Annotated in this window: 47 protein-coding genes (2 of these 47 running past the window's edge); 19 read left to right on the plus strand and 28 right to left on the minus strand. The window is 47.1% G+C overall.

Annotation, left to right across the window (positions count from 1 at the left end):
• On the minus strand, nt 1–564 hold the 5' portion of the coding sequence (locus tag CWB98_RS06620) for a discoidin domain-containing protein (protein WP_138544134.1). The gene continues 1,386 nt to the left of window position 1, outside the view; 564 of the gene's 1,950 nt are visible here — the first part of the coding sequence; its start codon is at nt 562–564; its stop codon lies beyond the left edge, outside the window.
• A 309-nt stretch (nt 565–873) separates the two neighbouring features.
• On the opposite strand from CWB98_RS06620, the gene CWB98_RS06625 reads away from it, so the two are divergent.
• The 3 genes from CWB98_RS06625 (at nt 874) to CWB98_RS06635 (ending at nt 4,753) form a co-directional block, all read left to right on the plus strand.
• On the plus strand, nt 874–1,902 hold the full coding sequence (locus CWB98_RS06625; protein ID WP_138544135.1) for a cytochrome-c peroxidase: 1,029 nt from the start codon (nt 874–876) through the stop codon (nt 1,900–1,902).
• Nucleotides 1,899–4,232, plus strand: coding sequence for a hybrid sensor histidine kinase/response regulator (locus CWB98_RS06630; RefSeq protein WP_138544136.1), 2,334 nt, complete (start codon nt 1,899–1,901; stop codon nt 4,230–4,232). Before CWB98_RS06625 ends, CWB98_RS06630 begins: the two co-directional genes overlap by 4 nt.
• 185 nt (nt 4,233–4,417) lie before the next feature.
• Nucleotides 4,418–4,753, plus strand: coding sequence for a hypothetical protein (locus CWB98_RS06635; protein WP_138544137.1), 336 nt, complete (start codon nt 4,418–4,420; stop codon nt 4,751–4,753).
• A gap of 144 nt (nt 4,754–4,897) precedes the next feature.
• On the opposite strand, the gene CWB98_RS06640 is transcribed toward CWB98_RS06635, so the two are convergent.
• The 4 genes from CWB98_RS06640 to CWB98_RS06655 all read right to left on the minus strand — a co-directional run bounded on the left by CWB98_RS06640 (nt 4,898) and on the right by CWB98_RS06655 (nt 9,451).
• Nucleotides 4,898–5,254, minus strand: a complete 357-nt coding sequence (locus CWB98_RS06640) for a DUF2237 family protein (protein ID WP_138544138.1) — start codon at nt 5,252–5,254, stop codon at nt 4,898–4,900.
• Nucleotides 5,255–5,430: 176 nt separating this feature from the next.
• A complete protein-coding gene (locus CWB98_RS06645; protein ID WP_138544139.1) occupies nt 5,431–6,321 on the minus strand; it encodes a DMT family transporter in 891 nt (296 codons plus the stop codon).
• Between the two features lie 351 nt (nt 6,322–6,672).
• On the minus strand, nt 6,673–8,619 hold the full coding sequence (locus CWB98_RS06650; protein ID WP_138544140.1) for a discoidin domain-containing protein: 1,947 nt from the start codon (nt 8,617–8,619) through the stop codon (nt 6,673–6,675).
• Nucleotides 8,620–8,836: 217 nt separating this feature from the next.
• Entirely contained in the window at nt 8,837–9,451 is a 615-nt protein-coding gene (locus tag CWB98_RS06655; protein WP_138544141.1) for a flavin reductase family protein, read from the minus strand.
• 105 nt (nt 9,452–9,556) lie between these two features.
• Here CWB98_RS06655 and CWB98_RS06660 point away from each other — a divergent pair, with 105 nt between their 5' ends.
• Entirely contained in the window at nt 9,557–10,480 is a 924-nt protein-coding gene (locus CWB98_RS06660) for a histone deacetylase family protein (RefSeq protein ID WP_138544142.1), read from the plus strand.
• Between the two features lie 209 nt (nt 10,481–10,689).
• Here the strand turns inward: CWB98_RS06660 and CWB98_RS06665 are convergent, their stop codons facing one another.
• Together CWB98_RS06665 and CWB98_RS06670 are read right to left on the minus strand one after the other, a co-directional pair.
• Nucleotides 10,690–11,121: a hypothetical protein gene (locus tag CWB98_RS06665; protein ID WP_125557682.1), complete on the minus strand. Its 432-nt coding sequence runs from the start codon at nt 11,119–11,121 to the stop codon at nt 10,690–10,692.
• A 585-nt stretch (nt 11,122–11,706) separates the two neighbouring features.
• The gene (locus tag CWB98_RS06670; RefSeq protein WP_138544143.1) at nt 11,707–12,687 is read right to left on the minus strand and encodes a helix-turn-helix transcriptional regulator; all 981 of its coding nucleotides are present in this window, start codon (nt 12,685–12,687) and stop codon (nt 11,707–11,709) included.
• Nucleotides 12,688–12,861: 174 nt separating this feature from the next.
• On the opposite strand from CWB98_RS06670, the gene CWB98_RS06675 reads away from it, so the two are divergent.
• The gene (locus tag CWB98_RS06675; protein ID WP_138544144.1) at nt 12,862–13,743 is read left to right on the plus strand and encodes an acetoacetate decarboxylase family protein; all 882 of its coding nucleotides are present in this window, start codon (nt 12,862–12,864) and stop codon (nt 13,741–13,743) included.
• A 91-nt stretch (nt 13,744–13,834) separates the two neighbouring features.
• Here CWB98_RS06675 and CWB98_RS06680 read toward each other — a convergent pair whose 3' ends face one another.
• On the minus strand, nt 13,835–15,943 hold the full coding sequence (locus CWB98_RS06680) for a neutral/alkaline non-lysosomal ceramidase N-terminal domain-containing protein (RefSeq protein ID WP_249364630.1): 2,109 nt from the start codon (nt 15,941–15,943) through the stop codon (nt 13,835–13,837).
• 669 nt (nt 15,944–16,612) lie between these two features.
• Between CWB98_RS06680 and CWB98_RS06685 the strand changes: the two genes are divergently transcribed.
• The 3 genes from CWB98_RS06685 to CWB98_RS06695 are packed head-to-tail and all read left to right on the plus strand — an operon-like array spanning nt 16,613 to nt 23,337.
• Nucleotides 16,613–19,492 (plus strand): cadherin-like domain-containing protein, encoded by a 2,880-nt coding sequence (locus CWB98_RS06685; protein ID WP_138544146.1) that lies wholly within the window; start codon nt 16,613–16,615, stop codon nt 19,490–19,492.
• Between the two features lie 12 nt (nt 19,493–19,504).
• Entirely contained in the window at nt 19,505–22,240 is a 2,736-nt protein-coding gene (locus tag CWB98_RS06690; RefSeq protein ID WP_138544147.1) for a TonB-dependent receptor plug domain-containing protein, read from the plus strand.
• Between the two features lie 14 nt (nt 22,241–22,254).
• Nucleotides 22,255–23,337, plus strand: coding sequence for a cytochrome-c peroxidase (locus CWB98_RS06695; protein WP_249364631.1), 1,083 nt, complete (start codon nt 22,255–22,257; stop codon nt 23,335–23,337).
• A 128-nt stretch (nt 23,338–23,465) separates the two neighbouring features.
• Here the strand turns inward: CWB98_RS06695 and CWB98_RS24235 are convergent, their stop codons facing one another.
• A complete protein-coding gene (locus tag CWB98_RS24235) occupies nt 23,466–24,155 on the minus strand; it encodes a hypothetical protein (RefSeq protein WP_212751126.1) in 690 nt (229 codons plus the stop codon).
• 237 nt (nt 24,156–24,392) lie between these two features.
• Between CWB98_RS24235 and CWB98_RS06705 the strand changes: the two genes are divergently transcribed.
• The 6 genes from CWB98_RS06705 (at nt 24,393) to CWB98_RS06730 (ending at nt 30,062) form a co-directional block, all read left to right on the plus strand.
• Nucleotides 24,393–24,863, plus strand: a complete 471-nt coding sequence (locus CWB98_RS06705; protein WP_138544148.1) for a GNAT family N-acetyltransferase — start codon at nt 24,393–24,395, stop codon at nt 24,861–24,863.
• A gap of 15 nt (nt 24,864–24,878) precedes the next feature.
• Nucleotides 24,879–25,277 carry a fosfomycin resistance glutathione transferase gene (gene fos / locus CWB98_RS06710; RefSeq protein WP_138544149.1) on the plus strand — a complete coding sequence of 133 codons (399 nt, stop codon included), beginning with the start codon at nt 24,879–24,881 and terminating at the stop codon, nt 25,275–25,277.
• 142 nt (nt 25,278–25,419) lie between these two features.
• Nucleotides 25,420–27,453, plus strand: coding sequence for a S9 family peptidase (locus tag CWB98_RS06715; RefSeq protein ID WP_138544150.1), 2,034 nt, complete (start codon nt 25,420–25,422; stop codon nt 27,451–27,453).
• Between the two features lie 188 nt (nt 27,454–27,641).
• Nucleotides 27,642–28,640 carry a S41 family peptidase gene (locus CWB98_RS06720; protein ID WP_138544151.1) on the plus strand — a complete coding sequence of 333 codons (999 nt, stop codon included), beginning with the start codon at nt 27,642–27,644 and terminating at the stop codon, nt 28,638–28,640.
• Nucleotides 28,641–28,929: 289 nt separating this feature from the next.
• Complete coding sequence (locus CWB98_RS06725) at nt 28,930–29,688, plus strand: alpha/beta hydrolase (protein WP_138544152.1); 759 nt, start codon at nt 28,930–28,932, stop codon at nt 29,686–29,688.
• Between the two features lie 83 nt (nt 29,689–29,771).
• Nucleotides 29,772–30,062, plus strand: a complete 291-nt coding sequence (locus CWB98_RS06730; RefSeq protein WP_138544153.1) for an energy transducer TonB — start codon at nt 29,772–29,774, stop codon at nt 30,060–30,062.
• A gap of 430 nt (nt 30,063–30,492) precedes the next feature.
• On the opposite strand, the gene CWB98_RS06735 is transcribed toward CWB98_RS06730, so the two are convergent.
• Nucleotides 30,493–30,846, minus strand: coding sequence for a MerR family transcriptional regulator (locus CWB98_RS06735; protein ID WP_138544154.1), 354 nt, complete (start codon nt 30,844–30,846; stop codon nt 30,493–30,495).
• Between the two features lie 81 nt (nt 30,847–30,927).
• Here CWB98_RS06735 and CWB98_RS06740 point away from each other — a divergent pair, with 81 nt between their 5' ends.
• A complete protein-coding gene (locus tag CWB98_RS06740; protein WP_138544155.1) occupies nt 30,928–31,743 on the plus strand; it encodes an aminotransferase class IV family protein in 816 nt (271 codons plus the stop codon).
• Nucleotides 31,744–31,791: 48 nt separating this feature from the next.
• Here CWB98_RS06740 and CWB98_RS06745 read toward each other — a convergent pair whose 3' ends face one another.
• From CWB98_RS06745 to CWB98_RS06775, 7 genes are all read right to left on the minus strand, one after another.
• Nucleotides 31,792–32,394: a hypothetical protein gene (locus tag CWB98_RS06745; protein WP_138544156.1), complete on the minus strand. Its 603-nt coding sequence runs from the start codon at nt 32,392–32,394 to the stop codon at nt 31,792–31,794.
• Entirely contained in the window at nt 32,391–32,879 is a 489-nt protein-coding gene (locus tag CWB98_RS06750) for an RNA polymerase sigma factor (protein WP_138544157.1), read from the minus strand. The genes CWB98_RS06745 and CWB98_RS06750 overlap by 4 nt, the downstream gene beginning before the upstream one ends.
• A gap of 171 nt (nt 32,880–33,050) precedes the next feature.
• Nucleotides 33,051–35,213 carry a S9 family peptidase gene (locus CWB98_RS06755; RefSeq protein WP_138544158.1) on the minus strand — a complete coding sequence of 721 codons (2,163 nt, stop codon included), beginning with the start codon at nt 35,211–35,213 and terminating at the stop codon, nt 33,051–33,053.
• 205 nt (nt 35,214–35,418) lie between these two features.
• The gene (locus CWB98_RS06760; RefSeq protein ID WP_138544159.1) at nt 35,419–35,610 is read right to left on the minus strand and encodes a hypothetical protein; all 192 of its coding nucleotides are present in this window, start codon (nt 35,608–35,610) and stop codon (nt 35,419–35,421) included.
• A gap of 39 nt (nt 35,611–35,649) precedes the next feature.
• Nucleotides 35,650–35,820 (minus strand): DUF1328 domain-containing protein, encoded by a 171-nt coding sequence (locus CWB98_RS06765; protein ID WP_082353057.1) that lies wholly within the window; start codon nt 35,818–35,820, stop codon nt 35,650–35,652.
• A gap of 71 nt (nt 35,821–35,891) precedes the next feature.
• Nucleotides 35,892–36,338 (minus strand): PA2169 family four-helix-bundle protein, encoded by a 447-nt coding sequence (locus CWB98_RS06770; protein ID WP_138544160.1) that lies wholly within the window; start codon nt 36,336–36,338, stop codon nt 35,892–35,894.
• A gap of 146 nt (nt 36,339–36,484) precedes the next feature.
• Nucleotides 36,485–37,435 (minus strand): mechanosensitive ion channel family protein, encoded by a 951-nt coding sequence (locus tag CWB98_RS06775; protein WP_138544161.1) that lies wholly within the window; start codon nt 37,433–37,435, stop codon nt 36,485–36,487.
• Between the two features lie 250 nt (nt 37,436–37,685).
• Between CWB98_RS06775 and CWB98_RS06780 the strand changes: the two genes are divergently transcribed.
• Nucleotides 37,686–38,246 carry a BON domain-containing protein gene (locus tag CWB98_RS06780; protein ID WP_138544162.1) on the plus strand — a complete coding sequence of 187 codons (561 nt, stop codon included), beginning with the start codon at nt 37,686–37,688 and terminating at the stop codon, nt 38,244–38,246.
• A gap of 49 nt (nt 38,247–38,295) precedes the next feature.
• Here CWB98_RS06780 and CWB98_RS06785 read toward each other — a convergent pair whose 3' ends face one another.
• The 7 genes from CWB98_RS06785 to CWB98_RS06815 all read right to left on the minus strand — a co-directional run bounded on the left by CWB98_RS06785 (nt 38,296) and on the right by CWB98_RS06815 (nt 46,489).
• Entirely contained in the window at nt 38,296–40,245 is a 1,950-nt protein-coding gene (locus CWB98_RS06785; protein ID WP_138544163.1) for a response regulator, read from the minus strand.
• Nucleotides 40,246–40,254: 9 nt separating this feature from the next.
• On the minus strand, nt 40,255–40,701 hold the full coding sequence (locus CWB98_RS06790; protein WP_138544164.1) for a response regulator: 447 nt from the start codon (nt 40,699–40,701) through the stop codon (nt 40,255–40,257).
• On the minus strand, nt 40,694–42,181 hold the full coding sequence (locus CWB98_RS06795) for a sensor histidine kinase (RefSeq protein ID WP_138544165.1): 1,488 nt from the start codon (nt 42,179–42,181) through the stop codon (nt 40,694–40,696). The genes CWB98_RS06790 and CWB98_RS06795 overlap by 8 nt, the downstream gene beginning before the upstream one ends.
• An 11-nt stretch (nt 42,182–42,192) precedes the next feature.
• A complete protein-coding gene (locus tag CWB98_RS06800; protein WP_138544166.1) occupies nt 42,193–42,393 on the minus strand; it encodes a histidine kinase in 201 nt (66 codons plus the stop codon).
• A gap of 14 nt (nt 42,394–42,407) precedes the next feature.
• Nucleotides 42,408–43,793: a sigma-54-dependent transcriptional regulator gene (locus CWB98_RS06805; protein ID WP_138544167.1), complete on the minus strand. Its 1,386-nt coding sequence runs from the start codon at nt 43,791–43,793 to the stop codon at nt 42,408–42,410.
• Between the two features lie 12 nt (nt 43,794–43,805).
• On the minus strand, nt 43,806–45,443 hold the full coding sequence (locus tag CWB98_RS06810) for a diacylglycerol kinase family protein (protein WP_138544168.1): 1,638 nt from the start codon (nt 45,441–45,443) through the stop codon (nt 43,806–43,808).
• Nucleotides 45,444–45,616: 173 nt separating this feature from the next.
• Entirely contained in the window at nt 45,617–46,489 is an 873-nt protein-coding gene (locus CWB98_RS06815) for a LysR family transcriptional regulator (protein WP_138544169.1), read from the minus strand.
• A 101-nt stretch (nt 46,490–46,590) separates the two neighbouring features.
• On the opposite strand from CWB98_RS06815, the gene CWB98_RS06820 reads away from it, so the two are divergent.
• Nucleotides 46,591–46,944 carry a DoxX family protein gene (locus tag CWB98_RS06820; RefSeq protein ID WP_171045600.1) on the plus strand — a complete coding sequence of 118 codons (354 nt, stop codon included), beginning with the start codon at nt 46,591–46,593 and terminating at the stop codon, nt 46,942–46,944.
• Nucleotides 46,945–46,988: 44 nt separating this feature from the next.
• Here CWB98_RS06820 and CWB98_RS06825 read toward each other — a convergent pair whose 3' ends face one another.
• Nucleotides 46,989–47,978, minus strand: a complete 990-nt coding sequence (locus CWB98_RS06825; protein WP_138544171.1) for a tetratricopeptide repeat protein — start codon at nt 47,976–47,978, stop codon at nt 46,989–46,991.
• 80 nt (nt 47,979–48,058) lie between these two features.
• Nucleotides 48,059–48,514 carry a DUF6326 family protein gene (locus CWB98_RS06830; RefSeq protein ID WP_138544172.1) on the minus strand — a complete coding sequence of 152 codons (456 nt, stop codon included), beginning with the start codon at nt 48,512–48,514 and terminating at the stop codon, nt 48,059–48,061.
• 197 nt (nt 48,515–48,711) lie between these two features.
• On the opposite strand from CWB98_RS06830, the gene CWB98_RS06835 reads away from it, so the two are divergent.
• Both CWB98_RS06835 and CWB98_RS06840 read left to right on the plus strand, forming a co-directional pair.
• The gene (locus tag CWB98_RS06835) at nt 48,712–49,884 is read left to right on the plus strand and encodes a helix-turn-helix domain-containing protein (RefSeq protein WP_138544173.1); all 1,173 of its coding nucleotides are present in this window, start codon (nt 48,712–48,714) and stop codon (nt 49,882–49,884) included.
• Nucleotides 49,885–50,097: 213 nt separating this feature from the next.
• A complete protein-coding gene (locus tag CWB98_RS06840) occupies nt 50,098–56,964 on the plus strand; it encodes a leucine-rich repeat domain-containing protein (RefSeq protein ID WP_138544174.1) in 6,867 nt (2,288 codons plus the stop codon).
• 91 nt (nt 56,965–57,055) lie between these two features.
• On the opposite strand, the gene CWB98_RS06845 is transcribed toward CWB98_RS06840, so the two are convergent.
• Both CWB98_RS06845 and CWB98_RS06850 read right to left on the minus strand, forming a co-directional pair.
• Nucleotides 57,056–57,475: a GNAT family N-acetyltransferase gene (locus CWB98_RS06845; protein ID WP_138544175.1), complete on the minus strand. Its 420-nt coding sequence runs from the start codon at nt 57,473–57,475 to the stop codon at nt 57,056–57,058.
• Nucleotides 57,462–57,671, minus strand: the final stretch of a protein-coding gene (locus tag CWB98_RS06850; RefSeq protein WP_138544176.1) for a methyl-accepting chemotaxis protein. Its footprint extends 1,746 nt past the window's final position; only the last 210 of its 1,956 coding nucleotides appear in the window; the start codon falls outside the window, past its right edge — the gene reads right to left on this strand; it ends in the stop codon at nt 57,462–57,464. Before CWB98_RS06850 ends, CWB98_RS06845 begins: the two co-directional genes overlap by 14 nt.

Raw genomic sequence — 57,671 nt, forward strand, 5'->3', positions numbered from 1 at the left:
GGCATTGCTGTTGTTGTACACTGCCAGATATCCAATCGTTTCTTCACTGTGATTGTTCCCTGATTCCTGCTCGGTGAGTGTTGCCCCAAAAGTCAGTGCCGATGTGCTGGACACTCGCAATGCATAAGCATCCGGGTCATTTTGAGTTTGACCACTCAAGATAACATGGGGTGTATGTGCAAAACTCTCCTGGAAAAATTGATGTGCGGCGCCACCTGTTATGGCAAATTCACCCACCTCCCAGATACTGCCATCGTTCAGAGTATGGCGTCCCTTTTCTGCTACAAGAAACGACACCTGCTCATCACCGTGTGCGCCATCCAGATACGGCCACTCCAAGAACTGAACATCAAAGCTGGTATCGGTGACATTTGAGATGGAAATAACACCGGCATCCTGATCATTAAATGTAGGTACAGAAGAAAATATCACAGGATCAGAGTAACCATTGATTGGAATAGTGATTTTATGATCGGTAATCGTGACATTTTCAATAAGCGTGAATGCCTGAGCATGGATAGATGTAAGAAGAGCAATTGAGCTTAGCCCGAGTAGTTTTAGCATATTTTTCCTTAACTAAGGTTGTTATTTTTAATTGTGAATACTACTTGTTAAACATCCAAAGTAAAGAATTAAAGCATTTAAATTCATTTGCTTATGTGTCTTTCAATAACAATTGAGGACTTTGCTGTGTAATATTTTTTTTCTAAAAGTCGCGTTGTTTGAGTTTGTTTATTTTGCTTGGTTTAGTCGCGGGGCCGTTGTCTTGTCCTGCTGGTTATATCTCAGTCGCTTGGAAAGTTTTTTATTTGAGTGGTCTATACTTACTTTTATTATCGGTGGTCTGAGAAACGCTTCAGGGATACGAACTGTATGAGTACCAACTATGTGGTGATTGTGTTCAGTGGGCTGACGGCTGTGTTTATGAGCCTTGCGGTACAATTCTATTTATACGATGGCAATCATGGCCGTGACACCGCGGTGAATAGCAGCATGGAGTTGGTCACTTATTCTACGCAATGGGTCGATGCCGCGATTCAGCCTCTGCCACACATTGAACAGTATGATGTTGGCTGGGTTCAGCTTGGTAAAGCTCTGTTTAAAAGCCCATTGCTTTCAGCGGACAACACAACCTCATGTGCATCTTGCCATGATGTGTACAACGGAGGAGATGATGGGTTTCCAGTATCCGTTGGTATAAATCAGCAGCTGGGCAGCCGTAATGCCCCGAGCGTGATCAACGCAGTGTTTAATTTCAGGCAGTTTTGGGATGGGCGAAGTGCCGACCTGATCAGTCAGTTGCCTCTGCCCATCCATAACCCGCTGGAGATGGCCAGTAACTGGTCTCAGGTTATTGCAAAACTCCAGCAGCAGCCGCACTTTGTCAGCAGTTTCAGGGCGGTGTCAGATGACGGGATCACGCCCGAAAATATCACTAAAGCCATTGTTGCATTCCAAATGTCACTGGTATCTGAAAATACCCCCATTGATGCCTACTTGCTTGGAGACAAGGGCGCCTTAACGGCACAACAACAGCGTGGCTATCGTAAATTTGTTGAACTGGGGTGTGTGACCTGCCATCAGGGCCGCAATATTGGCGGTAATATCTATCAGAAAATGGGTCGCCTGGAGCGTATGCCCAATGAATTGTTAAATGACTTTGGTCGTTATCAGTTAACCCGTAACGAGCAGGATCGGTTTGTATTCAAAGTCCCTAGTCTACGCAATGTAGCCAATACCGGGCCATATTTTCATAATGGTTCAGTGGCGAATTTGTCGGATGCAATAAGGCTGATGGCACAAGGGCAGTTGGGTTTAGAACTCAACGAGGAAGATATCGCTGATCTGGAAGCCTTGCTGCATGCTTTTTCAGGTGAATTACCGAGGTCATTGAAAGAGTGAAATACATACTTGAAGGGATGATCCTAGTGCTGATTTGGTGGCTCGGTTCAAACGCAATTGACCAATACCATCAACTACGGGACGTACAGACTACACTGGCATTGAAAGAGCGGCTCAACAGAGCCACAACTGAGTTATCGCTAGAGACCCTGTCAGCCATGGATAGCAACATTTATCACTTTGACAAGCATGCACAGAAGCAGCTTGAATTTGAAAGTGTTTATAATGAGTTAGTATCACGGAAGCTGCTCAGTGATGAGATGAACAAAGCTATTTCGCACTTTCATGATGCCATTGATACTTACATGCAACTCGCCTCTATGCTCAAAACATCTTACCGTTATATTGCAAAACAGGAATTGGAAAGCGATGCGTTTTCACCACAGGCACAGCTCATTGTCAGCAAAAGTGCGGCACTGGTGTCTAATTTGCAGGTGACAAACTCGCATAGGGTCATTGAGCAAGTCCGTCAGCAACTTGCACAGTCTATGGTGATACTCACTGAGCTTGAGCAGGAAAGGCGTACCTTCAGGGTTATGCGTTTGCATATAGAGTTTATATTGGAAAATGCTTTGATGGCCTCAAATTTGTTGGTGCCAATACAAAACAGTACCTTATCAACTGCTATTTTGCGGGAAACACAGGCACTCAATAATCAGGTAGATAGTGTTTACTGGCAGATGATACGGTCCGTATTTTGGTTTCTTTTACTGGTATTTACGCTGATTTTAATCGTTTTATTACGGCTTATGGGTGGTTTAAAGCGTGCCAATGAACAGGCTAATCAGGCTGCTCAAACCAAGTCTTTATTTCTCTCAAATATGTCACATGAGATTAGAACACCGATGAATGGCATCATGGGGCTGACGGATATTCTATTATCCACTGAATTGACCAGCGTACAAAGGAATTACCTGGAAAAAGTGAGGTTCTCGGCAAATGCGTTAACCACCATCATCAATGATATTCTGGATTTTTCGAAAATTGAGTCCAAAAAACTCAATATTGAACAAATCCCCTTTCAGTTTGAGGAGCTGCTGGATAATTTGCGGTCGCTGATCACGCCCATCGCTAATACTAAGGGGGTGAAGTTAATTTTCGATATCGACCCAAACCTCAATGAGTGGTATGTCGGCGATCCAGTTAGAATTAATCAGATAATGCTTAACTTTGCTTCTAACGCCGCAAAGTTCACTGAAGAGGGCACCATTACTTTAGCCGTACACAGGCACCCCAAAGATGCAGCCAGCGAGTGGCTTGAAATTTCGGTGTGCGACACGGGCATTGGCATAGAAGAGGACAAAGTGGCGCTGTTGTTTGAACGTTTTACGCAGGCCGAATCCTCGACTACACGGCGTTATGGAGGAACCGGACTGGGGTTGACGATATGTAAATTACTTGCTGAGCTGATGCAAGGTGAAATACGCGTTACCAGCGAAGTAGGTGTTGGCTCAACATTTATGGTCCGTTTGCCGATGGCAACACTGGATCACGCTCCTCAGGCAACTGAAACAAATGAAAAAATCATGCTGGACGGCTCAATACTCATTGTGGAAGACGATCCAGTATATATGGAAGTCAGTGTTAATATTGCGAATTCGGTTGGGCTGAAGGTTGCGCGTGCTCACACAGGGGGGGAAGCAGAAGCGCGGCTGTCGGGCGAAACATTTGATATGTTACTGCTGGACTGGGTGCTACCTGACTGTGAAGCCAATGAATTATTGGAGCGACTTGAGGCTCTCGCGATACTGCCCGCCAAAGTAGTGATCTACACGGCACACACAGAACAAAGCATAACGCCTAAAGTTGATTACCCTATATTGTATAAACCCTTGTTAAAAAGAGATCTGATCAGTCTGTTTATTAAAGATAGTCCTAACGAGTACGTGGCAACACAAGAGCGGGTGATATCCGGGCTATCAGCTGAAGCCGCAGGTACTGCACAAACTCAAACATTCCGTGTGCTGCTGGTAGAGGATAATGATATCAACCGTATTGTGGCTACTAAACTGCTTGACCGGTTTAATTTGGAAATAGTAATTGCACAAAATGGTCAGCAAGCTGTTGATGAAATCATGGCGTGTGATGGCGCGTTTGACCTGGTCTTTATGGACATTCAGATGCCAGTAATGGATGGAATGGAGGCCACACGCATTGTGCGAGAAACATACAGTGAGGAAGTGCTTAAGATCATTGCGTTAACTGCCAATGTTATGCAAAGTGAGGTGGATAAATATTTGAATATTGGTATGAACGATCACCTTGGAAAGCCGTTTAAGACCGACGAGCTGGATAAGCTATTGAACAAATATTTGTTCAATATACAATAGCGTCACGTTTAGTCATTAGCATGTCGAAAATACTCATGTGGGATTAATAGTCACAAGAATAGCAACCAGGCTTTTAAAAAGCAGGAACGCATAGTTTGAAACTGAAAGTCAATTCTGGTGGTTTGAAACACCGTTATGTCATACTTAGACAGGCTGAATAAAAGAGAATAAAAGAGATAGATACGATGAAAAATGTGTTCTTTATGTTGTTTTTGCTGATTGCCTGCGATGTGCTCTCTGCAGAGCGGCTTGTGTCAAATGCCTCGGTGACGTCATTGAAGGTATATGAAACAAACGATGACTCTGTACGGGTCTGGATGCACATTAATGGCAGTGCCAGGATCGGGCCCAATCCCGAAAACCCGGAAGTGACCTGTGAGTTATGGACCAACAGTTCATTAGTACATGGGTCGGCATTGGCCGCGTTAATGGGCAAAAAAAAGGTCAATATTTGGTATGCAGACAGAGGTGAGAAATCACATTGGTGTAAAGTGAAAGTGCTGGAAGTACTTGATAACTAAATAAAAGCAACTTTCTGTATGACGCATGCGTTTGCTGAACAGTGCTTTAACTAAAAACCCTGCAAGCTAAGTGGTGCAGGGTTTTTACTTTAAGTATGCATCGAATTTGGCCAAAAAAGGCCTTTGACTTAATGTTCAGCTTTACTAGTTTTGATGCGCCTGCAATGCCTCAAGCGGGATAATATCTAGTGCATTCTCGTGCGTTGCTTCGAGATTGACGGGCGGTGCCACACCGGCTTCATAGGCTTCTTTCCATCTTAGTGCACATAAACACCAACCATCGCCCGGTTTTAACCCCGGAAAATCATAAGCCGGATAGGGCGTGCTTAAGTCGTTGCCTCTTGATTTGGTAAAGGTTAAAAAGTCTTCTGTAACGGTCGCACAAATTACATGAGTGCCAATGTCCATATGATTAGTGTTGCAAAATCCATCTCTTAAAAAGCCGGTTAACGGATCAGTGCAGCAAGACTCTAGTTCACCACCCAGTACATTCTTAGCCATGTCTCATTCTCATTCATTATATAACTGGAGCACTATACGTATGCGACTGCTATGAGGTTTACTCTAAGTGGAGTGTGAAGAGTGCTTGATCTATAGCCTGTAAAGATATTGTTCAAGTATTTTGTCCCAGCCTCGCCGTGACCCAGATAGATGAGAGCTGTGCGTGTTACGCAGTCTCACCCTTGCAACAGCAAAAACACGCCAAATAATGCAATTGCACCGCCGCACAACATGGCTTTGGTAACGGCTTCTTTACGGATCAGGCTTAAGGTCATCACCATGAGTGGGGCAGTCGCAAAAATGGTTTGCGCAATTGCCGGGTCCGTGTTGTTCACGGAAATAAGTTGTAACCACAGCCCGATAAAGGTGCCGAAAAATACCGCGATAAACAACCAGCGCTTTCCTGATATTTGCCTTAATGTCAGTGCTTTATTAAGGCTATGAGATTTCAGGCAGGCAACCAGACAAGCAACAAATAAGGTGCCAGATGCCAGACGGATCAATGCGGCCCACAAGCTGCTGATCTCCTCGTTGTTTAATGCGCCTTTTGAGAGCACCATACCTGCGGCCTGGCATGTTGCCGCCGTTAGCGCAAAAGTTACGCCCAGCAGGTAATGGGTTTTGTCCGGGAGCGGTTGGGCTTTATTGGGTTTTATAGCCAGAATAACACCAAAGGTGGTCACTGCGATGCCAAGCCAGGCGACAGGCCCAAGGTAAACGCCCAGAACCAGGATATTCAGAATACCGGCAATAGCGGGGGCCAGGCTTTCAACCACCAAGGTGCGCGCCGGGCCAATATTTCTGAGCGCTGCAAAGTAGGCACTGTCACCGATGGCGATACCCAATACGCCACTGGCTATCAGCCAGGCCCAGCTTGATGAGTGTGCAGGGTATAGAGTGTCTTGTGCAACGAACAGGCATAGTGCCATCAGTGCCGATGCAATGACGCCTTTACTGACATTTAACTCGAATGGACTCAGATGATGGCTAAACCGTTTGTATAAAAGGGTTGAAAACGCCCAAACAAATGCAGCGCTGATAGCTGCACCTTCACCTATTCCAATCATCTTATTATTCTTCTACTGAACTAAAAGCGGCTAGTATACATAAACCACACGAAAGAGACATAGTAGCAGCTTTAGCTGAATAAAAATTGTGAAAAGTGCCTAAAGAATACTTGTCGTTGCAATGAATTTGTCTGTCTTTTCTTCGATGTTTCAATGAGGAGGTAGTCAATATTAGTCCTGTTACTCCTCCACCAAACCGTGGTGAATAAGACAGCCACTAAATGGAAAGGCTGAGTGCATTATAAGTTGCTAAGTCAAACTTATGTTGGGACGCTGCATAATTTTCTGGGGCCTACAAAAACTCTTCTCAGCCGAGTGTGCACTGAGAAGAGCGTTATTTACTTTGAGTGATTATTTAATGTAATACCATAAAGCGTTTTGTTCCTGAGCACTGAAGCGCTCATCCGCATAGGGCCAGACGTCGAACTTGACGTCGAACTGGAACAAAGATGCGCCAGAGATCAGGTAGCTCTCACCACGTGCACCGTATTTGGTGCCTAAAGCAATATAAGAGTAGTCAAGCCCACTCAGGCTGCAGCCATTTTGTTCATTCTGCCACAATACATACGTGTCGTAAGGCGCTGCAGGACTCATAAGATTTGAAGTCTGGCTCAGATTGGCACAGTTACCATTGTCCAGCTTGGCCTTACTGATCATAGAAACGCGCTGGTGCTCATCTATGAACATCATACCTGTTGTCATATTATCACGTGCGCTTTGCCACTCAGTAGTACCGGTTACACCGATAGACTGAGGAACCACAGGGGTGACGCTGTTTAGCAATTCCAGCCCGTCTTGGTGACTGGCAACCAACATCCAGCCGCCACCCAGGTGGTTCATTTCACAATAAGCATCAAAGGCATCGTGACCACCCTGACCGTCTGGATCAACCTGATAGAGACCTGAGGCAGCTGACGGGTTTGCTGCTTTGATGGTTTCGCAGCTCGTGCCCTGAACGCTTGCGGGTGGCTCTACGGGATCTGTGATTTCACCTTTGACAAAGCCGCCGTAATACTCAAGCTCACTGATCACGTGATAACTGTGTCCCTGAGTTGAGTCGATCTTCAAACGGATGTATTTGCCGACAGCAGGCTTACTGAGCTTAACGGTTTGATCAAGCGATTTTTCAAGTTCAAAAGACTCATGATCGATGAAGGTTTGGTTATCATATGAGACTTGTAACGTCACATCTTTAGGCCCCATTCCTGGGTCTGATGCTCCGCTGTACTGGACGATCCGGAAGGAAGTGATATATGCAGCCTGATTAAATGCAACCTGTAGCCAGTGTTTTTCTTTGACGGTTGAGATCCAAATCCCTTTAGTCACTTTCCCCGGAGAGTCACTATTGATCAAGGTCCCACTGTTGTAGCCGTCAAATCCGCCTGCGGTTTTGTGATGTGAGTGAGTTCTGCTGGCTGTATATGATGCTTCAGTCAGGCCATTGGTGCCCAACAGTGCAATATTGCCAAATTCACCGGTTTGTTCACCAGGTTCGATAATATAGTCAACCGGCGCCCTATAGCGCAATGACATAGGATCAGAACCGTAACGGGTGTTGTCTTGTGCAAACAACTGGTTACCAATTTTAAGCAGGCTGGTTAGCTCAAGCAGGTGGGCTGTTTCTTGGTCTTTTGATTGCTCTTCCTGGATAAGTAAAGTACCTGGTTCTACACTCAGGCCGTCTTGGTTAATGGCTTCCTGACGCAGTGTGTAGTAAAGACCATCGGTGTCCAGTGCACCGCGCTTATCCTGGCTAAACACCGCAAGGTAACCAATGGATTCTTCTCCATGTCCGTTACCGTCTTCTTGCTCCTGAAGCGTTACACCAAAAGTTTGGCTGGAAGCACTTGAAACGCGCAGTGCAAATGCATCGCTTTCATTTTGGGATTGCGCGGTCAGTAATACATGCGGTGTGTGCTCAAAGCTCTCTTTGAAGAATACATGGCTGCTGCCACTGTGCATCGGGAATTTACCCGCTTCCCATACGCTGCCATCGGCCAGTGTGTGACGGCCTTTTTCAATAACAAAGAAAGAGACCGACTCTTCACCATGCACGCCATCCAGATAAGGCCATTCTTTGAATTGCACATCGAAGCTGCTTGAGGTCACATTGGAAATGGATACAACACCAGCCTGTTTGTCATTCATGGTTGGTACAGAGGCGATAATAACCGGATCGGTATAGCCGTGTATGGCAACAGTAATAGGATCGCTGGAAACTTTAATATCCTCGATGAGGGTAAATGCGTTGGCCATTGACGACATCATTAAACAGCAACTCAGAGCTATTTTTTTCATTAATTCATTCCTTTTATGAGAGTCTAATCGGGCGATTAGACATAAAATATTCTATCGCCTATACATGGTACAAAACAAGGAACTAAATCAAGTTTGGAGCATAAGTGATTAACCTTTATGCTATTTTCGGTATTTTTTTGCCGGTAATTTGGGGTTAAGTGGTTAAAAGTGAGTCTCAGTAATAAGACTCACTGAAGAGGAAGGATAGAAGAGCAGCTTATTCCGGTCTTGTCTTGGTATACGGAGCAGTTATTCCTGAATACTCTGCACTGCCAAGGCGCGCCAGAGGGGCGGCTTTATCAGCGTGTACTTTTATACGCTGTTTTTGATCCAGCTCGGTGACTCTATCGCTCAGATACAAGCTGATTATTTTCACAAATACCAGATTTTGCGGCGTATCGCCAATCTCCTGTACTTCATACAGTTCACAGCCGTAGGCAATATCGCAGTGGGCGATCCGCGGCATTGAAAAGCCGTTAAATTCAGCAAGCGCTATGTTGTTTGCTGTGACTTCTGATTCGCCATGGGGCAAGGTTGCGGCAGTCTGAGTCACTAGCTCAGCGTCGTGTTCTGAGGCGATGTGGATCACACATCGGCGTGTCGCTTGGATGTTTATGACTGTATCTTTAATCTCACCTGTCGGCTTTTTTCCGGCTGAAAACATCAATAAAGGCGGTGCACTGGACACCGCCGTAAAATAAGAAAAGGGTGCCAGGTTATAGTTTTGAGCACCGGACTCGGTAAGCACCCAGGCTATCGGCCTAGGGATCACTGTTTGAGTCATCAGGTGATAAATCTGGGTGGGCGAAAAGTCAGCAAAGTTCAGTTCCATAAAACACAAGTACGCAAAGTTAAGGGACAACCATGGTGCCACACTAACGATTGGGTGGAAAGATGGGTTACACTCACGCCATCCGTGTTTTGTATCGTTTTGGATATGTATATAAATCGCCAACCTCTTAATACCAGTCTGCCTTTGGTGTATCACCCCAACTATTCATTTAGTTTTGACCCGACGCACCGCTTTGTAATGAGTAAATTCGCTAATTTATATCAACAGGTGAAGGCAATGGGATTGATTGGTGATAATGTGCATCAGCCTCAATTGGGCTCGCCAGAGCCACTGGAATCGGTCCATTGTGACACCTACCTGTGGGACCTTTGGCATAACCAACTTTGTGGGAAAGCCATGCGGCGTATTGGTCTGCCCTGGTCTGAGCAGCTGATGGCAAGGACGTTTACTGCACCGCTTGGCACACTCAAAACGGCTGAACTGGCTTTACAACATGGTGTGGCTTGTCACCTTGCTGGCGGCACTCACCATGCACACTATGATTTTGGCTCCGGTTACTGCATGGTGAATGACCTGGCATTTACTTCTACAACCCTGATTGAGCAGGGTAAGGTCGATAATGTACTGATCTTTGATCTCGATGTTCATCAGGGTGATGGCACAGCAGCTATGTTAAAGCATCACCCTTATGTGTTTACCTGCTCCATCCATTGCGAAAAGAATTTCCCGTTTAGAAAGCACAGCAGTGACCTGGATATTGGTCTTGCGAACAACCTAAAGGACGCAGACTATCTCTGTATTGTAGAAGACACTCTGAAAGGCTTGCTCGAAGACGTAAATCCAGATCTGGTACTGTATGACGCCGGTGTGGATATCTGGGAGCACGATGGTCTGGGCAAGCTGGATATCAGCTGGCGCGGTCTGGAACAGCGCGATGCTCTGGTACTTAAAACCTGCCAGCAAGCAGGCATCCCGATTGCAACCGTGATCGGCGGTGGCTACGACAAAGACCATTTACGTCTGGCTCAACGTCATGCCATTGTGGTTGAGCAGGCGGCGTTACTCTAGGTTAAATGTAATTACCACTACTAGCTTTGCTGTGTTGACGTTATGGAGGGGCAAGATAGCAGGTAGGCAAGATGTTCGGCAGGTTTTATTTTGCTCACCGAGTGCTATGAATAGCGTTAAAGACGGGAAGAAGAGCGTCAAAAGTCGCTTCTAGCTTCCCTGAAAAATCCGCCTCGAACAGAAGAGTCAGCGGTGATAATTCTGCTTTGTTAGAACGGACTTTGTTGGTTAATTAATATCGATCTTTGTCCGATACTTGTCGCATCACAGTGAAAGTTAGCTACCAGAGCATCATTCTGGTTGTGTTCGTTGCTCCAGCGGATATAACCATACCCTACATAGCCTGAACCCATTTTGTTCATTGAGATAGCGCCGGTTTTATTGGCAGGTAACGCAACAGTGCCAGTAACTGGGTTAGATCCTGAAAAAGCATACCAAGAGGTAATGTTTGATGAATATGTATTACCATTTTGGTCGAATAGGTCTATCTTCACCTGAACATCATTATCAGAAATATTGGTAATATGGAGGTGGCATGAAGAGTTGGTTCCAACGTAGTAGTGTGGAATTAGCGCCTGTCCTGTTCCTGAAAGTGCTGCAGATGAATAAATAAGAGAAGCTAAGATTAAAGATTTCTTCATGAAGAAACTTCCTTTTTGAGTAGAGTTTATAATTTGAGGCATTGGGTGTATTTTGATAAGAAAAAAGTAGTTGATACTGCTAATTATTATAGTAAATAAAAGCCAATAGACTTGGATTCGTCAGTTTGGCCACAGCATCGAATTTCACCTTCTGCGAATATAGTATTCCACTACGTAAAAAATGTATCAAGTTGTTTTTATTTCTTAATTATGGTGTTGAGATTTTTGTTCTGGCGTGATGAGTACCTGTGGTGACACGGGAATAATACTTTTTTACCTCTTAGAAAGTGTGGTAAATGAAGTTTGAATTTTGATGCTTCTAGAAACTTTTCATTAAATTTTTACTGGATTTTATGTGAGTAAAAGGGTTTTTATATGCTAGCTATAATAAGGGTGTTTTCGTTTTATTTATCTGAGTATGGAGTAATTAAATCTGTTTTGGAGCGAATTCAATATTTCTGTGATGCAGGTAAAGAGAATTGGATTTAGAAAAGACTACTCAATTAGTCGCAGTTAATCTCCTGAACCAGGTGTCTCTAAACTTTAGTCATCACGGAATTTCAAGAATCATATACACTAGCACTGTCACACCTGTCTGTGGCTATCAACTAGTTGTGCAAGCTCACTACGGCTGTTGATGCCAATTTTGTCGTAAATACGGTACAGATGATTAGACACGGTTGACGGGGCAACATCCAGTTGCCTGGCTACCTCTTTGAAAGTCAGGCCCTTGCATACCCATTCAACAATCTGTGCTTCGCGCTGGCTTAACAAGTCTAACGGGCCCGGTAGTCGCAGTGTCACTGTCATTAGCTCACCCTGTGCTTTAAAAGAGACTGCCAGGTTATTGATCTGCACTGTAGAGTTATCTTTGCCCATAGCAAAGGGCAGGGTAACGCTTGAGCGATTGGGAAAATATTCGTTGAGCAAAGTGACAAAGCGGGGCTGGACCTCGTGAAAACATCCATTTAAGTCGCATATCGCAGATGCGGCGTGTTTTTTGGTGTGGAGCACATTACCTGCGTGTAAGTGCAGAAAAAAGGCATGTGAGGCGGCATTGACCAGGTGAAATACAAGCCGTTCCTGTAAATGGCGCTCCTGCTCGGTAAAAACTTGTTGGCGCTCGAAGCGATATAAACTGATCAATGAATAAAGGCCATTGTCCTGATCAAAATATCCGGCAGCCAGGATACGCTCAATACCATATGGTTGAAACAATTGTCGGTATAACTGAGACTGGTAAAAGTCTTCGTCAGCAATCACATCCTGCATATTAACCGGTTTGCCGAGGTTATTGATCACGGCGTCTCTGATAGGGTTGATCGACAGTGTTTTTTGCAGGTGGTGGGCATAATGTTCATCCAACCCAATATGGCAAACATAATGAAAGTGAATATCTGCACTGTTGCCACTGCCCCAAAATGCCGCATCAAAGTCGATGACTCGGGATAGCTGTTCTAAAGCCCATACACGATATTCATTCGGCGGTACACGCGCGGCTTCACGGTAGAGTTTGCTGATAAAGGCTTCTGGATCCGAGGCGGCAAAGTTCAAAGGGGTTGTCATAATGTTATTTTGTCCGTGTTGATAATACCTGTTGTGTTTATCTGTATTTTTACGCCGTTCTGGCAGTAAGCGGGTGGATGGCCATGCAATCGGCATGTTTTTAGGTTAAATCTACTATTGGCCAACTCCGCCTGGCTGTTCACTATTGACCGTCATAAATTTGAAGGGCCCAATATGAAACCTAATTATCAGCTTTCACCTGAACTGTTAAATAATCGCACACAGTTTAGTGCGCCATTTTTTCAGCGTTTTACACTTCGTCATGACCGGGCGCCACTGCAATTAAATACCCATATAAGCAAAAATTACTTATTTCCTACGTTTTACGGCGATGTCAGTTGCGCGATTGGGGTGTTCTTGTGTGACTACCAAAAAGCGCAGGCATTGTTGCCACACCCTGAGATGAAACCCGTGGCTATGCCCAAAGGGAGGGCGCTGGTTACGTTCTCATGCTATCAATATAAGCAAGTGTTAGGTATGGCACCTTATAATGAAATTGCCATGACAATTCCGGTGATGGTTGGCGCAGCGGTAAATGTACCTGTATTACCAATGGTTGTGCCTGGCTTCAAAAAGTTTGGTTTTTACGTGTTTCATATGCCGGTTACCTCAGAAGAGAATCGCATTCGCGGCCAGCAGATCTGGGGATTGCCTAAAGCTGTTGAAACAGTGGAAATAGCAGAGGATAGTCAGTTCTCCACGACACAGGCTTACGATGGTGAAGACAAGCCATATTTTACGCTGCGGGTGCCGACGCAGGGCAAGACCACAGCGTTTGATGTTTCATCCAACCTGTATTCTCTGCGCGATAACCGCTTGTTGCAAAGTCCCACCCATTTTAAAGGCACCTTCAGGGTGAATAAATACCTCAGCCGGCTTTGGCAAAAAGGCGGGGATGATCCTAAAATGCTGATCCTGGGTAAGGGTCCCAGGGCGCAGATGCTTAAGTCGCTGGATATTGATCCGCAGCCGTTTCAGTTTCGCTATGCTGCAACAATGAATGCGTGTTTTGATTTGCCCAATGCGGATTATGTGGCGCCGGTGGGGTTGCGTTGAGGGCTTGATATTGTGGCCTGCCTGATGAGGTCACTTGGATAACCAGGCCATACAGAGTTGGCCTGGTTGGTCAGCTTGTAATGTTGCCAGCTTATTTGACAGTAAAGGTTCGGCTCTTGCCCGAGTAACTCTTTATTTTTCCGCCCCAGCCGCTTTTCCAGTGACCATTGTGTTTTATGCGATAGGTGCCTGTGGGCATCGCCGCATCTATGGTCCATTCCAGCTGTGCGAACGAGCAGGCCATACAATCCGCTGCGGTATCGCGGGTCCAGGTAAATTTAGTGCTCAGGTCATTATCCGTTAAGACGGTTGACCAGCTACCATTTTCATATCGCTGCACCTCCATAAAACTCGACATGGTTTTAAAGTTATTCTGAGGGTGGCCGGAGCGAAACTTCACCTTAACCGTATTACCACGCATGTAACTGCTGTTGGCATCATTCCAGGTTTGTCCGAAAGACTCCCACAACCGCTTATCATCGTACACTACACCAATGGCATAGACTTTTTGTTTGTTGGACCAGTCCAGCGGGCTTGGACCTGTGTCGAGGGCATCACCGTTTACCAAAGCATTGGCAAGTTCACTAAAGATTTGCCGATATGCCGCCAGGCTGTGCTGACCAAACAAGGTGTGCGCACCTTCGTAGTACTGGATCTGATATTCCTCTTTGGTTGTGATGTACCCGCCATAGGCATTAGCCAGCCCGGCAAAAACCACAGTGGTGATGCCACGAGGAGCAAGCGCTGTTTGTAAATCGCTGCGCAGGCGACGTGCCGCCATGGTTGTCATCTCACCCGGGATCCCCACAAGTGCCATGTTGCCAATCTGAAAGAGCTGGAAAGGTAAGGTATCTGTATACAGGTGTGCGCCGGCGCCCAGCTGAGTGGGCAAAAAGGTGGGTTTGGGGTACTGACATACTTCGTGGGTTTTGCTGCCCAGCACGTTTTTATCAAACCCGAGCAGGCCTGCAAAATCATTGATGAATTTAAACGCACCACCCACAGCACCAATCACCGTACTGCGATCCCAGCTGGTGCCTTCGTTATCCTGTGTCATGCCTTCAAATACACCCGACTGGCCAGAAGGGCCATCATAGGTGGCACCCGCAGTCATTGAAAAGCCAATGGCACCTTCACATAAAGACTGCGCTCCATTGCCCGTGTAATGCCCCGAGATGGTCAGTCCAGGTAATTTAACGTACTGAAAGCGTACGTCTAATGCACCGCTAAGCGTGTCTGTTGCATTGTTATAAAGGCTCAGCGCTTTGTTATATTGCTTGTTTGCCGATAGCGTAACATTGGCTTCATTGCTACCCGCACAACCATTTTCAGGACCGCATACATTGGGCGAAACATCGCCTTCTTCACTGTTCGCAAAGGCGGCAACAAACTGACCTGACAGTGGCCAGTTAGCCCCCTTTTGCTTTTCAAATAGCTGGGCGGCAACGCCTTTGTTGTCTCCGGTGATAAGGCGCTGGCTCTGGTTGCTCGACACATTATGCACGCCAAACCAGTTGATCATCCCAATCTCCTGGCCATTGCTTTTCACCAGCTTTAGCAAGGTCATGGTTTCATTAACCTGAGTGTCGTATTCGTCGGCATCTGGGTTTTGGTTGTAGGCGGTAAGGTTACGGTTCACTGCCGCGCCGGATAATTGCCCCTGATTAATATGAATACTGCCTAAGCCTCTGCTCAGATAGGCGTTACGGATGGACAGGTAGATACCATTGACTATGGTGTTGTAATTATCTTCGTCATAACCCAGCGCACTCATATTCAGCATAATATTGTGATCATAACCACCTGGCCCGACATGAACATGCGTTGCGCTGAGCATCACATTGTTTTGATTAAAAAATGGCGCAATGATCGGGTCACTTGCGATTTTTTTGAGCACCCCCTGATGCACACCCTGGGTGATGCTTTGCAGATCTGCACTGACAAAGGTGACAAGCTGATTGGAATTTGGCTTGCCAATGACAAATGCACGAGACCAAAGGCGTGTATGTATCCCTTTGGTGGTTTGCCCAACATCGCCATACCCTACCATGCCCCGATCGGCGGCCGGTCCGGTAATATCATAGATCCCTGAGCCAACGATCCAGTCACTATTTGCTTTTGTGCCCAGGCTCACAAGCACCAGCGCTAAACTGCTGACTCTAATCAGCCAGGTTTTATATCTTGCGTGTAAAGTAGTCATACTAATCCCCCAGCCATACCAGGCAGTACGGCTGTTTTCGTTCATTGTTTAGGATAAGCACCCATTTGGAATGGGTGCTTTTGATACTCGCGAGATTGAGGGACTATTAAATCTTGGTTATCAATGTAACGAAATAGTAATATTAACCTAACGAGCCGATACGATGAGAGCTGACTATTTATGGCTGTTGCGGGATAAACAAAGCTGCCTGAGCAATGTCATCAGTGAGGGGTAAAGCATTGTTGCTCTATCTGTCTTATGGCAGGTTGCTTTTTACCTTCTCTGCCCTCCATCCGATTACCTGTTTTCCAATTATTGTCACGAAGATTCAGTTTTGCGCTGTGTCTGCAGTAGCTCTTAGTTGAAAAAATTTAACTTAATGGTGTTGAGCTTTGTTTTGGGCAAGCAGGGATTGCAATGGGTAATGCCTTAAATTGCGAAATTATGAGTTAAGTCATAAATATGCTCACTTATTGGTATATCAAAGGTTAATTAGCCACTTTTTTTGCATAAAAATCAATGAGGCTTATTGATTATGATTCTCATTGGTATTAATATGCGCCGCGTTTCAGTGCTTTTTATGTTAATTTTGAGAAATAAACTGCAATTAAAATGAGTTTTTACTCTAACCCTTTCGACTGGCAAGCTCCACTTTAAATCGGATGAAATATGAATAAGTATCTATTAAATTTAGCTTTTATGGCTAATGTGGGCGTTTTTTTGTGTGCCTGTAGTGGAGGAACTAATGAAGAGGGGAATCAGGAACCCACTTTTACCTCTTCCGAAAACCGTTTTGCTTTGGATGAAGATACTAGTTTCAATGGTGTGTTTTATGCATCAGATCCGGATGGTGATGCGCTGGCGTTTGGGGTGGGGAAGTCTCCGCGAAATGGCGTACTTACGGTTAACCGAGATGGCAGCTTTGTATATGTGCCAAAAGAACATTTTTTTGGAGAAGACACGGCAAGCATCATTGTTTCAGACCGTATTGCTACGACGACCAGAGAAATAACATTTATTGTTGAAAACATTAATGATGCACCTGTTGTTATTTCGAGCCATGTTGCCGTCAGCGAGGTAGGCAGAGCCGTCGGTCAGATTGTTGCAATCGATTATGATAAAGATACATTAAAATTTAGCGTGATAAGAGAGCCTGAAAAAGGGGATTTAACTCTCAATACTAGCGATGGTAGTTTTGAATATGAAGTAAATTCAAATGGCGAGATAGATGATACCTTTACTGTTGGCGTAAGTGACGGAAAAGGCGAAGCTACCCAGGCTGAGATATTTATTCGGCCTTCTTTTGTCACGAATGATGACAAACGCAACTACTACTACAACTCTGACAGTTCACACCTTGCAAGGGCAACAGCGTTAATTGAGGTCAACCAGCAAGGTGATAAAGAGGCCATATCTGATGCTGCACTATCCGGACTGGGGTATTTAGACATTGCCGTTGGGTATGCACAGTCCGGTTTTACCCAAACGGCGATTGGGATAATTGAAAAGCACATTTTAAGCAGGACGGTTAAGGCACAGGCATATCAAAAAGTCGCTACCGCATTGGACGAGCAATCTAACCTGGTGCTGGCCAATGAATTGCGTGAAAAAGCCACAGTTGAATACAACACATATATCGCTGAAATCGGCACAGAAAACATTACGCCGTCGAATGCGCTTTTCTATCTTGTCGTCACTCGGGATTACTTAGATGCAGAACAAAATGAGCAAGCTAATAAGCTGCTGGCAACAACGCGTTTATATGTAAAAGCGCTGAGCGATTTAAGCCTTGAATCGAAAAGTGCGCATCGCGCGTTTGTTGGGGCCTATCTTGAGCATGCGCAAAACATGACGGAGGATTTCCTTAACAATGCTGCTGGCACAACGTTTGAAAACGCATTTAATGCCATTCAAAATCTGTCAGATATTACCGCCACTGTGAGCTTTGACGAATCGAGCCGAGGCATAACACATAAATACAGAGCCAATTACTATCGCCAGGCGGCGCAACTTGCGCACCTGTTAAGCCTGGTGTCACAAGGAGCACAAAAGCAAAAGGCGGTTGAGCTTGCCAAAGCTAATCTGGCTTCTGGATTGGCTCTTTATACTGATATTTCCTATGACCCTAACTATAAACGAGAGGCTGAACAGTACGCAGCAACAACGCTGGCACGGTTTGACACGCCACTGCAGTTTTTTAGTGGCTTGTTTTTATCTTTGTACCCAGAGTATGTAGCTGCGAACAAAACCGCAGATTACTCAGGTAATGTTGCTTATGAGCTGATTAAGGAGGTTGGCAGTAGTACAGATCTGCGCTATGCCCATCGTCATATGTATGCGCATGCTTTGTTGAGCAATGCACAAGCCGGGCTTGCATTAACCTCTACGCTGACTGAGCTCAATGCAACCTTTGCAGGGGGTAATGAAGCCGAAATTTTCCATACCCTGATTGAGTTTGGCCCAACCAACTCAATGGAGCGTTACGGCAGCTGGTTGCTCCATTATGCAGGCTACAAAGAGCAGGCATTGCTGCTAATCGATGAGGCACACAAATTGTTGCAAAGTGAGGCGTATCAGAACGATGTTGGGCTGGTGGTTAGCCAGGTGGTGGGTAATCATGGCTGTTTGCGATTGGCTGAATTAAATACTGTATTTGGTGGCAATCAAGCACGTACTGATGCCCTGCTCGCAACTTGTGCAGAGATTGTTGAGAAGAAATATAAAAACAATAGCACGCTCACCGCAGAGCGAAAAATCGAAGCCTTCAATACCATGACAATAGGCTGGTCTAAGGGACAAAGGGCTGATTTAGCGCTGGCCACGAGCGCTGAAGCACAAAAAATCGCTGCCGATATTACTGATTTCGAAGACTCCCTTAAGGCACACCTTTATGTTGCCAGTGCATTGGCAACTGGCGCAGAGCTGAGCCAAAGTCAGAGTGTCGCCACAGCGGCTTTGGAAAACACCCTCATGCAGCTGAATAAAGAGCTGGAGACGGCTAAGTTGATTGAGTTGATCGACGATGTTCTGGGCCAACTGAATTTGGTGACGTCACAGGATAAAGAAGCGTCATACCTGAAAATATACAAGCTTTACTTTGCAATCATGCAGCGGGCAGGCACCCATGACGATTATCGCACTGTCAGAGAAAGTATCACATTCAAACTCACTCAGGTTTTTGACAAAGTTGAATCTTTAGCAAGCGCTCTGTCAGAAAACGACCGACAGGATATTTACGAATCTCTGATTAAGCATTATTCGGCACTCGGCCTATATGACAAGGCACGCTCCCTGGCAACGGACCCTGTTTATACCGAGGCTGACAAAGAACAACTGCTTCTGACAATTGTTCAGAGTCAGGCTACGCAGGATGAATTTCCGGCATCTGCAATCGCCAATGTTGATACGGACAAAGACGGGCTTGCTAACTTCTTTTTGCCGACAGCAACTGAGCAGCAAAGGACAGACTCAGGATTGAGCCTGGATCAAGATAGTGATAATGATGGTAAGCCCGATCCGGAAGATCTCACCCCCCTTTCCAAAGACTAAATAGTAGTAAAGATGAAAAAAATTAGGTTTATATTCCTGCCTGTGGCTCAGGTAGTCTGTCTCCCTTTGGCTGCAAAACAACTCGCCCCTGAAGAGACCGACGAATTACCGAAAGCGCTCGTTGTTGAATGTGTGGGTGATTCTGCACTGAATAAAAAAAGCCGCGAGCAACTGTTAGAGTGCATTGCACACAAGCAAAGAGCACAAGAAATTGAGCGTATTGCAGTCCATGGCGAATATATAGGTTTACAAGTCCCTGAAGTTAACGGCCGTTACGTACTGGATCGTAATTTTCTTGAAAAAACACCACACAATGCAGGTGATATCTCTGAGTTATTGGGGCTGTTACCCGGGGTTATACTGGGAGATGATGCCTATGATGCAGATTTACAAGCTGAAATCGGCGCAAAGCGGGTTTCTATTTCAGGGGGCCAGCCATGGCAAACTGGGTTTTTTCTTGATGGCGTAAACTTTAATAGCCGACAAGACCCCAGTGCATATGATCGCAAAAAATCCACACCAAATGATGTTCAGGGGGCTGTACAGGCTTTTAATGTAAATCAACAAATCGTTGAGTCGATAGATGTATTTACCAATAACATCCCCGCAAACTATGGTGGATTCAGTGGCGGTGTGGTTGAAGTAAATACGCGTGAGGCCGATTCGGGCGCCGCCACATTTGGTGTTAATTACCGTACTTCGCAAAGTGACTGGAACGAGTATCACATCATAGTGACTGAGGAAGATAATGAGGCCTCTAGTGCTTTACCTCTTGCACCTGTGTTCGAGAAAAACGTTTATAATTTAGACTTCAGCACCACAGTCGGCGAACACCATAGTGTGTTGTTCGCAGCCAATTATACCGACAGCAAAATATCGACTATCTCATTAAACGAAACTGTACTCTCAACGCGGGAAACCGCAAACTATCTGGTAAAGTTGACGCAAAAAGATCTGTGGCTGGATAAACTTAGCCTGAGCCTGAACTACTCACCTTATGAGTCTCGGGATGTGAGTAAAAACGTCAAGCATAGCGAATTTACAAGTGAAGGTGGGGGCTACAGTACAACGCTGCTGATGGAGCAAGAAGTTGCCGATATCCTCTTTGCAGGCAAGCTGTCATACGTCTTCAGTGAAAACTCGCGTAAGGCACCGCCGCATTTTTATCCCTGGTACAAAGCAAAAGGGAAAGACTGGGGCGTGGGTGATGCCGCAGAATTTACCCTGTTATCCAGAGAGGGCGGCTATGGCTCACTCTATAAAACTCAAAAGTCACTGAATGGGGATTTTAGCGCTAAGTTTGATGAGTTTTCGGTGATGTCGACTCAGCACTATTTGCAAGCAGGTATTCAATTGCAAAAAGAAGTGATAGACCGAAAACGGCTTGATAGTAGCTTTAGTTACAACTCCCCGATCACCGGAATAAGTCAGCTCAACTGTACGGCTGCATTGTTCGACTGTGTCGAGTTAACCACGAGCATGTCTGTGGCCGAGCTGGAAAAACAGCTTGGTAGCCCACTGGACCTCTCTAACCCTGATCATATTCTGGCTTATAGCGAGATTGTTGACACAGCCCCGCAGTATTTCGCTTTGAGAACCGTTTATCAGCAAGAACACATTGATGTGGATGTGCAAAATATCAGTGCCTATGTCACAGATGACATAGAGTGGAAAGACATCACGCTTCGCGCCGGGCTTCGATATGATTACGACAACTTCCTGAAGAATCACAACCTGGCGCCCAGATTGAGCTTTGGTTATCGGGTAAATGGCCACCAGGATACTATGTTAGTGATGGGGCTGAATCGATATTACGATAGTAATCTTCTGACCTATAAAATCCGTGAGCAGCAGCTACCCAGTTTATTGCAAAGGCGCAGTATTAATTCAGAGGGGGTGGTTGAATTGTGGCAGGACCTGAGCTCTGCCACTGATTACCGATATCGTTTTACTGATGCAGAAACCCCTTACAGTGATGAACTTGTCATAGGCTGGAAACAGGCGACTGACTATGGCAATTTTTCAGTTGAATACGTTAAGCGCTGGAGCAAAAAGCAGTTACGACAACTCAGTGAGCCAGAATACAATCCTGTAGATGGCTATTATTATCGCCAAATGACAAACCAGGGCCATGCTCACAATGAGCGGGTCTCCCTGTCCTGGGCGTGGAATGTGAATGCTCACAGCCTGTGGGCAAATACGACTTATCAACTTTCCCAATATACCAGTAGCACGCAGCTGGAAGATATTGAAACTGCAGCCTTAAATGAGCTGGTATTTTTAAGGACCGAAACGCCAAATAAGGGTTACACCTATACTGAAACGACTAAAAGTAATATCGAGCTTAGAGAAGCTGAGTTTGGTGAGCCATTGTCACTCAATGTGGGCTGGACAGCAAGTTGGACTGAAACACTGACAACCAGCTTAAATACCAGCTACCGACAAAGTTACCATGCAATTTCTGCGCTCGATCTGTCCAGAGAGAGTAGCCAGATTGACAGGCTATGCCCTGTTTGCCAGTCAGATGAATCACTCTTTATTGAGGTGTACCAGGAAACGAAAATCCCGAGCAGGGTTCTGGCCAATTTATCGTTTAACTGGCAGCCGACGATTTTTTCAGAAAAAAGCGTGAAGTTTGGGGTGGATATTCACAACCTGTTTAATAGCAGGACCCACTCGGTCAATTTTGGTACGTCGGGTGTTGAAACGGGTCGTTCAATTTGGTTTTCAGTGGGGATGGAATTGTAGTAGTGAAAAAGTATATGAACAAATTTAGTATGGTCACAGTTTTTATCGGCAGCTTGACCTGGGGGCATGCAAGTGCCAGCTCTGTAGAAAATCAGTTGGCTGAACAATATAAACGTCATCCCAGTTTATGGCCTGCTGTGCAAACGTCGGATGGCCGCAAGGTGGATGATCTGGCGCCATTAAGCAACCTTTTTCCCGATCCGGATATCAAACAAGTCGCGCTTGGAAAGCGTCTGTTCAATGACAAAATTCTGTCCAGAGACGGCTCGGTGAGTTGTGCAAGTTGTCATATAGACGGCAAAACGTTTGCAGATGGGATAGGGCAGGCAAAAGGAATAGACGGCCAGGTTGGCAACAGAAATACGCCAGCGATTATTGGTCTTGATCACTGGACCAGTTTTTTCTGGGATGGCAGAGCAAAAACGGCGTTAGAGCAATCACTAATGCCAATAGAAAACCCAATTGAAATGGACTTGCCGATTGATACGGCTTTGGTAAGGCTAAACCGTGACAGTCGCTATGTTGCCGCGTTTAAGGACACATTTGCAACGAACAAAATTGAGCGCACACATCTGGCTAAAGCGCTCGTTGCTTTTGAGCGCAGCATTGATAAACCCGAATCATTATTTCAGCGCTTTATCTCTGAGGCATATACGGATCCGGAAACAGCCGTCGAGTTGCTTAGCAAGCAGCAACTGGAAGGCATGCATTTGTTCAGGACAAAAGCACAATGCATGACCTGCCACTCTGGTGCGCTGCTCAGCGATAATAAATTCCACGTTACGGGTTTTCATAATTATGGCAGGCGATTTCAGGATTTAGGTCGTTACGAGCACACCAAGGACCCTGCTGATGTAGGTAAATTCCGCACACCGACATTGCTGGCGATTTCAAAGACGGCACCCTGGATGCACAATGGCTTGTTCACCGAGTTCAGGCCAATGATAGAGCAATACAATCGCGGTGGATTTAAACCTAAACCAAGAGGCCGCTTTATAGGTGACAAGATGTTTCCTGTTACTTCTGAGTTGATCCAGCCCACCCATATGACAGATCAAGAGGTGGATAATCTGGTGGAATTTCTAAAAATCCTTTAATAAAGCGGCTTGTATATTATTGAATAGGGTCTGAGGTCGATAACCCCTCTTAGTGTTTGACCAGTGGGGGTTGTCGAACTGCAAGCACAGCGACACATTAAGCTGTGTTAATTTGCAGGTAAGTGGTTTTACTTAACCGAGTCGATAATGACCAGGGGGAAATTAGCTGGTGAGCGAGGCTGCCAGTCATTGAACGTGATATTTTTCACACCAAAAGACATGAGAGCCTGGGGTGAGTAACTCCAGCCCCTGGCTTTATTCGTTTTAGCCTGCTTAACGATATGGGCAGTAAAACCATAGGTGAGTAAAGTATGATCCACCCCCATACTTTGATAAAACGCTTTTTCTCTGGCACTTAATTGCTCTATAACAGCGTCGTAGTGCGCCCGCAGCTCTGCCCATTTTTGTTTACGCTGTTCACCCTGCAAATTGGCAACCATTGCATCAATATCACTGTTTCTCCAGCGGGCTGAACTGGCATCGCCATGCCAGCCAATGACAGCGCCTTTAGCCACTTCTGTTGGCCTGCCGCTGAGCAATATGTAATTTGCGCAAGAAGAAAAACAAAACCCGTTGATTTTTACGCGTAATGCGTGTTTCTGGATGAGTTCAGCCAGGTCAATACCTAACTCTATAGGGCCACCCCCACTCGAAATCACCAAAGTATCAATTGCGCTGTGTGTTTCCAGCAGGAGTTGTACTTGCTTATTGTCAGGTTCATTGAGTGTACCCTGATAGACAATACTATGTTTATTCACACTAATATCGGCAAAACAGGCATTACTGATAAGCAGTGTGGGTAGAATTATTTTATGCATTAATCGGCAAGTTTAAAAACACTCACTATAACACGGAGTCGTTTCTATAGGTGAAAATAACCATAAAAATCAGGCTATTCTGATGTTCAGACGCATTTAAGTCATATAGTCAAAAGTGATCAAAGATAAACAACTTGCCTTTATACACGCGCTTTAACTGAGCAGCTTCTCTGTTGCATGTTTGTACCAAGATTGAGACAGTGAACTTACTCAACATCCAGACAAGGAATGACACCATTGGAATTTTGTTTTCTCGCCGAGCGGCCTGAGTTTAAGCCGCTGGTAGCAACATGGTATTTTGAACAGTGGGGCGCCTTAGTGCCCGATGCCGCTTTGTCTTCGTTTGAAGACAAGCTCACTGAGTATCTGCAAACGGATGCTATCCCTTTAATCGTGCTGTTGATGCAAGATAATGTGCCCATTGGCGCGGCTCAGCTGCGTTATCATGAAATGACCATCTATCCGGATAAAACCCACTGGTTGGGTGGGGTGTATGTTGCCCCCCATGCAAGAGGCAACAAAGTCGCATCGGCACTGGTACAAAAAATCGAGCAGCTTGCAGCCTCTTTTGGCGTCCGGGAGTTGCACTTGCAAACCGAGCAGCAAGACGGCGGGCTGTACAAACGTTTAGGCTGGCAGGCTCAGGAGCGTGTGAATTATCGCGGTGTGAATGTGGTTGTGATGTGCAAGCGTTTACCACATTCGTAACAATTTGGGGGGAGCATGATCACAGGATTGAACCATATCACTATAGCAGTCAGTGATTTACAGCAATCTATAAATTTTTATATGGATGTATTGGGTTTTACCGGTCACGTTAAATGGGAAACGGGTGCATATTTATCAGTCGGTGAGTTGTGGTTTTGTCTGTCGTGCGATACCCCAAGTGCCAACACGGACTATACGCACATTGCTTTTACGGTATCGGATGCCAACTTTTCCGGTTATTGTCAGAAAGTGCTGGCTGCCGGCACAAAACAGTGGAAACAAAATACTAGTGAAGGCAATTCTTTGTACATTCTGGACCCGGACGGACACAAACTGGAATTGCATGCGGGCAATCTTAAGAGCCGTCTGGATGCGCTTAAAGTTCAGCCTTATAAACAGCTGGAGTGGCTTTAACTGATTGTCTGAAAGCGCATTAACAGTGTGACCTTATAACACATCGGGTTTTTATCTGCTTTTATCGCTTATCAAGTGACATCTTTGGCGCACTGCATAACTATGTGGCTCTTATTAAAAAGACAACAATAGGAGGCTGTCCATGCCTTTTGGACTCAAACGTACTTTGCAATGCTCCTTGCTGGCGTTTGCAACATTACCCGTATTGGCGCAGGCAAATGCCGGGCTACAGGCTGAAGATATTTTTGAGCTGGAGTATGCAAGTGACCCACAGATTTCGCCCAATGGTGAGCAAGTCGTGTACGTGCGTAACAGCAACGATGTAATGAAAGACGCCAAAAGACAAAACCTGTGGCTGGTGGATGCTAAAACCGGCGTCCAGTCTCCGTTGTTCTCAGACGAAAACCGCTACTATCAGCCGCGCTGGTCACCCGATGGCAGTAAAATTGCTTTTCTGAGCGATGTGTCTGGCAGCACTCAGGTGCACGTGCATTATATTGCGCAAAACCGCACAGCTTTGCTGACCCAGTTACAGTCTGGGATCAGTGACTTAACCTGGTCGCCAGATGGTAAATGGCTGGCATTTAGCCAGAAAGTAGAAGAAAAGCCGGCAGTCATTGCCAAAATGCCCGCTAAGCCCAAAGGCGCGCAGTGGTCAGAGTCGGCCATTGTGATTGATAAAGCTTACTATCAGGCGGACGGGCGCGGTCTGGTCAAGCCAGGGTATAGACAAATTTTTGTTTTGCCAAGTGAAGGCGGCACGCCTCGTCAGCTGACTTCAGGCAATTATCACCACAGTGGCAAACTGGCCTGGCGCAGTGACTCTAAAGGCATCGTGTTCTCGGCTAACCGCATTGCTGACTGGGAATATAAACGCTTAGAAGGCGATCTGTTTGAGGTTGATTTTGCAGGGAAAATCACGCAATTGACCAATGCACCGGGGCGTGAGCACTCTCCGAGCTTTTCGGAAAATGGCAAACAGCTGGCGTTTTTGAGCTCATCAGGCGAGCTGAATCCGTATCGCAATCACAAACTGAACATTATGAACTGGCAAAGCAAGCAATCTCGCATGATTGCGAAGGACTTTGACCGTTCAATCCAAAACCCAAGCTGGATCGGCAGCGCTTCGCTTGCCATCGCCTATGACGACCACGGTATGCGCAAGCTGGCCACCATTACCACCAAAGGTAAAATCAAAGATCTCACCGATACGCTGTCGGGCACCACGCTGGGCAGGCCTTACCTGAGCGGTCAGTTCAGCGCTAACTTTGATGGTGAAATTGCCTTTACCAAAGGCTCAAGTTCACGTCCTGCGGATGTGGCAGTGACAACCAGTAAAGGTAAAGTGAAGCCGCTGACTGCCCTGAATGAGGATTTACTGGCGCATAAATCACTGGGCAAAGTACACGAAATCACTTATAAATCATCGTTCGATGGTGAACCCATCCAGGGCTGGTATATCACGCCGCCGGATTTTGATCCGAGCAAGAAGTATCCATTATTGATGGAGATCCACGGTGGTCCACACCTGGCCTACGGCCCACACTTCTCGGCCGAGCTGCAGCGCTATGCAGCGCAGGGTTACGTGGTGTTTTACGATAATCACCGGGGCAGTAGCTCATATGGTGAGCGCTTTGCCATGTTGCTGAAATACAAGTACAGCTCAAAAGAAGACTTTGCCGACCACAACTCGGGCGTAGACGCCATGATTGCCAAAGGCTTTATCGACCAGAATAACCTGTTTATCGCCGGTGGATCAGCGGGTGGAATTGCCACGGCGTACGCCATTGGCCTGACTGATCGCTTTAATGCTGCTGTAGTGGTTAAGCCGGTGATCAACTGGTTAAGTAAAGTACTGACGGCCGACAGTGGCCTGGTGCAGATCCCCACTCAGTTCCCGGGAATGCCGTGGGAGCATGTTGACCATTACTGGGAGCGCTCGCCGCTGTCTCTGGTTGGCAATGTCACTACGCCGACTATGCTGATGACGGGCGAAGAAGACTTGCGTACCCCAATGGCTGAAACAGAGCAGTTTTATCAGGCACTAAAACATCGTAAAATTGATTCTGTGCTGGTGAAAATTCCGGGTGCACCCCATGGTATTGCTGGGCGTCCTTCGCGGATGATCAGTAAAATAGAGCACACGCTTGCGTGGTTCGAAAAATATAAAAAATAATAGAAAAGCCGCGCAATGCGGCTTTTTAATGCCTGCTAGTAAAAGTCAAAATAACCCTTCGGTGCGCCTTTATTTTGCACAACAATCCGCGATGAGCTGAAAAAAGCCTGAACAGTGAGAAAAAATGAACGTTTTCCTGAACTGGGTATCTTAACTGCCTGATAACTAATAATTAGAAGGAATTACAAATGAGGCTTATTCAGTATCTTGGTTTACCTCTGGCGATGCTATCTAGTATCAGCAGTGCCAATGAGGCACTTAACAAGCAGGCAGTTGTCAGCACTTTAGTGAATGAAATTGAAAACAGTTATGTTGAAACAGACAAAATTCCCGGCCTGGCAAAGAGCTTGCAGCAACTCACAGATAACCCAGCCTTTCACGGCGCTGTTACTCAGGATGAATTTGCCGCGTTGTTGTCCGCAGAGCTGAAAAAAACCGACCCGCATTTTGGCGTTCAGTGGCGCGATCCGAGCGGTGTTGTGACACAGAAAAAAGCCGAATCCTGGTTCGCCAAACTGGCACGCAACAACTCTGGTTTTAGCAAGGTCGAGATCTTGCCCGGCAACGTCGGGTATATTGATTTCTGGGGTTTTGATAATGTTTCGGATGAATCAAAACGCACCGTGGCAGGGGTAATGACGTTTGTGGCCAATGCGGATGCATTGCTCATTGACCTGAGAAAAAATGGCGGTGGCAGTGGCGAAATGGTGCAGCTGATCAGCAGCTATTTTTTAAAGCCCGGTACACATTTAAATAGCATCTACTGGCGCACCACCAACACCACGCGCGAGTTTTATACCCTAAAAGAGATCGCTGCGAAGGCGAATTTGACCATTCCGTTGTATGTGCTCACGAGCAAGGGAACCTTCTCGGCAGCCGAAGAGTTTGCCTACAACCTGAAACACCTGAGCAGAGCCACGTTGGTGGGGGAAGTTACCAAAGGGGGCGCTAACCCCTGGCAATATTACGAGCTGGGTAACGGTTTTAGGGCTAGTATACCTATTGCCAAGGCTGTCAATCCTGTAACCAAAAGCAACTGGGAAGGCGTCGGCGTGAAGCCGGACATAGTCACGACCAGTGAGACGGCTTTCAATACGGCTTATAAACTGGCGCTCAAAGACGTCGCGAAGGTTGCTGATAACGAATATCAGCAGGCCCAGATTAAAGAAAAAATCGATACTCTGTAACTGTTTCTTCCCGCAAGTGCTTGCCTATTCGTCATGCGAGACAAAAATAGGCGTACATGCGGTAAATCTTGCTATCAAAAAATGCAGCTTTTGACGAAAGTCCCTGTTTTTCAAGTTCACTGTTCACAATATCGTTAGAGTATCTTACTGGTGCTGGAGTTTGTCGATGCTTGCTACACCGTCCAGTCTATGCAAAGGATCCAGGTTAGAAACCGGGTACAAACATGTAGCATTGGAAGTTTCAAAGCCGCATAATGTGGTTTTTTTAACGATGAAGTTCAGGAAGTGTATGAAGTTTTTAAAAGGATTTGCTCTGGTAACTGCCTGCTGGCTGAGTACAGCCGCGGCCGACATTCAACCTGCCAGTATTTACGATAAAGCCCGTGACAGGGCCATTCCGGTTGAGATCACCTACCCGCAATCTCACGCACAATGCAGTGAAAAAGCCCCTTGTCCGGTGGCGTTTCTCGGCGCGGGCTACGGTATGTCGCATACCGATTACACCTTCTTAGCCAAAGTGCTGAATAAGCATGGGTATCTGGTGGTCGCAATCGGGCATGAGTTGCCGGGCGATCCGCCGCTTTCTGTCTCTGGTAATTTGTTTGAAACGCGCAGTGAAAACTGGCAGCGGGGTGCAAAAACACTGGCGTTTCTACACGGTGAATTGCAAAGCAGCATAACTGGGTACGATTTTAATAGTCTAACTTTGGTTGGCCACTCAAATGGGGGCGATATTGCTGCCTGGCTGGGTATTGAAGGTAAGCCTTACATAGAACAGATCATTACGTTAGATCACCGTCGTGTACCACTGCCAAAAACTAAGGACATCAAGGTGCTGTCGATACGTGCCAGCGATTATCCGGCAGACCCGGGCGTGCTGCCCAGCGAGGCGGAGCAAGCCGAATTTGGTGGCTGTGTGGTGACCATCCCCAAAGCGCGCCATGATGATATTGCCGACTTCGGCCCTGTCTGGTTAAAAGACAAGATAGCGCAGCTTGTTCGTCTGCATCTGGGCGGAAAATCTTGCAAACAATTGCGAAAAGCGTAATGGCCTGATAGAAAGTACAGTGACAGTGTGCAAGTCACACTGCCATATTCACACATAAATTATAATAATAAGAGCAGCTTCATATGAAATACTTACTGACCGCCCTGTTTATCCTGGTTCTTATCGGCGGCTGCACGTCAACTTCGCAGTCAGATCCCCAGATAAAAAATGGCTATGTCCAGATGCAATTCGATATTAACGAGCAAGGCAGGCCCGAGAACATCCGTATTATTGAGTCAAGTCACAATGGCTTATTTGACCAAGAAGCCATACGCTCACTAAAAGAATGGAAATATAACCCTAAAATTGAAAATGGCGCACCCGTCAGACAAACCAACCAAAAGGTGCAGCTGGATTTTGATATTAAAAATTAAGCAGACAATTCGTAAACGAGTTTATTTCGTTTTGTTCCGCGCATAGGCAATGCGACGCGCGGTTCTTCGTTTAGCGCCTATTTGGGATTTGACTTTCATCGGGCACAACAATGCAGCAACAGCGGCCAACAGTGGAGTTATTACAGCGCCCAACAAAATCATGTCGACAGACCGTATGGTAAAAGCAAAGACTGATACAAGCATAATGCTCAGGTTCATTGCGCCTGTTATCGTCCATAAAGCGCCTTTGTGAAGATAAAGTAGCGAACCACATAGTTTACAACGGACTTTTGTATCAAAGATAAGATGCGATTTCTGCAGCGGAGAAATCCCATTTTGGGCACAGTCAGGGCACTTCATTCACAATTCCCATTGAGCAAGATGAGTAACATACTACTTTGATTTAACAACAATGGGTATGGGCGCTGACTTACCCCTGCTCAATCTCTGCTAAAAACTGGCTGAGTATTGCTTTGCTTTCAGCCAGTCGCGCGGCTTTCTCATCAACGGCTTTGATTTCGCTATGTAACAGGTTTCTTAGCTCGTCACAGGGTTCAAAAATGGGCCTGTCGCCGCGAATACAGGGCAGGAACTGCAAAATGGTATTGAGTGTCATGCCTGCCGCGCTCAGTAACTGAATACGGGTTAGTGTCTGGATATCGTTCGATGTGTAGTGGCGATAGCCTGAAGGGGAGCGGCTGGGGTGAAGCAAGCCTTGCTCTTCGTAATACCGCAGCATGCGAATGCTGATTCCTGTTTGTTTCGATAATTCGCCGATTTTCATTATGCGTTCTTGACTCTCACAGTGCTGTCAGGGTTTATAGTACTGGCTTCCAAAAAGGGTTTCAAACTGGGAGTTAATTGTATGAAAGAAAACACCTTTACATCGCAGAGTGTGGTCAACGGCACGCTACTTCAGGAGCCACAGATGAGCCAGCTGGCCTTCTCTGGTTTTGCACATTTTACCGCTATGCAGGTACGTGATGGCAGGGTAAAGGGCATGGATCTGCATCTGAACAGGTTACGTCATGCTTCAGTCGAATTGTTTGGTCAGGCATTGTCTGATGCCGAAATCCTGACATCTGTTCGTGCTGCCATCGCTGCGGCGGGCAAGGACTTGTCTTTGACGGTGACCCTGTATTCTGCTCATGGTGAGTTCACCCTAGAAAGTATGAACAGCCAGCCGAATGTACTGGTTCGCACTAGTGAACCTGCGAATGGACCGGGCGGACCGCTGAAACTGCTGGCCACGGAATATAGTCGGCCGTTACCTGAAATTAAACATGTCGGCGAAATCAGTAAAACTTACTATCTTCATAGGGCCGCGCAGCAGGGCTATGATGATGCGGTATTTGTAGATAGCACAGGTTGCCTGAGTGAGGGAACCATCTGGAATCTGGCCTTCTGGGATGGCGAAACAGTAATTTGGCCACAGGCGCCTAAACTACAAGGCACTATGATGAGTGTGCTACAGCGGCAGCTAAGGTTACTTAATACCGAGCAGCGTACCGAGCCGGTCACCTTGAGCCGTCTGCCATCGCTGCGCGGGGCTGTAGTGATGAACTCCTGGACGCCGGGTGTGACGGTGGCAGAAATTTCCGGGCACAGCCTGAGTGAGTCTGAGTCTTTGCGCACGCTGCTTCATCAGGCTTATGAGGCGGAGCCCGCTCAGGTAATCTAGTGCGCTGAGCCCCGTTGCGTAAGCAGTCCGGGGCTCAACGTGATGTGTTTATTCACCGCTCAACTCATCAAGCTGCTGCTCCACGCGCGCCAGCAAAGGTCCAAACCTTTTTTCGGCGGCGCGTTTATTCCAAAAGTAGATCCCCACCATGCCAAACAGCACGATCAGGTAATACAATTGCATGTGCGTATCGAGTTGAATAATCCCTTTGTCATCCATATTGGCGCCCAGCGTGATCAGCATGACACTGACAAAAATGGGTGCAATGTACCACCATACTATGCCTTCCAGGAGTTGCTTTTGCTGAGCAAGCCTTTGCTGTTCCTGATGTAAATATGCCCGGATGCTGTCATCTTTGCAGGGGGAAATACGTCGGGCTTTAAGCAATTTATAAGGGATATACAGGCTCGTCAGGATGGCCAGAACACAGCCTAAAGACTGGACCCAGTTGAAGCTGATTGTGAGGCCGTACAGCCAGACAGGAATAAGCAACAAGGAAATGGAGATTTCCATGAAATCGCGCATTTTAATATCACGCTGATATTTCTTTGTTTTAGTCTTAAGCTCATCGATCTGCAATGCCAGTTTCGCTTCTGAGCTGTTGGTTTCAATTTGCTGTTCAAAGTTGTACTTTAGATCATCCAGTTTCATGACTCGTCTCCTACAAAGTTTTGTTCAAACTCACGTTTAATGCGCTTTATCCGCGAGCGTACCGCGTTGTCGCTTATCCCTAATACGTGTGCAATGTCTTCCGACTTCAGGCCATCCAGATACATCATCAGCACACCGGCATCGATATCACTGAGTGTGTCCATAAATTGATTAAGAATATCGGCCTGACAGCCGGGATGTTCAGCTTGAGGTTGCTGTCCACAGTGCCTCGAAACGGATTGTTTAATGTCATTGTGTTTAATTCGGGTTTTGACAAAGGTGTTGGCCGTATTGAGCGCCACTTTATACACCCAGGTACCGATGGAGGATTGCCCCGAAAAGCTTTCATAGCTGCGCCACAATTGCAGCAGGATCTCCTGATACATATCATCGCGCTCTACGGGGCCGCCATAGCGTGAAGCGATATACCGTATTCGTCCATCGTTTTCAGCGAGCATTTGTTCGAATGAAGGTTGTGTGTTCACTATGTCCCTGCTTTTTGTTGTTGATGTTATTTGGTTAGTAATGCTCAGGACCTGAATGTGTCACAGACTGTCAAAAAAAGTGCAGTGAATCTGAAGTGGGAGAGGCATGCCATAACCCTCAGATATGGGCTATGGCATGTATCCCCGGTGAACACCGGGGAAGTGTTGGTACTACAGTTTGCCCTCAGCCAGGCCAATGATAAAGCCATAACTCAGCGCTATATCGTTGATTTTCTTAAAGCGACCCGATGCACCACCGTGCCCGGCAGACATATCGGTTTTTAACAACAGCGTGTTATCGTCGGTTTTATATTCGCGTAGCTTGGCAACCCATTTGGCGGGTTCAAAGTACTGTACTTGAGAATCATGCAAACCGGTTGTGACTAGCATGTTCGGGTAATTCTGTGCACTGACCTGATCATAGGGTGAATAAGAGCGCATATAGTCAAAATAGACCTTGTCATTCGGGTTACCCCATTCGTCATACTCATTGGTTGTCAGCGGTAATGACTCATCCAGCATGGTATTGATCACGTCCACAAAGGGCACTGCCGAGTGTACGCCGTGATACAGCTCAGGCTCTTGGTTGATCACCGCACCCATTAACAGGCCGCCGGCGCTGCCACCACGAGCATACAAACGTTTTGGATCGCCATAACCTGACTTAGTCAATTCCTTAGTGACGTCGATGAAGTCATTGAAAGTGTTCTTCTTATTGAGCTTTTTACCATCTTCATACCAAGGTCGGCCGAGTGCCTGAGAGCCCCGAATATGGGCAATGGCATAAACAAAGCCCCGGTCCAGCAGGCTCAACGTACTGACACGGAAGTAAGGGTCTCGGGTTGAACCGTACGAACCATAACCATATTGTAGCAGTGGATTGGTACCATCTTTTTTGAACATGGCTTTTTTGTAGACCAGTGTGACGGGGACTTTCACGCCATCTCTGGCTGTAATGAACAGACGCTCGGAAGCGTATTCATCGGCATTGAAATCGCCCAGTACTTTGGTTTGCTTACGCTGCGTTTTTTCCAGCGTGTTCAGGTCGATATCATAGATGGTCTCAGGCGTCGTCATGCTCTCATAGCTCACCCTGACAAAACTGCTACCCAGCTCCCGGTTGCCAGCCATCTCTGCCATATAGGCCGGATCATTGAACGACAGGGTCTTATGTGAGCGAGTTTTTAAGTCCAATACGTTCAGAGTACCGACGCCTTCAACCCGTGATTGATATACCAGGTGAGTGTCAAATAACTCTACGTCTTCCAGCTTCGCCTCAGGGTTGTGGGCTATGATGGTCTTCCATTTACGTTTATCCGACACCTCATCTTTGTGCGCTTTCATAAGCTTAAAGTTGACAGCATTGTCGTTGGTATAGACGAAGTAATAGTCGCCTTGTTTGAGCACATTGTACTCATGCCCTTTGGTTCGAGGCAGCAGGCGATATGGCTTTGCTTGTCCGTTGTTGGCATCTATAACGGATAGACCCTTGGCCTCTGTACTGTGGTGGACGATGTAAATTTCACTGCCGTCTTTGCTTCTTTCCAGATAGGTGTAATAGGTATTGTCTTTTTCTTCATACACCAGCTCATCTTGTGACTGATCCTGGCCCAGTACGTGACGGTACACCTGATAACCGAGTAAGGTCACAGGGTCTTTCTTGATGTAATAAATACTGCGGTTGTCATTGCCCCACTGGATGCTGTCGGATGCGCCCTCTAATTTGTCAGTGTAAATTTCACCCGTTTCAAGGTTTTTCACACTGACTGTATAGATGCGACGACTTAGCGTATCTTCTGCAAAGGCCATAAGCTTGCCGTCTGGGCTCACGCTTAGTGCACCCAGGCCATAGTAAGACTGGCCTTCAGCCCGCTCGTTAGCATCGAAAAGTTGGATCGGTTTGGTGCCATCTGCATTCTTGCTGCGATAGTAAATACGATATTCCTGATCGCCTTTTACTTCACTGAAGTAGTAATAGTCACCGCGTTTGTACGGCACACTGCGGTCATCTTTGGCGATCTTATTTTTGATTTCTTCAAACAAGTCTTTGCGCAGTGACTCAATGGGCGCGAGTTTAGAATCGGCATAGCGGTTTTCCTGCTCAAGATGAGACAGCACTTGCTCTGAGCTACGGGTGTCGTCGCGTAGCCAGTGATAATTATCGACCAGTTTGTAGCCATGGATCTCGGTTACATGAGGTATTTTCTGTGCAACCGGTGGCTGAACCTGTTGTTGAATAGCCTGAGTGTCTGTGCTTTGTGTTGGTGTTGTCTGGCTGCATGCGCTGGCCAGCATAATCGCACCTGCAATGGCGCTGAATTTGAGGGTTGTCATGTCTATCCTTTTTTGACATTCGAGGCGAGCCTCGGTTGGTCAGTCAAATGAGCCGATGCTCAAATGTGTTTAATTTGATTGTTGTCGGATTGTAATCTCATCTTTAACAAAAGTACAAAGGGCCTGAGACAAGTGGGGAGGTTTGACGGGTAGGTGCAATGATTTGGTAAGGGCCAGCTCTTTGGCGAGCTGGCATACCCTGATGTTAGCAGTTTTCGTTTTCTGCATTGAGGTTTTCTTTGGCTTTCTCACACAAGTCTTCAGCCTTGTTCTGTACATCTGTAATGGCCTCGTCTACGCGCTCACCAGCGTCCTCAGCAGGACCATCAGAACAACCTGTCAGACCCAAAATAGTGATAAAAAAAGTGGCCTTAAGTGCAGTAATCATGTGTTTCATATTGTGCTCCTTAAAATTTAATGAAGTAACTTGTGGCTGCTAAGCGTTTGGCTTTTTAATCACAGGCAGCACAAACGACAGCAAAACCAGGGCAATAAAAACAAAGAACAATATTTGTGCAATGCCTGCTGCGGCACCGGCGATACCACTAAAACCCAGAATGGCACTGATCAGTGCAAGTACTAAAAATCCGAGTGACCAACGTAACATGTGAACCTCCTGTTTGTGTTTAATCAGGCAGGGCCTGCGCCCTGCATTACCAAAGGTGCGACCGTGACGCCCTAAGCAGTCAGCTCCTGCAGCGCTTTCATTTCGTTGTGACATGCTTGCATGCGAACCTGGACCTGCCTTAAGTCCTGAACACACTGAGGCGGTAATGCTTGCTCCAGTGCGTCGCTGATCTTGTTAAGCACCTTGTCTTCAACTTCTTCCAGTTGTGCGATGTAAGTGTGAGTCTTGTCGCTGCTCAATCCGCCCAATACCTGAGTATAATGTTCCCTCAGCTTAACCAGACTGTTTGTGTTTGTTTCGCGCTCGCCTTCGTCAATCAGAACGTACGTTTGCAGCGTCGAAATTGCCTGAACCTTTTCCGTGATTATGGTGTTGAAAATGGCACAGATATGCTCGTCGTCCACTTTCTCTTTGGCATCTTTGTAAAATTCAACACCACCATTAAGCACCTTGACTAACTCCTTTAAAGGTTTCATATCGTAGTTTGAATGTGTCATCGTTTAACTCCTTACTTGATTGCTTAAGCTTGTTAGTTGCTTTGACTAATGCATTGCCCGTACCAGATTTAAAGTTATTAAATATCAATATCTTAATGGTTTTATGATAAACGAGCGATGCAAGCTTTACCTTGTGTCTGTAACTTTTACGCTTCACTACTGGGTACTTCTTTCCCACTTTGCTGTTTGTGAGCACGCTGGCGCATATTGACTTGCATGTCCCCCAGATTAGTACCGCCTTTGGCATTAAAATCCAGCGTACGAATAGGAAAGGGAATAAGAATATCGTTTTCTTCCAGGGTTTTGCGGATCGCAATAATGGCTTTGTGGCGCATCTGCATAAAGCCAATCTCACCAGGATAGTCAATCCAGAACCACACCAGCAGGTTGACTGAGCTATCACCAAACCCGCAGGCATAGACATCGGTTTCGTGTTGTTTTATGACGCCATCCAGCTCGTTTATGGCTTCCACAATCACAGATTCGGCCTCCTCGATATCATCGGCATAAGAGATCCCTACTTCTATTTCTATCCGTCGGGTGGCCAGGCGCGAGTAGTTGATCAATTCATTTTTAAACAGGATCTTATTGGGCACTATGGCCAGCTGACCATAAAAGTTCTCAATTAACGTATTGCGCAGGTTAACCCGGCGGACGGTGCCGAAGGTGTCGCCGGCTTCGACCACATCGCCAACCCGGAAAGGTTTGCGAATGCCCATCACCACCCCGGCTATCATGTTTTCGGTCATATCCTGAAAGGCAAAACCGATTGCCAGTCCTATGATGCCGGCACCGGCAAGTAGTGACGCCACCGCTTTTGACAGCCCCATAATATCCAGGGCAAAGAAAAACCCGATCGCAACCAGGATCATACGGCAGATCCCTGCAATCAGCCCGGCTATCTGGTTTGACTCAAACAAGCGTTTAAGCAAGGTCAGCAGCCAGCGAGCAAGAAATTTAGACAGAATCACAAACACAATAAAAATGAGTGTTGCAATGACCAGGTTGGGTAAATTCTTAATTGTCAGTTCGGCCCAGTGGACGAGCTTCTCATTGATCAGCGACCAGAAGTCTTGTGGGGTAAATGTAAATGACATAACGCCTCCTTATTTGTATCTAGTGATAGCAGCAGGGAGCGTGCCATTGGGCTATATGTTTAATTTCAATAGGTTAGTGAAAGTCGCGGAGGCCTGTGTAGAATTTTCCAGTAAATAGTTCCACACCGGTATGTAAAAGATACAGGCAAAAGGCAGAGGGAATTATCTAACCATATGATTTTAAATGGCTAAATCGGTTGGCACGCAAGCTGCACCTGTCAAAGTGAACTCATCCACAAGGAGAATGATTATGAAACGCACAATTCTAACACTTGCTTTTGCTACGGCTTTTTCAACTTCAGCGGTTAACGCTGCTGACAATCAGTGGGAAAAAGAGGCCAGCGACGCCTGGATAGACGGTAAAGCTGAAGCCACTTTATTGTTCAATGGCAACCTGAATTCGTTCGACATCAACACAGATGTGAAAAACGGCGTGGTGGTCCTCACAGGTAAGGTCGACCACAGCGTTGATAAAAAACTGGCAACTGAGCTGTTGATCGGTATTGACGGTGTAAAAGAGGTAGACAACCGCTTGACTGTGGTATCAGAGGACAAAGATAAAGATGACAAAGGCGATGCTGAGTCTGACTTTGTCGATGCCAAAATCGCGACAGTGATTAAAACCCGTCTGCTGTTTGATACTGACATCAGCGGTACCGACATCGATGTTGATGTTGACAATCAAACCGTGACGCTGACCGGTGAAGTTGAATCAGACGCTGAAAAGCAGCTGGTGGTCAATATTGCAGCGAACGCGGACGATGTAAAGCGTGTTAGCAACAAGCTGACCGTTGTTGATGAACGCTCATAGAGCAATACAATTACTCCGTTGACTTTTAGGCACGCTTAGCGTGCCTTTTTTATGCGCTTTGTACAACGGTAGCCAGATCAGGGAGCGACACGGGTTTGAGTAATACCTGATTGATTGGGTAAGAGAGCAGGGCGTCAGGGTCGGGCTCACTGCCGCTCACTACTACCAGGTTGGCTGGGCTTTGGTGCTTGTGCACAGCTGCAGCCAGTGCCAGCCCTGAACCATCGGGCAAGTTCATATCCAGCATCACGATATCAAATGTAGCGCACTTTTCCAGCTCGTGCAGACCTTCAGCGCAACTGCCCGCGACAACGACCTCACACTCCAAAGACTCTAGCAGGATCTTCATTAAATTGCGTGCATCCGGATCGTCTTCAACCAGTAAGATACGCTTTTTTTGAGCACTAGCCATAGCTGGCTCAGTAGAATGGCGCTCCTCAGTTGAGTGCGCCGACAGATAACTTTGCAGGCACGACTCAAGTTGAACAAGGTTAACGGGCTTGGTCAGCGTATCATTGAAACCCAGTGCTTTGAGTGTTGCCAAATTGCTTTTTTGAGCTGCGGCTGTAAGCGAAATAATTGGTGTGGTAATGCCCTGTGCGCGCAATTTAACTATGGCGTCTTTGCCGTTTAATATTGGCATATGCAAGTCCATAAACACCAGGTCAAAGCGGGCATCAGGGTGAGTGAGCAAATCCCATGCAACCTGGCCATTTTCGGCATAGCTGACTTCGGCACCTGTGGCTGTTATGAGTTGCCCCAGCAGTTGGCGAATTTCGGGTAAGTCTTCTACTACCAGCACTTTCCCAGACAAATTCGTTGTCTGACCAGATGGCTGACTGACAGGCGGGTCGAACAAGTCTAACTGACCAAGTCGGCCTGAACATTGACCTGCCCTGATGGTAAAGGTAAAGGTACTGCCACTTCCTACGGTTGACTCAACCTGTAAACTTCCGCCAAGCAGGCGGATCAGTGCGCAGCTTATAGCCAGTCCAAGGCCTGCGCCTTCCTCACTGCGAGTTGTGCTATCTTGTACTTGCTCGAAGGGTTTAAAAATATGTGCCAGTTTATCTTGTGGGATACCAATGCCGGTGTCTACAATCGCAAAACAAAGTTTCTCTTCAGCCGCTGTCTGCACCCGAATTGCAACCTGACCACTTGGCGTGAATTTTATGGCGTTGTATACCAAGTTGATCAACACTTGTTTCAGACGTTTTTCGTCAGATTCAATGCAGGCAGGCAAGTTGTCGTCAGCATGAATAGCGAACTGAATGTTTTTCTTTTCAGCAGCCATAGAAAACAGGTTATGCAGATCGGTAAGCAACGAGGCTAAGCAGATCTCATTAAGCTCCACCTGCAGGCTGTTAGCATTGATTTTTGACAAGTCCAGCACGTCGTTGAGCAGGTTCAGCAAATGCTGACTGTTATTGTGAATGATGGATAATTCGGGTTTGATATTGTCCAGTTCGCTGCGGGTCAGTAGCAGATCGGTATAGCCCATGATGGAAGTAAGAGGGGTGCGTAACTCGTGACTAAGATGCGCCAGAAAGCGATCTTTAGCGCGACTCGTTGCCTGCGCTCGGAGCCGCTCCAGGCGCTCATTTTCAAGCTCCCTGCGGGATAAGGCGTAACGGATAGCGCGGATAAATCGTGGGCTGCTGATCTCGGACTTAAGCAAGAAATCTTGTGCACCCAGTGCCAGTGCATCTGCGTCCAGCACCTCATCGGCCTGGCCTGTGAGCATCATAAACGAGGTATTGATGGGCAGGGCTTTGGCGGCTTCAAGAATGGTCAGGCCGGTATGTCCGCCAAGCTGGTGGTCAAGCAGGCAGAGATCGAACTGATCAGATTCCAGTGCCTGCAGCACGTCATCATGTTCGCTGAGCCAGGTGACATCAAACTGATAATTGGGCACTTGTTGTAAGTAATCCAGTGCCAGTACATAGTCGTCTTCATCGTCCTCTACCAGCAGTAGCTTAACCACCTGCGCATTTTGCATCTGCGTCTCCTAAGGTAATTCGACGATTTCAATCCAATACTTGCCAAGCTGACGCATCAGTTCGACCAGTCCATCGAAGTTCACGGGCTTGGAAATATACGACGCGGCACCGAGATCATAGCCTCTGAGTTTGTCTTCTTCTTCCTTTGAGGTCGTGAGGATCACCACGGGGATTGAGCGCAGTGTTGGATCCGCCTTAATCTTTTGTAGCGCTTCACGACCGTCCATTCGTGGCATGTTGAGATCCAGCAAAATAATGCTGGGCCGCGGATATGCCGTTTTATCTTCAAACGGCGGCTCATTGTTCAGATAAGCTAACAGCTCAACACCATCGTGCACAAAATTTAGATTGTTCAGTACTCGACTTTCTTGCAAGGCATCCTGGGTCAGCAGACGATCGTCTTCATCGTCGTCTGCCATCAAAATATTAATGCGTCTGGTTGATAAGCTACTCATCGGCGGTGTCCTTTAATGTGAGAGTGGAAGCAAGGTCAGGCAACAGGATGCGAAAAGTGGTGCCCTGGCCTTGAATACTGTGCGCACTGATCTGCCCGCCATGACGTTCGACTATGCGTCGGCATACGGCAAGACCAATACCCGTACCTTCATAAGATTTACGGGTATGCAGGCGTTGAAACGGGGTAAATATTTTTTCGCTATATTCGGCGGCAAAGCCAATACCATTGTCGGTGAGATCAATTTCCAGCCAGTCGCATTCAATGTCTTCAAGTAACTTGCTGGGTGCTGTGGTTTTGCTCATGGTTATGGCAATCTGTGGCGGCACGCCCTCGCGGCGGAATTTCATGGCGTTGGATAGCAAATTCAAAAATAATTGGTGGAGCTGGACAGGGTCGCCTTCAATGGTCGGCAAGGGGTCAACCTGAATACGGGCATTGGTGTCGCTGATGGTGATCTCCAGGTCATCCAGTACAGTCTCTACGAGTGGACTAAGTGCGACATCTTCGAACGCTTTTCCTTTGGTCGTTACTCTGGACAAAGAGAGCAGATCGGTGATTAACACTGACATCCGTTTGGCAGCGTTGTCCATTCTGGACAGGTAATCCTTGCCTTTTTCATCAAGCAGCGCTTCGTAATTGGCCTTGATACGATCAGAAAACGCGCGAATTTTTCGTAGCGGCTCTTGTAAGTCATGAGAAGCGATGAATGCAAAGTCTTCGAGCTCGCGATTGCTACGGGTCAGCTCATCTGCGTATAGCTCCAGTGCCTGAGTGCGCTCTTTCACTTTATCTTCGAGTTGCTCATTGTAGCGTTCCAGCTGTTCTTTTGAACGACGAACACTGTGCAGATGTTTAATTAAAAACCCTAAAAACAGGGTGCTGATCAGGGTGCTTAACACCGTGAACCAGATCAGGTTGTCTTTTGCGGTTTCCCGTGCCTGCGTCAGGCGCGCCATCAACAGGTTTCGGATCTCGGTCTCTTCAGTCATGATGGTGGCGTATAGGGTGCGCAAGTCAATCCCGGTACTTCGCACATCGTCCAGCATTCTGTGTGGTTCAAGCTGCTCATTGTCCCTTGCCAGCGCTACACTGGCAGATAAAGACTCAAATTTAATCCGGGCATGCTGAATATAACGTTCCAGGCGTTGCTGCTGAGGAGGGCTTTCCGAGCGGATTGTCTGGGCTTCGCTCAGGCTGTGTTCAAATTTTTTCAGTGCAATTTTATAGGGAGCCAGATCGCTTTCGCGCTGGGAAATGAGATAGCCTCGCTGCCCGGATTCGGCATTAAGAATGTCAATGTGCAATTGATCGACCCTAAGCATGACTTCGCCGGTATTTTGCAGGCTGTGTTGAATTCTGGCGATTTCATCGGTGTTTTTTAATCCCAAAGTGGCCACTAATATGACCCCTGTCAGGATCAACAGCGGGATTAGCCACACCATACTTTGTAGATACCGGGAGTGATTGAATGCGTGCACAGTCGTTTCCGTCAATCTTGTGTCATCAAGGTTTGGAGCAATTCACTACAGGCCTTGCTGGCTTTAATGATGTCGTCGGCTGATTGCTGAATTTCGGCTTCTGAACCTGGCTTCTGGCTCAGGATCTTAATCAACTCCGCGTGCATAGAAATATGATTGAGTGGCTTTCTGGCATCATGAATGAGTGTTGCGATATCAGATTTGTCTGTCATCTTTCCCCCTCGCTTTACTTTGTTTCTTCAGGTGTTGATTGTTCGTACGCATTCAGGCGGTTGTACAGTGTTTTGGTGCTGATCCCCAGCATTTTTGCGGCCAAAGTTTTATTGCCATCGACCGACTCCAGAGTCTGGTAAATCAGTTTTCGTTCGACCTCTTCGATGGTTTCGCCGACTTTGACCGGCGCGGACAGGGTCGTGGCTGATGTCGCAGGCGCCCGGGCCGGTACTTGAATGTCAGGCTCCTGCGTACTCGCGAATGGCGAGCTGACAATCTCGTCTATCGTCAGTGTGGTCGTATCGGGATCTGCCATAATAAATGCGCGATGAATACAGTGTTTCAGCTCTCGGATATTGCCTGGCCAGCTGTGTGCTGCCAGTACAGCATGAGCCTGCTCGGTGAGTTGATATTGTGTTTTATATTCATCATTGAGCTGGTGGACAAAAAACTCACTCAGCAGCGGTATATCCTGAGGACGTGCGCGCAGCGGCGGGATTTCAATGGGGAATACGGCCAGACGAAAATAAATGTCTTCACGCAGCACGTTCTTTTGGGCGATTTCGGCCAGCGTCCGATTGGTCGCAGACACCACGCGACAATTGACTTCTATAGGCTTAGCGCCTCCCACTCGGGTAATGGTTTGCGTTTCCAGCGCCCTGAGCAGATTAGGCTGCATTTCAATGGGCATTTCTGTGACTTCATCCAGAAATAAAGTGCCATTCTGTGCCAGCTCAAATACGCCTTTCTTTTGGTTGATTGCGCCGGTAAAAGCCCCTTTTTCATGACCGAACAATTCGCTGCCGATCAGATCTTTGGCAATTGCGCCACAATTCACCGACACCTGCTCACCGCTGCACTGGCTGGCATTGTGAATAGCCTGTGCAACGACTTCTTTACCTGAACCACTTTCTCCCATTAACAATACATTGGCATTGGTTTTCGCGACCCGCTCTATCATAGTAACCAGTTTTTTCATGGCGGGAGAGTGGCCGATCAGGCAGCCAAAATGGCGTTCAAAGGGATCCGTTTGGGCATGGTGATTGGCGGTTTTGGTGTCGAGAACACGTTTAACGTCATTGGCTTCTATGGGTTTGGTCAGATAATTGATTTGCTCATCGCACATGCTGGCCAGTGCCGCCTTAACCGAAGGATGGCCTGTTATCAGGGTTATTTGTGCCGTGAGTTTGAGGCTACGTATATGGTCTATGAGATGTAAACCACTGCCATCAGGAAGCATAAAGTCGAGAAACAGATGGTCAAAGCGCATATCAGCAAGCCACTGTTTTGCTTCGCCTATGCTGCCCGCGGTGTATACGTCACAGCCTATAAACTCAATGATCCGAGCGGCGATAGTCGTAAATTCTTGGTCATCATCAACCAGCAGAACGGTCTTCATTCGGGATCCTTGTTAGCTTGAATGTGTCGACTCTGGGGCCATGATCCACAAGGAAGCCTGATTCACTTCAATGTTAAGGCTGTCGGCACTTTTTACTTCACCATCAATACTATACTGTATTTGCTCTGAGTCTGCGTGTAAAGTGACTCGCTGGCAGCGAGTGTGTGAAACGGCACTCTCCTGTGTTGCAGAAGGGCCAGACACGCCGGTTGCAATCAGCTGTGCCACACTCAGAGCGCGAGACGCAGACTCTGGTTCATGATGGATCAGCGTCAGATCCAGCAAGCCATCCTGATAATCCGGTTCACCACCGCCTTGCGCCAGCACTGTGGTAATGGGGGCTGCGTTAGCCACCGCCAGACTGGCAATATCCAGGCTTTGTGCAGGTTGATTATCAATGCGCAATGTCACGCGCTGCTTTTGTCCATCGGAGACGGCATTAATAAAGCCACTGATGTAGGCCAGCTGGCCACTGCGGTTTTTTTCGCCGCGATTGGCGTGCTCAATCATCTGCGCTTCAAACCCAAAGGCGGCAACCAGTAGTCCCGTTTCGCCGTTGCAGGTCATAGTATCTATTTGTATGTAATGTTCACTTAACAGCACCTCACAGGCGCTACTGATTGGATCCACTTTACTGCGTATCCCCAGCAGTACATGTGCCAGTGCATTGGCTGTCCCAAGCGGAATAAACCCCAGTTTACATTCACTGTTGACCAGTGCATGAGCAACGGCGGTCAGTGTGCCATCACCGCCGCAGGCAATCAGCCGCTCGGCGTCTTGGCTTAGCTCAACGGCCAGTGCTGCAACATCCGTGTCCTGTTCGGTAAAATGCAGAACAAGGGTGTACTTGCTACACAGCAGGCCAATCACCTGATTGTCGTACAGGTGCCATTTTCCGCCGCCAGAAACGGGATTAATGATCAAATCCAGGCGCGAACCCGGCGTATCGCGCAGATCATGCATCAGTGCTTTAAGGCGATGGTGCTGATAGCGGTTTAAACGTGCTGTCTGCCGTTTACTGTTGATAAACTGCATGGCATCATCCACGGATAAGGACGGGTCCTGCAGCATCAGGTAAGCAGCAACGACAAATACCGAGCGGCCACGTCCCAGCGCACAATGGACGACTACTTTCTTGTTGAGCTGATGCATCACGGTAATCCAGTTCAGCGCATGTCGCAATTGGGTTTCACTGGGAGTTTGATGGTCCAAAATGGGTATATTCAGGTAGTACAAGCCTTGCTCTTCGGCAGACCAGTTCAGACCGTCGAATTCGGCAGTAACATCCAGTATTGCATCAACTTGTTTGGATTGCAGCATGGGGATATCGCTGGGAAACAAACGACAGGCTAAAAATAAGTTGTCTTTCACTTCTTGTACCGGTGGCACACTGTCCTGGTATCGTTGCCAGGCATTATAGAGCTGCGCCCCTATAAAATAGGGCAGCAGCAGTGCTTTGATATAAAATGGCACTTGTCCTGTGGTGCGTTTACGAAACAGTCCTGGTCTGTCCAGCGCATAGGCTACGTAGACGCAGGCAATAGACGCACTGAGCCAGATAGATGGCAAAAGCATCAAGTTGTTCAGGTTCAATATGATTAGTGGCAGGGTAAACAGCAGTAAAACAAGATAGTAGTGTGCTGTGCTCATGAATACTCCTAATGTGAGAGACTGATAGACACTATTCAATTCTCATTCCGCTTTGCAGGCCCTCAAAACAGCGTCTCCAGACTTCAGCGTAGGAGAGTTTTACAGAGTGTGTAAAATTTACCGACCTTGCTATGAATTAATTGCTTGGTTCTGATAATTAATAATCTGGCAATTTAGTTGGTGAAATATTCATGAAGAAAATCAAGCATTGCGCGTATTCTTGCTGGTGTAAACTCGGTGTTTTTATAGAGCGCATACATAGGTAGTGTGTGGCCTTGCTTGTTTTCAAATAAGTTAATGAGCGTGCCGTCAGCGAGATGTGTATCAACCATCCAGCTCGGCATGGCTGCAATGCCTAACCCTGAAAGGGCTAATTTAACAATCATTTCCGGACTGTCAGATCTGATATATTCATTAACAGTGTAGTGTTTGTTATCTAACCGCCAGATATTAGAGGGGTTACTGAGAGAGTAGGTGATGCACTGATGGGTTTTAAGTGCTTCAGGAGTGGGCGGGGTGCCGTTACGCTTTAGATATTGAGGGGCTGCGAAGTAGCAAGCACAGTGGTCCAGTAACTTTTTTGCCTTCAACCCTGAGTCTTTGAGGGCTGAAGCCCGGATTGCGATGTCTACGTCCTCATTTATCAGGTCTACATGCTGATCGCTTACACCTACATCCAGAGTTACTTTAGGGTAGCGGCGCATAAACTCACAAAGCGGATCTGCCAGACGCTGCGTCGCAAAAGCGCTGGGAGCAGAGATTTTAATATGGCCACTGATCTGTGTTTGCTCATCACGGATCTGGTGCTCCACTTCGCTCATAGTATCAAGCAGCGATTGGCTATATTTTAGATATGCCTTTCCTGACGTGGTCAATGAAATAGCGCGAGATGTCCTGTGGAAAAGAGTAAAACCAAGGTGTTGCTCAAGCCAGGCGATTTTTTTGCTTACCGCACTTTGTGTCATATTGAGTGCATTTGCTGTGTGGGTAAAGCTGCCTCTTTTAGCCACTTCGGTAAATAGCTTAATACAAATCAGTTTGTCCATATTCATTCCATTTTGGAATACCATCTAGGTGAACAATACTATTCATTGTGTTTAATTGGAATGCTCTAATGCTACTCCTTAACCCTATTAGGAGGATATTGATGATTATAATTGCTACTTTTCTGGCTATTTTCTTTACTCTGGCCGGCTCCCAAAAGATTTTTGCCTGGAGCGCTGTTGTGTTCAAAATACAAAGCGAATTTCTCAGGCGATACGGACTTGGCAGAGGACACATGTATGGGATCGGTATGATTGAATCAACCGCTGCCGGATTGATAATTTTTGCCATTCTGACCGAGCACGAAATAGCCCTGCAGCTTGGTGCGGCTCTGATCCTGACAACCTCTGTGGGTGCATGTTATTTCCATTTCAAATATGACACATTCAAGGACGCCATTCCTGCGATATTAACCGGGAGCGGTTCCATTTCTCTGCTTGTATCGGGGTTATTGTAGTTTGAAAACAGGCTCCATAATAAAGCCTGTGATGGTTGATGACATCATGCTCTGGCCAGTTTCTTCAACGCAGAGCGGGCTTTTTTCTTGAGGCGCTCACTCAGTGTTTCAGTAATGACTTCGTTTAAAAGCTGTCTTGCAACTGCGGTTTTGCTGCGGTCTATCGCTATTTCGGCAAGCCTGAATTTAACCAGGCTTTTATCTGGCATATCGTAGTGGTGCGACGCTTCATCCAGATACTGCCGCAATGCCGCTTCACCCTCATCATGGTGTTTACCTAGCTGCTTGCTGAGTACACCAATGAGTACCAGTGAATGGTTCCTGGCCTTTTCCTGCTGAGTGGTCGCTGTTTTCATGGCAGCTGCTTTGCGGAACTGGTTTAAGGCTTCTTCGCTCTGGTCGTGCTCGCGATATACCTGACCCAGGGTATAAAAGAATCGAGGTTCTGCAGCAAAGCGCTTCTGTCCGATGGCAATTACGCGAGCGAACTCATCTTGTTCACCTGTTTTACCAAGCAGGTGCAAGCGTGTCAGAAAGGCTTCAAAAGGGGCGATTTTTTCTAATTCGTCAATATGTGTCAGAGCGGCCTGTTCATCGCCACCAAACATGGAAGGGGCATTGATATAAAACTTGATCAGTGCAGTGCGATATTCTGTATTATCCGGGGCCAATTCCACAGCTTTGATGAACGATGCTTTGAGCTTTTTAATATAACCAGAGACACTGAAAATACTTGCCTGCTCGGCTATTTTGGCGACCACTTCAACATGGGCAAAATAGAGCTCTGGATTGTTTGGGTGCTGAGCGAGTGCATCTTCTATATATTGTAGCGCGACTTCATCCTGATCACTTTTCAGCGCAATACGTGCCAGAAGCAGCGGCTTATGATAATCAGAGGTCTGCTGTTGCAGCAAAAGAGACTGTGCAAGGCGTAGATTGCCTTTTTCAAATTCTGCCCGTCCTTGCTCAATACTGGCAGTGGCTGTAGTGCTGCAAATAAGCAGTGCAAGGGGCATCAGTCGTGTGTTATTCATGTGTATGTTTCCTTCTAAGTATCTAAAATAAATAGTGTTACTTTTTAACTTGTCGCTCAGTGAACGCGCCGGTTTGCGACTTAATTGATGGGGCTTCCGATTGGGTGTGCGGCAGGGGTACGCCAACGGACGGCCGTCCAGGCAATAGTCAAAAGTAAGCTAAGTTGAATGGCGGCCAGAAACAGGTAAAAAGGATCGGTTTCAATCCCCCCCAGTACAAACACAAAGGTGAGCGGGACGGCCACAAGGTTACATAACCGGTTTATTTGGTAGCCGAGAAACTGGGATAAAAAAATCATCATGATAGGAATTTCGATGAGTATGGCGCTGACCAGTAGCAGCGGCTGTGATAGTTTGACCGAGCCGGAATAACCACTCATCAATGTCTCAATGACGCCAGGCGTGATAAAAGCCGAGACAAAGGCCAGGATATCGGCATAAACCATATTGAGCATCACCAGCAACCAAAGCGTTGCAAGTTTAAAGCGAATACGGCCATCGGGTATTTCGCCAGCGGTTGAATTTGGATTTGTCATACGTGGTTCCTTAGTTCATATTGGGGTCCATGTAAAAAGGTTTACCCGGTTATATCCAGGTAGCACTCAGACTAACTGCGCTGAGCTAAAGCGTCGTCCCAGCGTAAAGGCGCGGACAGTTTTGCAAGAAAGAAAAATTAAAAGTAAATAAAACAATTAACTACGGATAACTTTGTTTCAAGTGTCAGGGGGGAGAAGTGGCTGAACCTATTGTGTTGGTGCTGACGGCGATGCTAATTGGGCAAGTCGCCTTGAGTGTGCCTGTGTTGCTGATCAAACAGTCAACACGCACTTATCGAATACCGCTGGTGATATTTCTCAGTGCTTGTGGCGTGCTGGCCTTGAATGCAATCGTACCGGCTGTTTTACCTGACTGGTATCAGGCTTATACGGTTATTGGTTTTCCTGTACTCTTTGTGCTTTGCCCTGCGTTACGTTTGTACATTCAGGGAGTTACCACACAAAAAAGCCGGACTCAGTACACACTGAATTTGAAAAAGTTTGTTTTGTTATGGCCCGCAATAGTGGTTGCAAGCATCATAGCTACCTTGCCATCACAACAGCATCGGGCACTGTTTGTTACCGATGAAATACCTACTGGGTTGCATGCTGTGGTACTGGCTGGTGCGATGCTGGCCCTGATATGTGCCTGGCTGGTTGAATGTGGGTTGACCTTGGTGGTAATAACAAAACGTCTGATGGTATTCAGGACTGAACTAAAAGCCCACTATTCTAACCTTGATGACCCCAGGATATTCGCGACAAAACGGCTTATTTTTATGGCCACGTGTATCTGGGTGTTAGCGCTGAGCTGCGCTTTTTTGTCCAGCCTGTTTGGACATGCCATATTGACGCTTGGCACTGAAATACTGATTGCATTGATACTTACCTGGAGCCTGACCTTTTTTGCTATGCAGCAAGCCACCCCATTGCTTATTCCTGCACTGGATAATGAGGCAGACAGTCTGAATGCTCTGGATATACCAAGTAGTCAAGATAGACTCAATAAGTATCATAAATCGGCTCTGGATAAGGAACGCTCTGCCCGGATAGTCAAAAAAGTCACCTCAGTGATGCAGGATGATAAGCTGTATCTGGATGCCGATCTGACGCTACAAAAGCTTTCTGATGCAAGCGGCGTTTCAGCCAACTACCTTTCTCAGGTGTTAAACGAAACACTGAAAATGAACTTCTTTGACTTTGTGAATCACTGGCGCATCGAGGTGGCGAAAGCGCGTTTACTGGCTGGCAAAGACTCAGTGTTGCATATTGCGCTTGAGGTTGGATTTAACGCCCGCTCTTCATTTTATAAGGCATTTAAAAAGGAAACGGGGCTGACGCCGACTGAGTATAGAAGAGTCGGTAGGTGAATAGCTTATAGTGATGAGCCACAGTCTGTAAGCCTGTTACCGGGGTATTCTGGCTAAATGAGTCGCAAGGAAATTTTCTATCATTGATCGGAAATCATGCAAAAGTTAATGTAATCATAGGTTTATAAACTTTTCATCTTGAAGCTGTTTCTTAAAAGGGTATAATTGGCTGGATTTATTTCCCTCTTATGCTTCAAGGATTTAGTTTAGCTCATGGAATCGTTCCGTTATTTTTCCCGTCTCTTTTTTATTATTCTGACTATAAATACGCTGGTTGCCTGTGGTGGTGGTAGTAGCAATGAAGCTCAGCAACCCACCATAAAGCCGATGGTCGTTGAGGTCACAGGTAATAACGAAGTCGCAGAATTAACTTCGCACACCTTGACCTCCAGTGTTGATAACTCCTCTGGCGCGGTAACTTATCAATGGCATTATGAATCAGAACTGGCGCTGGACGTATCGGACCTGACGCAGTCGAGTCTGACTGTAACCAGCCAGGACATTGAAGCAGATGGCGATGCGGTGTTTACGTTAACCGTAACAGATGAGCTGGACAGGACAGTGCAAGCCAGTCATACCATTGTATTCAAAGCAGGTGAGTCGGTGACTGTTTCAGTAGCTGGCCCTGAAGCAGTCACGGATGCTGACACCGTGACATTTGAAGGGCAGGCTGACGGTCTGGAGGTGATCAGTTATCAGTGGCAACATGACAGCGAGCTTGAGCTAACCCTCTCAGGGCAAGAATCAGCGGTGTTGACGGTGGCGACACCGACATTGTCCTCACCTGTGGTTGTGACTTTTACCCTTTCGGTGAAAGATGTACATGGGCGTACTTATCAGTTTGCACACGTTGTAAAATTTGCTGCAAACAGCACCGGACCATCAGACCCCGAGCCAAATAAAGCACCCATTGTCAGTATTGAAGGGGCTGGCCAAGCCCGTGTGCAAGAAACCGTAATACTCAGTGCGAATGCCAGCGACCCGGATGGGAAGATTAGTCAATACCAATGGTCTTCAGACAGCAACCTGCCACTGCAATTGTCAAACGTTCATACACCTGAGCTTAGCTTTACTGTTCCACAGATGAATGAACCACAGACCGTTACCTTTACGCTTGTGGTCAGTGATGATCAGGCGCTGTCGGCTCAGGCTACCCATTTGGTCGAGTTACTTCCTCTGCCAAATCGTGCCCCCGAAGTGACCTTGGTGTCCCCAGTGCAAGTGATGGAAAACCAAAGTGTGACTATTACCGCACAAGCGAATGATCCTGACGGTGTAATTAGTCACTATGACTGGGGCTACGAAGGTGATGTATCACTCAGTATTGGTGATAATACGGGGGCCGAGTTGGTGCTCAGCCACATGGACGTCAGGCAGGACACAGAGCTGAACATATTTGTCATCGTGACGGATGACGATGGTGCTCAAAGCCGTACAGAGACAAGTATAACGGTACGTGCTCTGCCGGAGGTGTCCATAAACGTAGGGCCACAAGCGCTCATAGAGCAGCAGCCTGTCACCTTTAGCGCGCAACTTTATGACCCTCATAACCGGGTAGCCAACTATACCTGGACACATAACGGTAAAGATCTGCTAAGTGCTGAAGGGGATCTTAGCGAGCAAATGACGTTGCAAAGTACTGATATTCAAGAAGACTTACCTGTTACAGTAAGTCTTATGGTCAAAGATACTCTGGGTAATCAGGTACAGGCACAGACAGAGCTGACAATTCAGGCGCTCAAGCATATGTTGACCATTTCAGGTGAGGTATTTGCTAAGGAACCCCCCGTCAGCAATACCCAAGTGACCGCACAGGTTAACGACGTCGCGCAGACTGTGGCTGTCGATGAAGCAGGGCGTTACGTCCTGACATTGGAGCTGGATGAGTCGCAAGCGAACGCCATGATTGCATTAACAGCACATCAAGAGAATAACCCCATGCGTGCAGCGGCTTCTGTGTTGGGGGAAGTAAAGCACCTGATTGCGCTTGGGGGGGACGACAAGGTCCTGACAGAAGAGGAGTTGTTTGCTGTCAATATCAACGCGGCAACGACTGCAGAATTTGCGCTACTGCAAAGCGACCTGGGGCTACCAATCACCCAGCAGCAATTGCGTGAAGCGCGTGCGAGTTTAGACCCGACTGAAAAACGCGCCTTAACGGGTCTGTTTTATGACTTCAGTCGTGTGTCTGAACGAAATTTAAACCTGCCCAATGGCTATCCGGATCTTGTCGCTCTGGCAAAAAATTTACCCGCCACCAAACGTCAGTTACGTCAATACCAGCGTGAATATGGTGAAGCCGCTGACCGAGTACGCCATCAGGTTGCCCAAAACCCAAATTTGTTCGAGCCTGCCAAAGCGGTGCCTGAGGGCCGCTATTTGTTGAGTGAACTGAGCTATTTCAATGGCTTTGCTGCGTCGCTGACATTGAATAAGGACGGAACAGGTGTGCTGAACGCCACTGCAAGCGTACCTTTTAACTGGTCTCAGGTGGAGTCAGATATCCTGCTTACACTCAGCCAGTCACTTAGCATCTATCGTAACGGGGTTGCTGCGCAGCCTGATTATTTTGCTGAACAATTGCATCTGTCACTGAGCAAAGACCCGGATGGCAACCTTGCTGCAAGCGTGAGTATACCTGGCAGCCAGAGTGCTTCATGGTACACCCGTTTGGTAGCCGTGGATGATTTACGGGCGTATTCAGCAAGTGACTTTTTTGGCCAATGGTCAATGAGTTTTGCTCACCCTGCAAGCCAGGAACACCACTATGATATAAACCTGTTGAGCGATGGCTCGGCGCGCGTTGAGTCGGGAGTGACGACTGATTTTATACACTGGCAGCTTCAGGGCGCGCAACTTGAACTTAACCTGGACACTGTACCTTACCGTATGTACATACTCAGAGAGTTTCCCCTCGGGTACCAGCTGCTGATTGAGTACGACGCCGGACAAGGTAAAGTCATGGTGCCAGGCGTGATGGTACGCCATCAAAAAACCAGCTTCGACGAGCTTAACTACACTCGCATCTGGAACCTGCTCTTCAGACAAGGTGAAAGCGAAGTGTTTAGCATTGATGAGGACAATCACTACCATTACCTCTGGCGCCGCAATGTTTGGGGCGACAAACAAGACGGCAGGCTGATACAGCAGCGTTTTGAATTTGCAGGCCTAGATACTCCCTGGTGTGATGTATCTTTGTTACAGTGCGAAGCCAAACTAACCGCCGCGTATCGTTTACTTAGTGTTCAGGACGACCTGATCGCGGTGGAGTATGCAACGGCCAGCAATCTGCTGAGTGCTGAGGTATCCAAACGTCAGCTGTACGTGTTCGAGTTAAGCGATGATGTGCTGAGCACACCTCGATTGACCGATGGCATTTTTAAGGCCAGCAGCAGCGGGGCATTTGCCAGCACAGCCAGTTTATTTGGCCTGACTGCACAAGGCGTAGTGCACCTGCAGGGAGGTCAGCATTGCGAACCTTTCTCTCCTGAACCCGACTGTGCAGAGGCAATCTATATTGGCGAGCAAAAGTATTGGGCTTCTATGGCCGGTGAAGACATTAAACTTGTAACAATCGACCGTAGCACAACACGTTATTTAACACTGACCGATGCAGATCAGCAGGGTATCACTTTGTGTTTACGCGAAGATGTGGGCCTGCAGAGCTGTAATGAGACAAATTCGCTCTATTACCAGTTTTTAGCCCCAAATCTGGATATTGAGTATGTGGTGTCGGGTGAGGGGGCCTTACAGCCCTCGGTGAATACAGTGAGCTATAAACAAAGCTTTGAAACCTTGATTTTACCAGAGCGAGGCTTTGAACTTGACGAGATATCGGGTTGCCAGGGCGTGCTCAAAGAAAGCGACAATGGCACGTTACTGTATTCAGTGACTGAGCCCCAACAGAGCTGCACCATTAACGCCAGCTTTAAGCGCACCGCTCCACATATCGGCAGGAATGTAGTGCTTGTAGACAGTGGAGATGTCCCGCATAGCTGGTATATGAATATCCATCGCAATGGCACAGGCACTTTGACAACCCGAACACACGTTGTTGATTTTACAATTATCCAACAGAGCGAGTCTCTCTATGTTGCACGTTTGAATGACGGCCGAACCGTGTCAGTGCGCGATGGTCAGGGCAAAACGCACATTGTCACAGGGTTTGCATTTGAGTATCAACCGGACGGTGTTTATTTGAGCTGGCACCATGACTCTGTGGTCAAACGCACGGTATACACGACTCAGATCCAGTTTGCTAAAGACCTTGAAGCGCTTGCTATCGAACCACAAGTCTTGGCAGGCCAATGGGCGCTGACTTTTGGCGAGTATGCCGAGTCGCAGCAAACACATACTCAGCAGCATCTGTTGTTTAACCTAAATGCTGACCACACCGGTGAGTTACGTGCGGGAGAGCAGACTCCCTGGGCACAGCACCATGAACTGAACTGGTCGCTGACAGAGCAAAACCGACTGCGACTGTCTGCACGTTCTGGCACTCTGATAGCCGAGTTTAAATTAATTCGTCAATCCAAATGGGGCTATCAGTTCGTGATTGAGGATGTTAAGAAGACCAGCTCGGGATATCACAATGACTGGTTTCAACAGGGGGCCGGTTTGCTGATCAAGCGCGAAGCGCAGCCACTGCAACTGACGCAATTGGCAGGTAAGTGGCGCTATCAGTCTGCGAATCAGAGTAATGGTTTTGAGTTGTATACAGATGGTACATATCGCACCAGTAAGTTTAATGGGGCGGAGCAGGCGTCAATAAGTGGTTCGACTTTATCTGTGTCTGCGGCGTATAACACTGAGCTTGAGATGTTCGATCCGATTTGCAGTATCGATGACCCTCAATGTGTATTGGGGTACCACAAAACGTACACCGTACTCAGTAAGCAAGACGATACGCTATTTGTGCTGATCAATGAAAGCTTAAGCAATTCTGAAGCTGTGATACGCCAGTTTGAATTGGATAACAACCCCAGTTTGACACAGTTTGAAGCGCAATTTTTCCGTGCTGAGCTTGAACTTGAAGCCGGTATTGATACGCCTTCTTCTAATTATCTATATGAAGTTACGGCAGAGCAAACGCGCTACTGGCGTTTCTTTGAACAACAGCATGAGCAGGGCATCAAACAGTATTTGTTTATTGAGGGAGAAGGTGCCACTGAGGTTGCTATTGAGCAGGGGAAATTGCTTTTTGGTGATGCACAGCAATATCAGCTTGAAATCATAGAGAGCACAAGCGAAGGGGTTTTGGTGTGCCGCTATGCGCGGGGCAATTACTGCCAAGTTGCTGATCAGCACTTTCTTCGCTACGAGGTACCAGCCTATGAGGTGACGTTAGATGTGGGTCCTGGCGGAGAGGTTGTAACCGACATATCCGGCTCTTACATATTATACGGCAGGCGGATAGGTGTTGAGATCTCATATCAGCAAGATCAGGTGTTGTCCTCTTTATCTGGGTGTGATTTGTCCTTTGACTATGAAAATGAGCGGGTGTTGCATTTTTATGGCCCAGGGATTGCCAGTGCTTGCCATATCAGCGCACGGTTTGAACCCTGGCTCGGCAGCCAATCTGCACGGCTGGAAATGACCGATCCGTTCCTGGGTGCCTGTGTTGATCAGTACAATGAGGCTCCCGACAGGCACATTGAGTTTAGAACGCATTTGTCCTGCAATGGACAAGATAATCTAACACTGACGGATATTTCAGGTCTGGCGCAGTTTTCGCAGCTGACCTCTTTGCAGCTGCGTAGTGCGGCACAGATCAGCCCGTCAGCCTTGGCCGAACTCAATACTTTGACTCAGATAAATGAGTTATCACTGAGTGATATTGCCATTACAGAATTGGACCTAAGTAGTATGAGCGGTTTAGAGAAGCTCAGCCTTGCGTTGCCTGAGCTTACAGCACTCACCTTGCCACAAGGGAGTGCATTGACCTCGTTGTCCATAACACAAGGCGGCCCGGCTAGTCTGGCACTGAGCGGGCAAACAAGCTTGACCAGACTCGATCTGTCTGGCAGTGCAATAAGCCGGTTGGATCTCAGCGGATTACAAAACCTGACCTCGCTCCAGGCAAGCAACAGTCAGCTGGAAGAAATTACTTTTGTGGATGCGACTTTGCCAGTAGAAATGCTGTGGCTGGACAACACGCCTCTGAGCCAGTTGGAGCTGAGCCGTTTTCCTCAACTGACGCACGCTAAACTCGACCATACTCAGCTGTCGGCTTTGGATATCACCGAAAATCGTGAAATATATCACTTGAGTGCTCAGCATACGCCGCTTGAGTACTTTGTTTCAGCGCGAAATGTGCCGCTGAAAAAGCTGATCTTGTCAAGCACACACCTGACCAGTATAGCGTTAACGACCATGCCAGCGCTGGATTGGTTAGAGATTGATAACGCACGTTTAACCACGTTGGATCTAACTGGATCGCATGTTGAGCACCTAAGTGCCAAGGGGAACCAGCTGACTTCGCTGACTGTGCCTGATGATGCTAAATTGCGTCGTTTGTGGTTGGACGATAATCAGATAGCAAGTGTCAAATTACCAGAGGATAATCCGTGGTTGTATAATCTCAGTCTGTCGGGTAATCAGTTGTCGACGTTTGAGGCTTTGGGGCTCCGGAACCTGAATTCACTGGATTTGTCACATAATCCTCTGACGCAATTTGGTGTTAGGTTTAATTCTCGGCTACACACCCTGAACTTGTCTTACACGCAGCTCGAGGAAGTGGATATTGCGACTATGAATGAGCTGCGTACTTTAGTGATAAACCATACACCGATATCACAACTGGCACTTGAGGCACGGTTAAAGCACCTGGATATAAGTAATACTGAGGTGACTGAACTGCACCTGCCTGATGGTATGGAAAACACAGAGATATATTTTGCAGGCAATACCCTGAGCAGTCTGACTGCAACAGGCAGTCAGCGAAATATCAGGCTATTTCTTGCAGGGAGCGAATTGAGCGACCAGGCCAGAGAGTTTTTGATCATTAATCAAGGGCAGATCCGGGGATTTCTGTGCCGTGATTTATCGGTACCGTCTGAATGTACGATCCTGACACATTAATGCCTGCGAGCCTTCGCGAAAGTCTCTGGTATTCGCGAGGGCCATTGCCAAGCTCCGTGGGTTGCGGCAGTGATACACACGTTTTACAAACTCAGTAAAACTTACACATTCCCAGTCCCAGCGATTGGCCATCACGCAAGGCGTAGCCGTAGCGCTGGTAGAAAGCCTCTTTACCATGTGCCGCCAGCAATGCTGCAGTTGCGCCACTGTGACACTGTGTCGATAAGTATTGCTCAATGTTATCCATAACGATATGACCCAGGCCGCAACCCTGATAATCCGGGTGCACAATGACGTCCTGGATGTAAAAGTACATATAGCCATCACCAACGACCCGACCGCAGGCAACCAGTTGCTGCTCCTTGCGACACTGCACCCAGTACAGTGAAGATTCGATGCTGACTGCTACTTGCTCCAGGGGCGGGTTTTGCCACCCGACACTGGCACGCAGCGCACTGAACTCGGTCGCTGCGGGTGGTGATTGCAAGATCTCCAAATCAGTCGTCAACATCAAATCTGTCCACTAGTTGGTCAAGGTTATTGGCCAGCTCAACTAGTTGCGTTGCCCCAGCATGCAGCGCATCGGCGGAGTCTCCTACTTGCTGCACCGATTGACTGACGCCCTGGATGCGAGACTGAGTTTCCTCGGCGGCCTCACCCTGAGCATTGGCTTGACGGGAAATATCAGCGATGATGGTCTTAACACG

Source organism: Pseudoalteromonas rubra (assembly GCF_005887115.1).
Taxonomy (GTDB): Bacteria; Pseudomonadota; Gammaproteobacteria; order Enterobacterales; family Alteromonadaceae; genus Pseudoalteromonas; species Pseudoalteromonas rubra_F.

Bases quoted from the DNA above. Each gene is read 5' to 3' on its own strand.
- CWB98_RS06625 (WP_138544135.1), top strand. From the start codon at position 874: ATGAGTACCAACTATGTGGTGATTGTGTTCAGTGGGCTGACGGCTGTG.
- CWB98_RS06635 (WP_138544137.1), top strand. From the start codon at position 4,418: ATGAAAAATGTGTTCTTTATGTTGTTTTTGCTGATTGCCTGCGATGTG.
- CWB98_RS06640 (WP_138544138.1), bottom strand. From the start codon at position 5,254: ATGGCTAAGAATGTACTGGGTGGTGAACTAGAGTCTTGCTGCACTGAT.
- CWB98_RS06645 (WP_138544139.1), bottom strand. From the start codon at position 6,321: ATGATTGGAATAGGTGAAGGTGCAGCTATCAGCGCTGCATTTGTTTGG.
- CWB98_RS06650 (WP_138544140.1), bottom strand. From the start codon at position 8,619: ATGAAAAAAATAGCTCTGAGTTGCTGTTTAATGATGTCGTCAATGGCC.
- CWB98_RS06655 (WP_138544141.1), bottom strand. From the start codon at position 9,451: ATGGAACTGAACTTTGCTGACTTTTCGCCCACCCAGATTTATCACCTG.
- CWB98_RS06660 (WP_138544142.1), top strand. From the start codon at position 9,557: ATGTATATAAATCGCCAACCTCTTAATACCAGTCTGCCTTTGGTGTAT.
- CWB98_RS06665 (WP_125557682.1), bottom strand. From the start codon at position 11,121: ATGAAGAAATCTTTAATCTTAGCTTCTCTTATTTATTCATCTGCAGCA.
- CWB98_RS06670 (WP_138544143.1), bottom strand. From the start codon at position 12,687: ATGACAACCCCTTTGAACTTTGCCGCCTCGGATCCAGAAGCCTTTATC.
- CWB98_RS06675 (WP_138544144.1), top strand. From the start codon at position 12,862: ATGAAACCTAATTATCAGCTTTCACCTGAACTGTTAAATAATCGCACA.
- CWB98_RS06680 (WP_249364630.1), bottom strand. From the start codon at position 15,943: ATGACTACTTTACACGCAAGATATAAAACCTGGCTGATTAGAGTCAGC.
- CWB98_RS06685 (WP_138544146.1), top strand. From the start codon at position 16,613: ATGAATAAGTATCTATTAAATTTAGCTTTTATGGCTAATGTGGGCGTT.
- CWB98_RS06690 (WP_138544147.1), top strand. From the start codon at position 19,505: ATGAAAAAAATTAGGTTTATATTCCTGCCTGTGGCTCAGGTAGTCTGT.
- CWB98_RS06695 (WP_249364631.1), top strand. From the start codon at position 22,255: ATGAACAAATTTAGTATGGTCACAGTTTTTATCGGCAGCTTGACCTGG.
- CWB98_RS24235 (WP_212751126.1), bottom strand. From the start codon at position 24,155: ATGCATAAAATAATTCTACCCACACTGCTTATCAGTAATGCCTGTTTT.
- fos (WP_138544149.1), top strand. From the start codon at position 24,879: ATGATCACAGGATTGAACCATATCACTATAGCAGTCAGTGATTTACAG.
- CWB98_RS06715 (WP_138544150.1), top strand. From the start codon at position 25,420: ATGCCTTTTGGACTCAAACGTACTTTGCAATGCTCCTTGCTGGCGTTT.
- CWB98_RS06720 (WP_138544151.1), top strand. From the start codon at position 27,642: ATGAGGCTTATTCAGTATCTTGGTTTACCTCTGGCGATGCTATCTAGT.
- CWB98_RS06725 (WP_138544152.1), top strand. From the start codon at position 28,930: ATGAAGTTTTTAAAAGGATTTGCTCTGGTAACTGCCTGCTGGCTGAGT.
- CWB98_RS06730 (WP_138544153.1), top strand. From the start codon at position 29,772: ATGAAATACTTACTGACCGCCCTGTTTATCCTGGTTCTTATCGGCGGC.
- CWB98_RS06735 (WP_138544154.1), bottom strand. From the start codon at position 30,846: ATGAAAATCGGCGAATTATCGAAACAAACAGGAATCAGCATTCGCATG.
- CWB98_RS06740 (WP_138544155.1), top strand. From the start codon at position 30,928: ATGAAAGAAAACACCTTTACATCGCAGAGTGTGGTCAACGGCACGCTA.
- CWB98_RS06745 (WP_138544156.1), bottom strand. From the start codon at position 32,394: ATGAAACTGGATGATCTAAAGTACAACTTTGAACAGCAAATTGAAACC.
- CWB98_RS06755 (WP_138544158.1), bottom strand. From the start codon at position 35,213: ATGACAACCCTCAAATTCAGCGCCATTGCAGGTGCGATTATGCTGGCC.
- CWB98_RS06760 (WP_138544159.1), bottom strand. From the start codon at position 35,610: ATGAAACACATGATTACTGCACTTAAGGCCACTTTTTTTATCACTATT.
- CWB98_RS06765 (WP_082353057.1), bottom strand. From the start codon at position 35,820: ATGTTACGTTGGTCACTCGGATTTTTAGTACTTGCACTGATCAGTGCC.
- CWB98_RS06770 (WP_138544160.1), bottom strand. From the start codon at position 36,338: ATGACACATTCAAACTACGATATGAAACCTTTAAAGGAGTTAGTCAAG.
- CWB98_RS06775 (WP_138544161.1), bottom strand. From the start codon at position 37,435: ATGTCATTTACATTTACCCCACAAGACTTCTGGTCGCTGATCAATGAG.
- CWB98_RS06780 (WP_138544162.1), top strand. From the start codon at position 37,686: ATGAAACGCACAATTCTAACACTTGCTTTTGCTACGGCTTTTTCAACT.
- CWB98_RS06785 (WP_138544163.1), bottom strand. From the start codon at position 40,245: ATGCAAAATGCGCAGGTGGTTAAGCTACTGCTGGTAGAGGACGATGAA.
- CWB98_RS06790 (WP_138544164.1), bottom strand. From the start codon at position 40,701: ATGAGTAGCTTATCAACCAGACGCATTAATATTTTGATGGCAGACGAC.
- CWB98_RS06800 (WP_138544166.1), bottom strand. From the start codon at position 42,393: ATGACAGACAAATCTGATATCGCAACACTCATTCATGATGCCAGAAAG.
- CWB98_RS06805 (WP_138544167.1), bottom strand. From the start codon at position 43,793: ATGAAGACCGTTCTGCTGGTTGATGATGACCAAGAATTTACGACTATC.
- CWB98_RS06810 (WP_138544168.1), bottom strand. From the start codon at position 45,443: ATGAGCACAGCACACTACTATCTTGTTTTACTGCTGTTTACCCTGCCA.
- CWB98_RS06815 (WP_138544169.1), bottom strand. From the start codon at position 46,489: ATGGACAAACTGATTTGTATTAAGCTATTTACCGAAGTGGCTAAAAGA.
- CWB98_RS06820 (WP_171045600.1), top strand. From the start codon at position 46,591: ATGATTATAATTGCTACTTTTCTGGCTATTTTCTTTACTCTGGCCGGC.
- CWB98_RS06825 (WP_138544171.1), bottom strand. From the start codon at position 47,978: ATGAATAACACACGACTGATGCCCCTTGCACTGCTTATTTGCAGCACT.
- CWB98_RS06830 (WP_138544172.1), bottom strand. From the start codon at position 48,514: ATGACAAATCCAAATTCAACCGCTGGCGAAATACCCGATGGCCGTATT.
- CWB98_RS06840 (WP_138544174.1), top strand. From the start codon at position 50,098: ATGGAATCGTTCCGTTATTTTTCCCGTCTCTTTTTTATTATTCTGACT.
- CWB98_RS06845 (WP_138544175.1), bottom strand. From the start codon at position 57,475: ATGTTGACGACTGATTTGGAGATCTTGCAATCACCACCCGCAGCGACC.